This is a genomic window from Paenibacillus sp. Y916 (assembly GCF_056786435.1).
Genome location: NZ_JBXCJA010000013.1, coordinates 1 through 57,671, shown reverse-complemented (window position 1 = coordinate 57,671; position 57,671 = coordinate 1). Strand labels below are relative to the sequence as shown.

65 protein-coding genes, 1 tRNA gene and 7 pseudogenes (1 of these 73 running past the window's edge) are annotated in these 57,671 nt (G+C 38.6%); 64 read left to right on the top strand and 9 right to left on the bottom strand.

What is annotated here, in order from left to right; all coding sequences use genetic code 11:
• The 7 genes from rsgA to AC1TO9_RS20710 form a co-directional block, all read left to right on the top strand.
• Positions 1-351, top strand: partial view of a ribosome small subunit-dependent GTPase A gene (rsgA, locus tag AC1TO9_RS20740; RefSeq protein WP_482060378.1) — the 3' portion only. It extends 717 nt beyond the left edge of the window; the window shows 351 of its 1,068 coding nt (coding positions 718-1,068); its start codon lies beyond the left edge, outside the window; it ends in the stop codon at positions 349-351.
• Positions 348-1,370 carry an aminoglycoside phosphotransferase family protein gene (locus tag AC1TO9_RS20735; RefSeq protein ID WP_482060377.1) on the top strand — a complete coding sequence of 341 codons (1,023 nt, stop codon included), beginning with the start codon at positions 348-350 and terminating at the stop codon, positions 1,368-1,370. Before rsgA ends, AC1TO9_RS20735 begins: the two co-directional genes overlap by 4 nt.
• 213 nt (positions 1,371-1,583) lie before the next feature.
• Positions 1,584-1,820 (top strand): hypothetical protein, encoded by a 237-nt coding sequence (locus AC1TO9_RS20730; protein WP_482057369.1) that lies wholly within the window; start codon positions 1,584-1,586, stop codon positions 1,818-1,820.
• Positions 1,821-2,358: 538 nt separating this feature from the next.
• Entirely contained in the window at positions 2,359-3,174 is an 816-nt protein-coding gene (locus AC1TO9_RS20725; RefSeq protein ID WP_482060376.1) for a GNAT family N-acetyltransferase, read from the top strand.
• Between the two features lie 487 nt (positions 3,175-3,661).
• Positions 3,662-3,949, top strand: coding sequence for a hypothetical protein (locus AC1TO9_RS20720; protein WP_482057365.1), 288 nt, complete (start codon positions 3,662-3,664; stop codon positions 3,947-3,949).
• Positions 3,950-4,048: 99 nt separating this feature from the next.
• Positions 4,049-4,639: a chloramphenicol phosphotransferase CPT family protein gene (locus AC1TO9_RS20715; protein ID WP_482060375.1), complete on the top strand. Its 591-nt coding sequence runs from the start codon at positions 4,049-4,051 to the stop codon at positions 4,637-4,639.
• 251 nt (positions 4,640-4,890) lie between these two features.
• On the top strand, positions 4,891-5,694 hold the full coding sequence (locus AC1TO9_RS20710; protein ID WP_482060374.1) for a hypothetical protein: 804 nt from the start codon (positions 4,891-4,893) through the stop codon (positions 5,692-5,694).
• 224 nt (positions 5,695-5,918) lie between these two features.
• Here AC1TO9_RS20710 and AC1TO9_RS20705 read toward each other — a convergent pair whose 3' ends face one another.
• Positions 5,919-6,332, bottom strand: a complete 414-nt coding sequence (locus tag AC1TO9_RS20705; RefSeq protein ID WP_482057362.1) for an Lrp/AsnC family transcriptional regulator — start codon at positions 6,330-6,332, stop codon at positions 5,919-5,921.
• 140 nt (positions 6,333-6,472) lie between these two features.
• Between AC1TO9_RS20705 and AC1TO9_RS20700 the strand changes: the two genes are divergently transcribed.
• The 36 genes and pseudogenes from AC1TO9_RS20700 (at position 6,473) to AC1TO9_RS20525 (ending at position 35,074) form a co-directional block, all read left to right on the top strand.
• Entirely contained in the window at positions 6,473-7,237 is a 765-nt protein-coding gene (locus AC1TO9_RS20700) for an MBL fold metallo-hydrolase (protein WP_482060373.1), read from the top strand.
• Positions 7,238-7,369: 132 nt separating this feature from the next.
• The gene (locus AC1TO9_RS20695) at positions 7,370-8,557 is read left to right on the top strand and encodes an MFS transporter (protein WP_482060372.1); all 1,188 of its coding nucleotides are present in this window, start codon (positions 7,370-7,372) and stop codon (positions 8,555-8,557) included.
• 272 nt (positions 8,558-8,829) lie between these two features.
• A pseudogene (locus tag AC1TO9_RS20690) lies at positions 8,830-9,090 on the top strand (class I SAM-dependent methyltransferase); the annotation flags it as partial.
• Between the two features lie 46 nt (positions 9,091-9,136).
• Positions 9,137-9,652, top strand: coding sequence for a GNAT family N-acetyltransferase (locus tag AC1TO9_RS20685; RefSeq protein WP_082596080.1), 516 nt, complete (start codon positions 9,137-9,139; stop codon positions 9,650-9,652).
• A gap of 395 nt (positions 9,653-10,047) precedes the next feature.
• Positions 10,048-10,218: a GrpB family protein gene (locus AC1TO9_RS20680; protein ID WP_482060371.1), complete on the top strand. Its 171-nt coding sequence runs from the start codon at positions 10,048-10,050 to the stop codon at positions 10,216-10,218.
• Between the two features lie 135 nt (positions 10,219-10,353).
• Complete coding sequence (locus AC1TO9_RS20675) at positions 10,354-10,572, top strand: hypothetical protein (protein ID WP_482060370.1); 219 nt, start codon at positions 10,354-10,356, stop codon at positions 10,570-10,572.
• A gap of 268 nt (positions 10,573-10,840) precedes the next feature.
• Positions 10,841-11,341, top strand: a pseudogene (locus AC1TO9_RS20670) (DUF2975 domain-containing protein).
• Positions 11,342-11,351: 10 nt separating this feature from the next.
• Complete coding sequence (locus AC1TO9_RS20665; protein ID WP_482060369.1) at positions 11,352-11,594, top strand: helix-turn-helix domain-containing protein; 243 nt, start codon at positions 11,352-11,354, stop codon at positions 11,592-11,594.
• Positions 11,595-11,607: 13 nt separating this feature from the next.
• Positions 11,608-11,784, top strand: a pseudogene (locus AC1TO9_RS20660) (SF0329 family protein); the annotation flags it as partial.
• A gap of 51 nt (positions 11,785-11,835) precedes the next feature.
• Positions 11,836-12,312, top strand: coding sequence for a DUF2975 domain-containing protein (locus AC1TO9_RS20655; RefSeq protein WP_482060368.1), 477 nt, complete (start codon positions 11,836-11,838; stop codon positions 12,310-12,312).
• Between the two features lie 10 nt (positions 12,313-12,322).
• Positions 12,323-12,537, top strand: a pseudogene (locus AC1TO9_RS20650) (helix-turn-helix domain-containing protein).
• 226 nt (positions 12,538-12,763) lie between these two features.
• Entirely contained in the window at positions 12,764-14,809 is a 2,046-nt protein-coding gene (locus tag AC1TO9_RS20645) for a collagen-like protein (RefSeq protein ID WP_482060367.1), read from the top strand.
• 321 nt (positions 14,810-15,130) lie between these two features.
• On the top strand, positions 15,131-15,667 hold the full coding sequence (locus AC1TO9_RS20640; protein WP_482060366.1) for a helix-turn-helix domain-containing protein: 537 nt from the start codon (positions 15,131-15,133) through the stop codon (positions 15,665-15,667).
• A 186-nt stretch (positions 15,668-15,853) separates the two neighbouring features.
• Positions 15,854-16,129, top strand: a complete 276-nt coding sequence (locus tag AC1TO9_RS20635; protein ID WP_482060365.1) for a hypothetical protein — start codon at positions 15,854-15,856, stop codon at positions 16,127-16,129.
• A 98-nt stretch (positions 16,130-16,227) separates the two neighbouring features.
• Positions 16,228-16,686, top strand: a complete 459-nt coding sequence (locus AC1TO9_RS20630; protein ID WP_482060364.1) for an SRPBCC family protein — start codon at positions 16,228-16,230, stop codon at positions 16,684-16,686.
• Complete coding sequence (locus AC1TO9_RS20625) at positions 16,683-18,638, top strand: GTP-binding protein (protein WP_482060363.1); 1,956 nt, start codon at positions 16,683-16,685, stop codon at positions 18,636-18,638. The genes AC1TO9_RS20630 and AC1TO9_RS20625 overlap by 4 nt, the downstream gene beginning before the upstream one ends.
• Positions 18,639-18,789: 151 nt before the next feature.
• A complete protein-coding gene (locus tag AC1TO9_RS20620; protein WP_482057351.1) occupies positions 18,790-19,011 on the top strand; it encodes a hypothetical protein in 222 nt (73 codons plus the stop codon).
• Between the two features lie 340 nt (positions 19,012-19,351).
• The gene (locus tag AC1TO9_RS20615; protein WP_482060362.1) at positions 19,352-20,044 is read left to right on the top strand and encodes a response regulator transcription factor; all 693 of its coding nucleotides are present in this window, start codon (positions 19,352-19,354) and stop codon (positions 20,042-20,044) included.
• Positions 20,045-20,153: 109 nt separating this feature from the next.
• The gene (locus AC1TO9_RS20610) at positions 20,154-21,065 is read left to right on the top strand and encodes an ABC transporter ATP-binding protein (protein WP_482060361.1); all 912 of its coding nucleotides are present in this window, start codon (positions 20,154-20,156) and stop codon (positions 21,063-21,065) included.
• Positions 21,058-21,795: a hypothetical protein gene (locus tag AC1TO9_RS20605; protein ID WP_482060360.1), complete on the top strand. Its 738-nt coding sequence runs from the start codon at positions 21,058-21,060 to the stop codon at positions 21,793-21,795. The genes AC1TO9_RS20610 and AC1TO9_RS20605 overlap by 8 nt, the downstream gene beginning before the upstream one ends.
• A gap of 30 nt (positions 21,796-21,825) precedes the next feature.
• Positions 21,826-22,728, top strand: a complete 903-nt coding sequence (locus AC1TO9_RS20600) for a sensor histidine kinase (RefSeq protein WP_482060359.1) — start codon at positions 21,826-21,828, stop codon at positions 22,726-22,728.
• Positions 22,729-22,775: 47 nt separating this feature from the next.
• Complete coding sequence (locus AC1TO9_RS20595; RefSeq protein ID WP_482057346.1) at positions 22,776-23,054, top strand: hypothetical protein; 279 nt, start codon at positions 22,776-22,778, stop codon at positions 23,052-23,054.
• A 160-nt stretch (positions 23,055-23,214) separates the two neighbouring features.
• Positions 23,215-23,418, top strand: a complete 204-nt coding sequence (locus AC1TO9_RS20590; protein WP_482060358.1) for a hypothetical protein — start codon at positions 23,215-23,217, stop codon at positions 23,416-23,418.
• 223 nt (positions 23,419-23,641) lie between these two features.
• On the top strand, positions 23,642-23,758 hold the full coding sequence (locus AC1TO9_RS20585) for a stalk domain-containing protein (protein WP_482060442.1): 117 nt from the start codon (positions 23,642-23,644) through the stop codon (positions 23,756-23,758).
• Positions 23,759-23,789: 31 nt separating this feature from the next.
• On the top strand, positions 23,790-24,776 hold the full coding sequence (locus tag AC1TO9_RS20580; protein ID WP_482060357.1) for a phosphotransferase: 987 nt from the start codon (positions 23,790-23,792) through the stop codon (positions 24,774-24,776).
• Positions 24,777-25,370: 594 nt separating this feature from the next.
• Positions 25,371-25,559 carry a hypothetical protein gene (locus AC1TO9_RS20575; RefSeq protein ID WP_482060356.1) on the top strand — a complete coding sequence of 63 codons (189 nt, stop codon included), beginning with the start codon at positions 25,371-25,373 and terminating at the stop codon, positions 25,557-25,559.
• A 123-nt stretch (positions 25,560-25,682) separates the two neighbouring features.
• Positions 25,683-26,306 carry a DJ-1/PfpI family protein gene (locus AC1TO9_RS20570; protein ID WP_482060355.1) on the top strand — a complete coding sequence of 208 codons (624 nt, stop codon included), beginning with the start codon at positions 25,683-25,685 and terminating at the stop codon, positions 26,304-26,306.
• A 40-nt stretch (positions 26,307-26,346) separates the two neighbouring features.
• The gene (locus AC1TO9_RS20565) at positions 26,347-26,769 is read left to right on the top strand and encodes an HXXEE domain-containing protein (RefSeq protein WP_482060354.1); all 423 of its coding nucleotides are present in this window, start codon (positions 26,347-26,349) and stop codon (positions 26,767-26,769) included.
• Between the two features lie 250 nt (positions 26,770-27,019).
• The gene (locus tag AC1TO9_RS20560) at positions 27,020-27,283 is read left to right on the top strand and encodes a histidine kinase (protein WP_482060353.1); all 264 of its coding nucleotides are present in this window, start codon (positions 27,020-27,022) and stop codon (positions 27,281-27,283) included.
• A 337-nt stretch (positions 27,284-27,620) separates the two neighbouring features.
• Complete coding sequence (locus AC1TO9_RS20555; RefSeq protein WP_482060352.1) at positions 27,621-28,109, top strand: NUDIX hydrolase; 489 nt, start codon at positions 27,621-27,623, stop codon at positions 28,107-28,109.
• A gap of 23 nt (positions 28,110-28,132) precedes the next feature.
• Complete coding sequence (locus AC1TO9_RS20550; RefSeq protein WP_482060351.1) at positions 28,133-28,654, top strand: shikimate kinase; 522 nt, start codon at positions 28,133-28,135, stop codon at positions 28,652-28,654.
• An 832-nt stretch (positions 28,655-29,486) separates the two neighbouring features.
• The gene (locus AC1TO9_RS20545) at positions 29,487-31,151 is read left to right on the top strand and encodes a M20/M25/M40 family metallo-hydrolase (RefSeq protein WP_482060350.1); all 1,665 of its coding nucleotides are present in this window, start codon (positions 29,487-29,489) and stop codon (positions 31,149-31,151) included.
• Between the two features lie 318 nt (positions 31,152-31,469).
• A complete protein-coding gene (locus AC1TO9_RS20540) occupies positions 31,470-32,006 on the top strand; it encodes a GNAT family N-acetyltransferase (RefSeq protein WP_482057339.1) in 537 nt (178 codons plus the stop codon).
• A gap of 297 nt (positions 32,007-32,303) precedes the next feature.
• On the top strand, positions 32,304-33,098 hold the full coding sequence (locus tag AC1TO9_RS20535; protein ID WP_482060349.1) for a Cof-type HAD-IIB family hydrolase: 795 nt from the start codon (positions 32,304-32,306) through the stop codon (positions 33,096-33,098).
• A gap of 264 nt (positions 33,099-33,362) precedes the next feature.
• On the top strand, positions 33,363-34,166 hold the full coding sequence (locus tag AC1TO9_RS20530) for a hypothetical protein (protein WP_482060348.1): 804 nt from the start codon (positions 33,363-33,365) through the stop codon (positions 34,164-34,166).
• A gap of 167 nt (positions 34,167-34,333) precedes the next feature.
• The gene (locus AC1TO9_RS20525) at positions 34,334-35,074 is read left to right on the top strand and encodes a class I SAM-dependent methyltransferase (RefSeq protein ID WP_482057336.1); all 741 of its coding nucleotides are present in this window, start codon (positions 34,334-34,336) and stop codon (positions 35,072-35,074) included.
• A 119-nt stretch (positions 35,075-35,193) separates the two neighbouring features.
• Here AC1TO9_RS20525 and AC1TO9_RS20520 read toward each other — a convergent pair.
• Positions 35,194-35,646: pseudogene (locus AC1TO9_RS20520) on the bottom strand (CcdC family protein).
• 96 nt (positions 35,647-35,742) lie between these two features.
• On the opposite strand from AC1TO9_RS20520, the gene AC1TO9_RS20515 reads away from it, so the two are divergent.
• Positions 35,743-35,813 (top strand) — tRNA-Ala (locus AC1TO9_RS20515).
• Between the two features lie 93 nt (positions 35,814-35,906).
• On the opposite strand, the gene AC1TO9_RS20510 is transcribed toward AC1TO9_RS20515, so the two are convergent.
• The 3 genes from AC1TO9_RS20510 to AC1TO9_RS20500 form a co-directional block, all read right to left on the bottom strand.
• Entirely contained in the window at positions 35,907-36,473 is a 567-nt protein-coding gene (locus AC1TO9_RS20510; protein ID WP_482060347.1) for an HXXEE domain-containing protein, read from the bottom strand.
• Between the two features lie 5 nt (positions 36,474-36,478).
• Positions 36,479-37,270, bottom strand: coding sequence for an SDR family NAD(P)-dependent oxidoreductase (locus AC1TO9_RS20505; protein ID WP_482060346.1), 792 nt, complete (start codon positions 37,268-37,270; stop codon positions 36,479-36,481).
• Between the two features lie 112 nt (positions 37,271-37,382).
• Entirely contained in the window at positions 37,383-37,985 is a 603-nt protein-coding gene (locus AC1TO9_RS20500; protein WP_482057332.1) for a TetR/AcrR family transcriptional regulator, read from the bottom strand.
• 111 nt (positions 37,986-38,096) lie between these two features.
• Between AC1TO9_RS20500 and AC1TO9_RS20495 the strand changes: the two are divergent.
• The 9 genes and pseudogenes from AC1TO9_RS20495 to bluB all read left to right on the top strand — a co-directional run.
• Positions 38,097-38,331 (top strand): annotated as a pseudogene (locus AC1TO9_RS20495) (MFS transporter); the annotation flags it as partial.
• Positions 38,332-38,620: 289 nt separating this feature from the next.
• Positions 38,621-38,881, top strand: coding sequence for a hypothetical protein (locus AC1TO9_RS20490; protein ID WP_482057331.1), 261 nt, complete (start codon positions 38,621-38,623; stop codon positions 38,879-38,881).
• A 257-nt stretch (positions 38,882-39,138) separates the two neighbouring features.
• The gene (locus AC1TO9_RS20485) at positions 39,139-39,369 is read left to right on the top strand and encodes a hypothetical protein (protein WP_482060345.1); all 231 of its coding nucleotides are present in this window, start codon (positions 39,139-39,141) and stop codon (positions 39,367-39,369) included.
• Positions 39,370-39,487: 118 nt separating this feature from the next.
• Positions 39,488-39,916, top strand: a complete 429-nt coding sequence (locus tag AC1TO9_RS20480; protein ID WP_482060344.1) for a hypothetical protein — start codon at positions 39,488-39,490, stop codon at positions 39,914-39,916.
• Positions 39,917-40,082: 166 nt separating this feature from the next.
• Positions 40,083-40,604 (top strand): phosphotransferase, encoded by a 522-nt coding sequence (locus tag AC1TO9_RS20475; RefSeq protein WP_482057328.1) that lies wholly within the window; start codon positions 40,083-40,085, stop codon positions 40,602-40,604.
• Positions 40,605-40,792: 188 nt separating this feature from the next.
• On the top strand, positions 40,793-41,233 hold the full coding sequence (locus AC1TO9_RS20470) for a GNAT family N-acetyltransferase (RefSeq protein ID WP_482060343.1): 441 nt from the start codon (positions 40,793-40,795) through the stop codon (positions 41,231-41,233).
• A gap of 287 nt (positions 41,234-41,520) precedes the next feature.
• Positions 41,521-42,150, top strand: coding sequence for a class I SAM-dependent methyltransferase (locus tag AC1TO9_RS20465; RefSeq protein ID WP_482060441.1), 630 nt, complete (start codon positions 41,521-41,523; stop codon positions 42,148-42,150).
• Between the two features lie 255 nt (positions 42,151-42,405).
• A complete protein-coding gene (locus tag AC1TO9_RS20460; protein WP_482060342.1) occupies positions 42,406-42,594 on the top strand; it encodes a hypothetical protein in 189 nt (62 codons plus the stop codon).
• 99 nt (positions 42,595-42,693) lie between these two features.
• Positions 42,694-43,335, top strand: a complete 642-nt coding sequence (bluB, locus tag AC1TO9_RS20455; RefSeq protein ID WP_482057325.1) for a 5,6-dimethylbenzimidazole synthase — start codon at positions 42,694-42,696, stop codon at positions 43,333-43,335.
• Positions 43,336-43,513: 178 nt separating this feature from the next.
• Here bluB and AC1TO9_RS20450 read toward each other — a convergent pair whose 3' ends face one another.
• From AC1TO9_RS20450 to AC1TO9_RS20440, 3 genes and pseudogenes are all read right to left on the bottom strand, one after another.
• On the bottom strand, positions 43,514-43,735 hold the full coding sequence (locus AC1TO9_RS20450) for a hypothetical protein (protein WP_482060341.1): 222 nt from the start codon (positions 43,733-43,735) through the stop codon (positions 43,514-43,516).
• Positions 43,736-43,756: 21 nt separating this feature from the next.
• Positions 43,757-43,915: pseudogene (locus AC1TO9_RS20445) on the bottom strand (IS110 family transposase); the annotation flags it as partial.
• A 12-nt stretch (positions 43,916-43,927) separates the two neighbouring features.
• On the bottom strand, positions 43,928-44,467 hold the full coding sequence (locus AC1TO9_RS20440) for an IS110 family transposase (RefSeq protein ID WP_482057323.1): 540 nt from the start codon (positions 44,465-44,467) through the stop codon (positions 43,928-43,930).
• On the opposite strand from AC1TO9_RS20440, the gene AC1TO9_RS20435 reads away from it, so the two are divergent.
• The 7 genes from AC1TO9_RS20435 (at position 44,442) to AC1TO9_RS20405 (ending at position 51,263) form a co-directional block, all read left to right on the top strand.
• Positions 44,442-44,798, top strand: coding sequence for a hypothetical protein (locus AC1TO9_RS20435; protein WP_482060340.1), 357 nt, complete (start codon positions 44,442-44,444; stop codon positions 44,796-44,798). The genes AC1TO9_RS20440 and AC1TO9_RS20435 overlap by 26 nt on opposite strands.
• Before the next feature lie 732 nt (positions 44,799-45,530).
• The gene (locus tag AC1TO9_RS20430) at positions 45,531-46,424 is read left to right on the top strand and encodes a GNAT family N-acetyltransferase (RefSeq protein WP_482057320.1); all 894 of its coding nucleotides are present in this window, start codon (positions 45,531-45,533) and stop codon (positions 46,422-46,424) included.
• Positions 46,425-46,738: 314 nt separating this feature from the next.
• Positions 46,739-47,575 carry a nucleotidyltransferase domain-containing protein gene (locus AC1TO9_RS20425; RefSeq protein WP_482060339.1) on the top strand — a complete coding sequence of 279 codons (837 nt, stop codon included), beginning with the start codon at positions 46,739-46,741 and terminating at the stop codon, positions 47,573-47,575.
• Positions 47,576-47,866: 291 nt separating this feature from the next.
• Positions 47,867-48,226 (top strand): BlaI/MecI/CopY family transcriptional regulator, encoded by a 360-nt coding sequence (locus AC1TO9_RS20420; protein WP_482057430.1) that lies wholly within the window; start codon positions 47,867-47,869, stop codon positions 48,224-48,226.
• Positions 48,223-49,548: a M56 family metallopeptidase gene (locus tag AC1TO9_RS20415; RefSeq protein ID WP_482057318.1), complete on the top strand. Its 1,326-nt coding sequence runs from the start codon at positions 48,223-48,225 to the stop codon at positions 49,546-49,548. The genes AC1TO9_RS20420 and AC1TO9_RS20415 overlap by 4 nt, the downstream gene beginning before the upstream one ends.
• A gap of 386 nt (positions 49,549-49,934) precedes the next feature.
• On the top strand, positions 49,935-50,876 hold the full coding sequence (locus tag AC1TO9_RS20410; protein WP_482057317.1) for a ketopantoate reductase family protein: 942 nt from the start codon (positions 49,935-49,937) through the stop codon (positions 50,874-50,876).
• Between the two features lie 96 nt (positions 50,877-50,972).
• Positions 50,973-51,263, top strand: a complete 291-nt coding sequence (locus AC1TO9_RS20405; protein WP_482057316.1) for an ArsR/SmtB family transcription factor — start codon at positions 50,973-50,975, stop codon at positions 51,261-51,263.
• 510 nt (positions 51,264-51,773) lie between these two features.
• Here AC1TO9_RS20405 and AC1TO9_RS20400 read toward each other — a convergent pair.
• Positions 51,774-52,868 carry a substrate-binding domain-containing protein gene (locus AC1TO9_RS20400; RefSeq protein ID WP_482057315.1) on the bottom strand — a complete coding sequence of 365 codons (1,095 nt, stop codon included), beginning with the start codon at positions 52,866-52,868 and terminating at the stop codon, positions 51,774-51,776.
• 333 nt (positions 52,869-53,201) lie between these two features.
• Here AC1TO9_RS20400 and AC1TO9_RS20395 point away from each other — a divergent pair, with 333 nt between their 5' ends.
• The 4 genes from AC1TO9_RS20395 to AC1TO9_RS20380 all read left to right on the top strand — a co-directional run.
• Positions 53,202-54,803, top strand: a complete 1,602-nt coding sequence (locus AC1TO9_RS20395) for a xylulokinase (protein ID WP_482060338.1) — start codon at positions 53,202-53,204, stop codon at positions 54,801-54,803.
• A gap of 16 nt (positions 54,804-54,819) precedes the next feature.
• Positions 54,820-55,515 carry an L-ribulose-5-phosphate 4-epimerase gene (locus AC1TO9_RS20390; RefSeq protein WP_482057313.1) on the top strand — a complete coding sequence of 232 codons (696 nt, stop codon included), beginning with the start codon at positions 54,820-54,822 and terminating at the stop codon, positions 55,513-55,515.
• A 34-nt stretch (positions 55,516-55,549) separates the two neighbouring features.
• On the top strand, positions 55,550-56,974 hold the full coding sequence (araA, locus tag AC1TO9_RS20385; RefSeq protein ID WP_482060337.1) for an L-arabinose isomerase: 1,425 nt from the start codon (positions 55,550-55,552) through the stop codon (positions 56,972-56,974).
• A gap of 638 nt (positions 56,975-57,612) precedes the next feature.
• Positions 57,613-57,671 (top strand): helix-turn-helix domain-containing protein (locus AC1TO9_RS20380; RefSeq protein WP_482058814.1); only part of this gene is annotated, 59 nt, incomplete at its 3' end.

Below are 57,671 nucleotides of genomic sequence, written 5' to 3'. Positions count from 1 at the left end.
CGCCAGCTTTTCATGCTCGCATCCGGCGCGATGGTTATTGATACTCCGGGTATGCGTGAACTTGGGCTGTTTGATGCGGACGAAGGAATCAGGGCGGGATTTCACGACGTGGAGGAATTATTCACACAGTGTCGCTACAATGACTGCCGCCATCAGACCGAGCCGGGCTGCGCAGTTCTTGCCGCCCTTGCCGATGGATCATTGGCGTCAGAGCATTGGGAGCGTTACCTTGTACAGAAGCGAGAAAACAAGTTTGTGAATGATAAATCGGGGTATCTCATCGATAAACGGGCATTGCATAAGTCGATTGCCATGCGACATAAGGGTAAAAAAGGAGGAAACAAGATATGAATAACCATGATGAAAGATTTTTGAAGCCCGAAATACTGGCGCTTGTTTTGAGTAAAATGCTCGACAAGACGATAATCCGCGCAGATTATCAACTCAAAGAATTGCAAGGCGGGACAGTAGGAGATGTTCTGCTTGTAACAGGTATGGCTGAAACTTCCGATGGTGAAAATCTGCCGTATAAAATAGTTTGGAAAACACAGAAAAAATTTGAGCGTTATGGTGATCCGGAATCATGGCGAAGGGAATATGACCTCTATTCATCGGATTTTAAAGAGGTTTTCACCGATTCCTTCCGTTCTCCGGAGTGTTATCACGCCGAAATAAATGGCGATGAGATTCAACTATGGATGGAATATATTGATGGTGTCTCAGGCTTAAATCTGACCTCGGAAATGTATGAACGTATAGCCGAAGAATTAGGGAAATTTCAAGGCAAGTTGTACACTGAACGACCAAACGTATTGCAGAATCTGCCCAATTTAAGCAAGGTTGAGTTTATGAAAAACTACTATCTTCGGTATCGATCATGGAATGTTTTGTATGATTACATACGCTCCGATGACTGCGAAATTCCGAAGCATCTGTGTAAAATGCTCATAGACATAGATAACAATGCGGACGAAATATTCAGTCGCATTGAAAAGCTACCCATAGTGCTTTGCCACAGAGATTTTTGGGTGGCAAACATATTCTATTCAGACAGTGAAATCGTTGTTATCGATTGGGATACCACCGGATGGGGGTACATGGGCGAGGATATCGCGAGTTTATTAGCGGATGAAAATGAAGTGGACGTCTGTCATATGATTGAATACTACCAAAAATGCATTCCGGCGTATTACAGGGGTTTTTCGGAATATGCGGATGTGTCCCATTTTTCCGATCATTGTATCTATGAACTAATCCTTACTATGTTCGGATACAGGCTTGTGGAGTGGTATAAATTCGCTGAGTCGCCCGAAGATAAATCAATGCACCTTAATACCTTGCAAAAAATCCATGAGATGATAAATATGTAGATGAATATAACTATTGAGCCGTTAGATGTGAACAGAGATTATCTGATATACTTAAGGCTGATGAAGATACAATGTTGACGTTGACCATACGACACATGTGGAGTGCGTTATAAGGATATATTGGGGGATTGAATAATGAGAAAATCAAATCCACATATATTGTGTTGCAGGATTTTCTCTATAATTTCACTAGCATTAATAGGAGGAACACAAATGTCTAGAACGTATTCACGCACGTATATTGAGAATGTAAAGCTTGAAATGATGAATAGGCTGGGATTGAAGCAGGTGTTTTATAAGGAACAACTAGGTGACGGCTTAATTTTTGAAGCGGTGGGATTTGATAGAGGAACACAACATCGATTCTGTGTTAGACCGAAAACGGGAACGATTGATGAATTTATTTCAGGAAAATGGATGAAAGTACGTAATTTTATAATAAAAGGTTGAGTCTGAGAAAATGAAGTGTACTGGAATAATGGAGGTGTAATTCATAAGAATTATGCCTTTTTTCCATGTTGAAATAAGTTATTGTAGGGGAAATGAACTTTTTACCATGATCATTACTCTTATAGGGGAGAGAGGTGAAGGAATGAATGTAGCAAGATTGGTGAGAAGGATGCCTTCTATAAGCTTGCTCTTACATATATGGGGAATTAGGCCATGCGTTGACTGGTGATTCTTATCGTGATGTGGACCAACAAATGGATATCCAAGCCTTGTTATTTGATAGCACTGTGGAGCCTGAGTATCTTTTAATAGAAGGTATGCATTATATGAAAGCATATTAATGAAAGGATTGAGATAGCTGTTGATTAGTAGAGTTCGGTATGCAAGTATTCAAGGCAAGGTACATTGTAATCTTAAGGGGATGTTTGATTTGCAAAATAAAAGTAAAATCCGACTTGAATGTAGAATTAAGATATATCATATTACGAGCAGATCAAGATAAGTTAATATAACGTCTAAATATGAGGGGGGATTATCAATGATTGAGTTAAGAAATGATGAATATTATATCGTACTTCCACTAATGAGAACTGTTCATTACAAGGCGGTATATGCTTATGCTGTAATTGAGAATATTCAGTCTGGAAGGATATTTGTTAACCACAAAATAGAACCTACATGCTGTTTGATTGCAAGCCGTAGTGGAAAGTATATTGTCGTTGGAGATACTAATGACAATATTTTCAATAAGGATATTACAATATTTTTAAGTGATAAAAATAACCATTCCACTTATTATGATCTATTTACCTCTTCTGATGAGTGGATTGAGTTGCTTGAGCTTCTTTTAGGTGGTCTGACCGTTACTTTATCTCATTCTTCTTTTATATTTAATGAATCAAAGTTTAAGGGTTCTAATAGCCTTGTAGGTAATGTTCCAAACGAGTTCATAGTTCAACCTTTGGGAAGCAGTTTATTTGAAATAAATCAACATCCACATTGGGGATCGAAAGAGGAGTTCCTGTTGAATGGGTTTGGTTATTGTGTGCTTGTAGACAATCAAATTGTTAGTTTATGTATTTCTGGTTTTGTTGGAAATAGCAGAGCTGAGATTGCCATATTTACTAACGATGGATATAGAAATATTGGATTAGCAAAATTAACGTGCAACGCATTTATTAATCATTGTCTAGAACATAATATAGTACCAAATTGGGGATGTGATACAGGTAATAAAGCATCCATACAGTTAGCTACAAAACTTGGATTTGAAAAAATTAAGGAGAATAAAATGTTGTGGTGGCATGAAGATAAAAGTGTAATTACCAATTATTTGAATGATTTTGGTTATTAAAATCAGTAATGCTAACGAGAACGATAGCACCATGACAACAGGCTGGCGAGATCATCGGCAGCCTGTTCAGCTCCCATGAAAATTAAATTAGCTCAAACCCTGAAAAAGAGCATAATAAAGTAGACCCAGAATAACACTTTTAAAAAAAGGCTGAGCCTCTTGAGTAATCATATAGAGATTGTTAGATATTTTAAGCATAAAGAACATCATATACAACAAACAAAAAGGCAAGGCTGGTGCAATAACCAGAGTAGGATTAATCTCCCATGAGTGCTACCCATATAGGGTGCGACATTCTGTGATGCACCGTGGTGGTCGGAGTCAGACTAACGGGCAGGATTGTTCAGTCAACTCGCGGATAGCTTTAGATGCTGTAATTCTGATAATCAATAATTAAACGAGGCTTCGAAATTTTGAAATTTACGTATAAATGGTTCTATGACTAAATGGATTTCAGAATCACCCATTATTCGATAAAGAACATTATGTGTTGTTAGATCAAAAAATCAAAAGCGATCCGAAAAACGAGGGTTTGCATAAGCTTCTCTTTAAGCTTTTGGGTGAAACAATTCTCAAAATGGGAAATGATGCAATTACAAATGGATTAGTAGATGAGTATATAAGCAGAAGCGCATCCATTCAGGGGTCATTTTATAGAGGTAAAAAGGATACTGATAAAATGGCAAGGTACCAATTAGAGTATGATCGAGCATTTTTACATTTTATTAAGGGCGAACTTGTCGCTGGCGTTAAGCTAACGGGCAGGATATTTTAATAGTTTCTCGAATATTTTATCAGTTGGATAATTTAATAAACTTTATGAATATAATGTTGTCTGAATGATACGCAAATCTTATATGTGAGGGTGATTCGTGTGAAGCAAGGACTTATTGTGTTCTTGAACGGAACTTCAAGTTCCGGAAAGACTAGTATTTCTATGGAACTGAAAAATCAGAAAGAGATTCCTTTTCATCATTTATCCGTAGATGCTTTTTTTGGTAATTACGATGATTTTATTGATAATAATTTTCCGGATATTGAACCTACAAGAGAAGTAGATGATGTTGGAAAAATACTTTTTGATCCCATAGGCTCAGTTTATTATGCAACAATTAAGTTGTTTTCAGAAATGGGTTTAAATGTAATCGTCGATACCGTAATCGACAATGACAAGCGGTTAAATGATTACCTTGATCTATTGTTCGATCATCCAACACTGTTTGTAGGCGTATTATGCTCGAAAGAAGAACTCACAAGAAGAGAGAAAATCAGAGGAGATCGACAGATTGGACTAGCGAATTCCCAATACGACCAAATATATTCCTTTAATGAATATGACCTTAAAGTAAATACTGAAGAGTTGAGTCCAACAGAATGTGCCGAAAAAATACTAGGCTTTATTAAATCCGGTCAAGATTACTCTGCATTTAAGAAATTAATGAAAAGAGAGATTAATGTTTCATAGGAGGGAATCCATCGGATAACTACATATTCAAGCATTGGAGCTATTGCCCCTCGGTCTACCCGACGGATTTTGGAATTAAGCTAACGGGCAGTTTAGCTTAACGGATACAAAAATTAGAAGGACTAAATCAACCGATTGCCATCTATTATAACGTGCATAACAGCGAAACTTCGTCGCTACTAAATACGTCTAACATAATTAAGAACGATTTACAAGAAAAAGGAAAATTTGTTCAATTGGAGGGAGGTAATATGAATCTTGGGCCGGTGAAATTCATTTCAATTCTTATTTGTTTCGCATTGGCGGTATGCGGATGTGCTGGCTTGAAAAGCAAAGGCACGGAGCATGTCGTGGCAAGTGATTTCATTATTCCCTTGAACGTTAGCGAAGTGTTGAAGCTTCCAGAGACTGAGGTTATTAAATATTTTCAAAACCGTCGTGAAGACTTTGATATTCTAGGCAGTTATCTGTTAGAGAATGAAAGAGTATTCCAGACTCGGCCGGTCATACTTCAACAAGAATATGCCATCGAGAAAATCCAAGACCCTGATATTCAACAATTCGCTCAAACGTTGTTCCAAGAAGGTATTGTGAAAAGGATATCATCCTTAAATGATGATCCAAGTAAAAGTATTGATTTTTTAATTGACGCCAAAGACAACTTGTATCAACAAGGCATTACCTACCTCAGCCTACCGGAGATGGCCAAAGGCGATCCTTCGAAATTCAGCTATGTGAAGGAATATAAGAATCTGGGCGACGGTTGGTACTATTATGTCTTCCATTATGACAAACTTAAAAATGAAGATGAATTTAGGAATCTAGCTTGGACCAAAATCTCAGAAAAGGAACGAAGCACTTTAACCACGCCGAAAGAGAAAGCCAAAGTGACCCTAGAGTCTGGAAAAAACGTTGGCAACTGGATAGAAGGCAGAAAGTTAGATGTTGTAATATCTGTTCAATTTAACACTGAAATGGACGGTCTACTGGGACCGATAACAATGTTTTTCGATCCAATGACCAAAGTTTTGATCGGGGGCAATCTGCGTTTCTAATAGGCTAGAGTAAAATACCCGATTGAACTAACGGAACACTTTAGTTCAATAAGAACAAGAAAGAAGCCGATCAATAGACTGGCTTCTTTTTCTTTAAGCTAATAGGCAAGTTGTTTTATAGTAGAAACTTTGTTCTAAAATCGTTTTTTAGATACTGATCAATTCCAGATGCTAAATATACAGATTCGCTTCTCAGAAAGACAGGTTTCTTTGCACGTTCTTGCTTACAAGGTTTTATCAATCACAATGGATAATTTGTAGTTAGCGTAATTGTTTAACTCTAATAAAAATTGGTTTAACGCTTCATTACTTGGAAACCTGCATTCTAGCAGATAGCAAGCATCACCGCTTATTTTATAATTATTAAGGATGTGATCCTTTTTTTCTTGAATAAATGAGAGATATGGTTGATGGTGTGTACTTTCGATATAGATATTGAGAAATGCATACGTAAAACATCCTAATTTTGTATGATTAACCTTAAGACTAAATCCCTCTATAACTCCAGTATCCTCTAGTTTCTCCACTCGGGTTGCTGCTGCAGGTCCAGTTAGGTGAACTCTTCCCCCTAATTCTTTCATTGTAATTCGGCTATTTTGACTCAGCTCTTCAATAATTCGTTTATCTGTTTGATCCAAATCCAACGCATCTCCTTTAAAAAATAAAGTGAAAAGGTCAATACACTTTATTTAATCTGTGTAATTGAACGTAGCATATAGTATAAGCTTAACCTTGTTAAGAAACAAAATACAAAAACAAAAGGAGAATTCTTTTAAATATGTACATTCAACAAATCCGAAATGCGACAATCATTGTCCATTATGCAGGTAAAAAATTCTTAGTCGATCCACTTCTCGCGGACAAAGGTTTGTATCCTCCATTTTTGGCTGGAATCAGAGAGGATATGAGAAATCCTATAATTGAATTGCCAATGTCCGTTCACGAGATCATCAAGGATGTCGATGCAGTGATACTGACTCATTCGCATCTAGATCACTATGATGATATAGCAAAAGAAGTGCTTCCCAAAGGTATTAAAGTTTATGTACAAAACGAACAGGATGCTAAACAAGTTGAAAACGACGGTTTTCAGCAAGTAGAAATACTTAGTGAAGATACGCTTTTTGAAGGTATTCAATTAATTAAAACACAAGGCGAGCATGGTAGAGGGGAAGATTTACTAAAAATTATGGGTCAGGTGTGTGGTGTTGTCTTCAAACATGCCGACGAGAAGACATTATATATAGCTGGAGATACAGTATGGTATGACGGTGTCCAAAAAGAAATCGATTCCCACAATCCTGAGATTATCGTTGTGAACGCTGGAGATAATATTTGGCATGATATGGGCTCACTTATTATGGGCAAAGAAGATGTTTATAAGGTGCATAAGGCGGCTCCCAATGCCAAAATTATCTCTGTCCATATGGAAGCAGTAAACCACTGGACATTATCTAGAAAAGAACTAAAACGCTTTGGAGAAGAAAAAGGGTTTTCCTCCAGGTTATTAGTTCCCGAAGACGGAGAAACGTACACTTTTTAATGGAAGAAATATGAGTCGATATGGAGATTGTGTGCAAGTAAATTGAGACCCTTTAAGGGTCTCAATTTATTTATGAGATTAAGAATCTATACTATAATTTCCCGAATCAATAAGACAGGCAGGAGAATAACTATGAACCAGATGAATACTAAGCTATGGACGAAAAACTTTATTATTCTTTCGTTAATCAATTTCTTTATGATATTAATTTTCTTTTTATTAAACGCGACGATTACGCTATATGCAATTAATGAATTTAACGCATCTCCCGGCCAAGCGGGTATCATTACAGGTATTTTTATTATCGGTTCTTTATTAGGGCGTTTATTTACAGGACGTCTTGTACAAACCAAGAAAATCTTGATGATCTGGTTATTTTTCTTTATTTTAACAACTTTACTTTACTTTGTTCATTTTAATATTGTTTTTCTCATATTAAGTAGGTTTCTAAACGGTATCACAGTGGGTATAGTAACTACTGTTGTAAGTACAGTTGTAGTACTTAGTATTCCTAATTCGCGAAAAGGTGAAGGGATTAGTTATTTTGCCATTAGTACTGCACTAGCCACCGGTATTGGTCCATTTATTGGTTTGAATATGAGTCAAAACGGAAATTTTAATATGATTTTTTCTCTCTCTCTGTTCATTGGAATTATAAATTTAATCATCGCATGTTTTGTGAAATTTTCTGCACCTAAGAATACTGATATGAAAAAAGAAAAGGGATTAAAAATCTCTGACTTTATTGAGCCTAAAGTGATACCGATAGGAATTATTATGTTTATAATGGCTTTTTCTTTTTCTAGCATAGTTTCATATTTGAATGTTTATGCTTTGGAACTAGGACTATTAGACGCAGCAAGTTTCTTCTTCATGATATATACTGTTTTTGTCTTGATCTCACGACCTTTTACAGGACGAATGATGGACAAAAAAGGAGCAAATATAATCATATATCCGGCTCTTATTAGTTATGGGGTAGGAATGCTCGTGTTAAGTTCAGTTTCTAGCAGTGCTACATTGTTATTGGCTGGCGCATTAGTTGCTCTGGGATTCGGTAATATTTCTTCTATATCTCAAGCTATAGCAATCCGTGTAGCTGAACCCCACCGAGTTGGCTTAGCAACTGCGACTTTCTTTATATTTTATGATCTAGGAAACGGATTGGGCCCCTCTATTCTCGGATTAATAATTCCAGCTACAGGATATAGTGGTTTGTATGTCATGCTCGGAATAATTGTATTAGCAACACTTTTTTTATATTACCTGTTGTATGGAAAGAAAGAACGTAATATAAAAAAAGTGGGTATAACCAAATAATATATAAAAAGCATCCTGTAAATATGAATATGCAGGATGTTTTTTTGTGCATCGAGGTTTAACTAACAGGCAGGATTGCTCAATTAAAATTAATAATTCTCTTGTTCAAATATTGCAGATTATGCCATAATTAAGCATCCTATAAGAAAGAGAGTGATTAAAATGAAAATATTTAATTTGTTTTTCCGTAGAACGAATTTAGAGGTGCGGAAGGGATAATTATTTTCTAAAGTCCCTTTCTAAGATACCAAATATGGAGGGGAAATAACTATATGTCTTTCAGTAAATATGGTGCATTATGTACAGAGGTATATGACCACACAAAGAAAATTGGTGATTCTTTTGGTGGGGATGTAGAGTATTATCGAGATCAGTTAAAACATACAAAGGGACGCATTCTTGAAGCAATGGTTGGTTCTGGAAAAATATTAATTCCATTACTGGAATCTGGTCTTGTAATAGACGGTGTTGACTATTATGAAGCAATAATTATTCCTGCCAGGTCATTTTTACTCATAGAACAACGAGAAGAAAGGAATTTTTGAAAGGTTATTGATATAATAGAAAGTTGGGAGATTTTTGATAGAAACAAAACGTCTTATAATTAGAGAAATGGTGCAGTCCGATTATGATGCATTGTGCGGAATATTGTGTGATGAGGAAGTAATGCGTGCTGCTTATGAAAGTGCATTCAACTTAGAAGAAGCACAAAATTGGCTTAACAGACATCTTAAAAGATATGAAGAGTATGGTTTTGGACTTTGGGCTGTTGTATTAAAAGAAACAAACGAAATGATTGGTCAATGTGGCTTGACAATGCAAGGCTGGAGAGAAAAAGAAATTTTGGAAATAGGATTTTTGTTTCAAAAAGCGTATTGGCACAAAGGTTACGCAACAGAAGCGGCAATTGCTTGCAAGGAATACGCTTTCTCAGTTCTTAATGCAAATAGGGTTTATTCTATTATTAGGGACACAAATATAGCCTCTCAAAAAGTTGCTGTTCGAAACGGTATGAATATTATTGATAAAGATACTAAGAATTTTAGGAATATAGATATGGAATTTTTTCTGTATTCTGTAGAGCGAACAAAATGAGCATAATACAAAGTAAAAAACAATTGATAATGTAATATGCCTTTAAATGCTATTATGAAAGTCAAATTGATAAATTCCAAGTTGTAGAGATAATTTTGATTCTCAATCGTTTTCAATTGCGAATATAAAAGGAGGGAAAATTACATCCCTCCTTTAAGCATATCCATATACCAATATTATTATCTAACAGAGCTTAATTGATATAAAGAGTATCAGCACTTAAACTATAAAGTTTTGGTATAAGATTCAGTATATATATTACTTATAATAAGATATCAGCAACTCCTCTTTTTTTATTGAAGTAACTGGCAGCATAGCTTATAAAAACAATACTTAAGTCCACTCCAATGTGATATTATTTTCTAATGTCTATTTATTTAGCGGGGGTAATTATTATGGGAATTGATGAAGCCATCACGGTTACAGAATATAATGATCTGTGGCCAAATTTCTATGAACATGAGGCAAGTAACCTTAAAAAAATATTTGGTAGCCTAGCCAGAGAAATACAACATTTCGGAAGCACATCAGTACCAGGTATGATTGCAAAACATCCTTTAAACTAACGAGGAACAATAGTTTAGTGCCAGGAGGGCTGCTGCACGGCAGCCTTTTCTCAACTAACGTGATATTTAGTTTAACGACAATAAGGTGAACTATTTCTGTGCTATTGGAACGATTATCATGTCCATCTGGATCGTATGTACGTTCGAGATCCAAAAATCAAAGTTATTTTAATTGATGGTACAGGTGGAAGTGGTAGATTATTGAAATCCTATGCACGAATGTTACAAAAAAAGGATATATGGATTGAAATACTTACGGAGTTGATCGAACAGGAAATCAAACAAGACGGTAAAACGATTGCTTTATTAGGAGCAGTATTGGAGATATGCTTGCTTATCATGCGGCTACAATGAGCAAACAAGTTGGAGGATTGATTGTAACAACCCTTGTGGATACAAGTAATCCGAAAATTCGTGATCACATTGCCCCGAAATAGGTTATTAGCCGTTTAGGTAAATTCACGATGGATGCTATCTCTATTGTATTACGCAAAACTAGCTAATATCTTGTCAATATATATATAAAATCTTGGCCATATTGAATAACTCTTTTGATATAATTCAATAATAATTTATTGTTAAACGATAAATTTTATGTTAAAGTCAATTTAAAATAAATGAGGTGCTTTTTAAGAAACGAAGTTCAACACTCTTTTTAAAGGTAGCTGTTATTTTTATCGGCATACCGGTTCTTGCTTTATGTCTATTTTTGTTGCCCCAGATAGCGAATGAAGCACATGAAGCAGCAGAAAGAGGCTTTGATCTAGCTTTTGTGGTGTAGGACATTTTAATGGTTATGTATGTTTCAGTGATCCCATTTTACTTCGCGTTGTATCAATCGTTTAACCTTTTAAGCTATATTGACAAGAACCAAGCTTTCTCGGAGTTATCTGTAAGTGCTCTAAAGAAAATCAAAAACTGTGCCATCACAATCAGTGGCTTGTATGTTGTGACCCTACCATTCGTCTATATCATGGCGGAGATAGATGACGCACCGGGTCTCATATTAGTCGGAATGGTCATGATTTTTGCTCCCATGGTGGTTACTGTCTTTGCGGTAGTTCTTCAACGGCTTTTACAAGAAGCCATCGAAATAAAATCAGAAAATGACTTGATAGTCTGAGGTGATAAACATGGCGATTGTAATCAATATTGATGTGATGCTAGCTAAAAGGAAAATGAGCGTTACAGAACTTTCGGAGCGGGTTGGAATAACGATGGCTAATATTTCTATATTGAAAAATGGAAAGGCAAAAGCAATTCGAATATCAACTTTAGAGGCGATTTGTAAAGCTTTAGAATGTCAGCCTGGAGATATTTTAGAATACAAAATTGACGTAGAGACTCAGGGATATCCTAAAGACTCGTTACACTAATTTCTTTACATAGGAGTTTTTATCCATTCCTATAGAGGAAAGCATAGAGAGCAATGATATCTTATTGAATATTCTAGCATTGGTGGACAGACGAATTGGAAAAAGGCGGATTTTGAACATGAGCGAGAAGATGAAGTTAAAGCATCCAATTGTGCAGTATTTCTATGAACTACGGATTAGTACGTTATGAAAAGGGATATATAAAACAATCATAATACACTGAATTAGTGAGGTGCTTTTGATGAAACGAGGAACAATAACATTTTTAAAAGTAGTTATTTGTATTATCGGGATAACGATACTTTCATTGTGTATATTTTGGTTACCTTGGCAAGCAAATGACGCGGCAGAGAAATTTCCAGAGTTTGCTTATTTGCAATATCCCATCTTATCCGGATTGTACATAACGGCGATCCCGTTTTTCTTTGCTTTGTATCAAGCATTAAATATTTTAAACTATATTAATAAAAACAGTGCTTTCTCAGAACTATCTGTAAAGTCGTTGACGTCTATTAAATACTGTGCAATTGTGATTAGTGTGTTATTTGTGATAGGCAGTGTATTTCTTATATCGCAAAATGCTTTGCATGCTGGAATAGCCATCATTGGATTTACAATTATTTTTGCTTCTATAGTAATTGCAGTCTTCGCTGCTGTTCTTCAACGGCTTTTGCAAGAAGCCATCGATATAAAAACAGAAAATGACTTAATAGTCTGAGGTGAATAACATGGCGATTATAATCAATATTGACGTGATGCTAGCTAAAAGGAAAATGAGCGTTACAGAACTTTCGGAGAGGGTTGGAATAACGATGGCTAATATTTCCATGTTAAAAAATGGCAAGGAAAAAGCTATTCGATTATCAACCTTAGAGGCGATTTGTAAGGCTTTAGAATGTCAGCCTAGAGATATTTAGAATATAAAAGTGACGAAGACACTTAAGGATTAAATGAACAACGAACATATTGAACTCCATGAAAATCAAAAAAGCTCGTAACATTAAAAAAGAGAAAAATGAAACTGGTTGCTCAGGCAATCAGTTTTTTCGTTATTGTCCAGGAGAGCACAAATATATATGTGGACAAATGCTGAAAACCCTTGTGCACATGCCGTTCCGACCTTTAATTTTGTTCATATTATGTACAAGGCAAAAGAGGAGGAATGATTCATGAGGAAGGTGAAAGTGAATAAATTAAAATTCTCAAAGAAACGAAGTATACTCCATAATAAAAAACGTTGTTCTCATTGTGATCACAGGAATTGTCAATGTGAAATAAAAGACCCAAAACCATGTTCTAAGTGTAAGAAAAAAAGTTGTAAGTGCTTTACAAAACAAAAAGTAATAGTCGTCAATGTCACATCATCACGAAAAGCACGAGGACCACGAGGACCACGAGGACCACGAGGACCACATGGGCCACAAGGACAACGAGGATCACAAGGATCACAAGGACAACAAGGACAACAAGGACCAATTGGGGCTACTGGAGTTACTGGAGTAGGAGTCCCAGGGGCTACTGGTACAACGGGCGCAACAGGCGCAACAGGCGCAACGGGCATAACGGGAGCAACAGGCATAACAGGCACAACGGGCATAACGGGCGCAACAGGCGCAACGGGAGCAACGGGAGCAACAGGCGTAACAGGCACAACGGGCATAACGGGCGCAACAGGGGTAACAGGAGCAACAGGAGCAACAGGTGCAACGGGAGCAACAGGAGCAACAGGAGCTACTGGCGGAACTGGCGACGCAGGAGCAACAGGCGCAACGGGAGCAACAGGAGCTACTGGCGGAACGGGCGACGCAGGAGCAACAGGAGCAACAGGTGCAACGGGCGACACAGGCGCAACGGGAGCTACAGGAGCAACAGGAGCAACAGGCGATACGGGCGACGCAGGCGCAACGGGAGCTACAGGAGCTACTGGCGGAACGGGCGACGCAGGAGCAACAGGTGCAACAGGCGATACGGGCGACACAGGAGCAACAGGAGCAACAGGAGCAACAGGTGCAACAGGCGATACGGGCGACGCAGGAGCAACAGGTGCAACAGGAGATACAGGAGATACAGGAGCAACAGGTGCAACAGGTGCGACAGGCGATACGGGCGACGCAGGAGCAACAGGAGCAACAGGTGCAACGGGCGACACAGGCGCAACGGGAGCAACAGGAGCAACAGGAGCAACAGGAGCAACAGGCGATACGGGCGACGCAGGCGCAACGGGAGCTACAGGAGCTACTGGCGGAACGGGCGACTCAGGAGCAACGGGAGCAACAGGAGCTACTGGCGCAACGGGCGACTCAGGAGCAACGGGAGCAACAGGTGCAACAGGCGATACGGGCGACGCAGGAGCAACAGGAGCAACAGGAGCAACAGGAGCTACTGGCGGAACGGGCGACACAGGAGCAACGGGAGCAACAGGAGCTACTGGCGGAACGGGCGACGCAGGAGCAACAGGTGCAACAGGAGCTACTGGCGGAACGGGCGACGCAGGAGCAACGGGAGCAATAGGAGCTACTGGCGGAACGGGCGACACAGGAGCAACGGGAGCAACAGGAGCAACAGGAGCTACTGGCGGAACGGGCGACGCAGGAGCAACGGGAGCAACGGGAGCAATAGGAGCTACTGGCGGAACGGGCGACGCAGGAGCAACAGGAGCAACAGGAGCTACTGGCGGAACGGGCGACGCAGGAGCAACAGGTGCAACAGGCGCAACGGGCGACGCAGGAGCAAGAGGAGCAACGGGAGGAACGGGCGACACAGGCACAACGGGAGCTACAGGAGCAACAGGCGCCACTGCTGGGCTAGCCGAATACGGGTACATTTACAACCTAACTCCTCAAACGGTAGCTGTAGAGGCTGATGTCATTTTTGATACAAATGGAATAATGACTCCAGGAATTACACATACCCCCGGAACCACTCAAATTCTAGTTATCACTCCGGGAGACTACGAGGTTACTTTCTCAGTGTCAGGTACAGAACCCAACCAATTCGCACTATATTTAAATGGTTTGCCGGTTGCCGGAACTATCTACGGTTCAGGTGCAGGCACTCAGCAAAACAATGGTCAGGCTATAATCGCAATAGTAGCCAACGATGTTCTTACCCTTCGAAATCATTCTTCCGCTGCAGCAGTTGGCCTTGCGTCTGTGATAGGTGGCACACAAGAAAACGTAAACGCTTCTATTGTTCTCAAAAAATTAGATTCGTAACACTTGAGGGGATGTCCCAAAAGTAGATTAATCTTCTGATGAGACAGCTAATTTTCTAAAAAGAGACTGATTCACTAAAAATAGCAGACCTAGAGGGTTGATATGCTCCCATCATAGTAGACAGTAGAAAAAAACAAAACCTCTACTACTACAATGATGGGAGTTTTTCTAATGTCTAAAAGAAGTCCTACTTCTCTAGAAGCAAAATTACACGCCGTTCAGCGGTGTCTTGGGCATAAGTCAAATCCAAACTGAAGCAAAACAGCTCGGGGTAAGCAAGGGAACGTCACGGATTGGATAAGAAAATATAAGGCAGATGGTTTGGAAGGACTAAAGGAATCAAAGACATGGAAAACATACTCAAAGGAAGTGAAGCTTGCTGCTATTAAAGAGGTATTGTCTGGTCATTACTCCTTATCAGCGGTAACAAAAAAGTACCATATTTCAAGTATAAGTGTCCTAAGGAAATGGATTTCCAAGTATACTAGTGAGATAGAATTAAAACCTACTCGTAAAGGAAAAGGACTATCTCATATGAATAAAGGACGTAAAACAGCTTTTGAAGAACGTATTGAAATTGCACAATATACCATCGCTAATGATTTGGATTATCAGAAAGCGATCGTAAAGTACGATGTATCCTATCAGCAAGTGTACACATGGGTTAGGAAATATCAAGCAGGCAGTGAGGATGCTCTCAAGGACAATCGCGGTCGCAAAAAGCCTGTAGAGGAACTAGATGAGCATGAACGTCTTAAGCTGCGGATCAAGGAATTGGAAGCTCGGAACGAATACCTGGAGATGGAGAATGGCTTCGAAAAAAAGTTGGCACAGATCAAGCAACGAAATACACGCTAACCCTCGTTCGACAAGTAAACTTGTATCATGCGATTTAAGAACTGAAGGATGAAATGTTATTTCAAATAGACGATATGAATAATGAATTAGAGGTTATTAAGTGAATTGAATGTAGATTCAAATGGGTCAGGAACTCGATATAGACGTATATACTAACTAACCAGAATAAATTCGTGAGGTAAAATTATGAAGAAAATCATTGGCGGTATTTTGCTTGTGACAGCCATTATCATCACCACCGTATTACTATATGATTTCTTCACAGTATCAAGGGCAGAATCAAGGAAAATCGCTGAAAGATATATCGCTAGTCAGTCGTTTCAACGGAGCGTAGGTGGGATAAGCATGGAAAGGGATTTTTGGGTCGTATACTTATCTCCAGTGGATGTAGTTAAGGAAATTTCATGGCTCTATATTGATAGACGCTCAGGTGAAATACAAAAAATCACAGAGACTGAGTAACATATGAAGCCAAATATGTCATCTAGGTATTGATTGGAAGGTATACATAGATAATGTAGAATAGATAAACAGGAATTAATAAGTTAGGGGTAATAATATTGAAGCAATGGTCGAAGGAAATTGAGATAAATACGCCAATAGAACATGTATGGTCGTATCTAAATGGTTCGTTAGAACAGATGCAGAAGATCATGCCACAAGTTGTGGAGAATAAACCAGTCAAGATTACTGAAGAATTTGTCGGTAGTGTATACCGTCAACATTACAAAGAAGGCAAACGCATTGAAGAGTACGATGTCCATACGCTAGAATATTCAAATACTCTGAACGATAAGAGATTAAAGGTAGGATTTACATTGGCGAACTTATTTGAGATTACTGGATTGTATGAATTGCATCGCGTAGATGTTAACAATACAAAATTAAGATATACCGTAACCAATAATCCATTGAAGTGGTTCTTGAAGCTGTTCCTAATATTTGCTAGTGATAAGGTTGTTGTTAAATTTAGAGAGAAAGTAAAAGTGGTCGCTGAATCAGAGTTTCGGAAACGATGAACAAAACTATTGGAATACTAGCGCATGTTGATGCCGGGAAGACAACCTTCTCGGAGCAACTATTATATGGTACAAAGAGTATTAAACAGCGTGGCCGAGTAGATCATAAGAGTTCATTTTTGGATAGCCATCAAATCGAGCAGCAACGGGGTATTACGGTGTTCTCTGATCAGGGGATGTTCACCTACGGTGATTCTAATTATTATCTGATCGATACACCAGGACATATTGATTTCTCACCCGAGATGGAACGGGCAATTCAGGCAATGGATATTGCGATCATCTTGATTAGTGCGGTGGAAGGAATCGAAAGCCAGACCGAGATCGTGTGGGAGCTTCTGCATAAATATCAGATCCCTTGCTTCTTTTTTATTAATAAAACGGACCGGGTAGGTGCTGATGTTCATCAAGTAGTGCAAGATATTCAGACGAATTTCACAAAATATATATGTAATATAACAGATTCTCTGTTTGAAAATGGCGGAATGAGCGAGGAACTAGTTGATTTTATCGCAGAACGCGATGAAGCTCTACTGGAACATTATATGGAGAATGGCTACAGTAAGGATCTATGGCTAAATACGATGAAACGCTTAATTCAAGAGCACGACATATTCCCTTATGCATCTGGTTCTGCTCTTCAAGGAATGGGTGTAGATGAATTTCTACAGAAGTTGGATCTGCTCACGGTAACCGATTATTCAAATGAGGGGGCCTTTGCTGGTCGTGTCTATCGTATTCGTCATGATGATCATGGAGCAAGAATTACTTATATCAAAGCATTAAGTGGGTCACTAAAAGTAAGAGATTCGCTAAATTATGGTGATGCAGAGAACATGGTAACTGAGAAAATCACACAAATCCGTGTGTATAATGGACGCGAGTATAAAGCGGTGGATCAGGTTGAAGCGGGAGAGCTATTTGCCGTTATTGGCTTATCTATGACCACTGTTGGTGACGGTCTAGGTACTTTGAAAGAAAGAACGATCTACGAAATGGTACCGACTTTAAAATCTAAGATCATTTTTGAACCTACAGTCCATGTGAAAGAAGCTTTACCCTATTTTAAAATGTTGAATGCTGAAGATCCTTCTCTGAATGTGATCTGGGAAGAAAGCTTACAGGAAATCCAACTTCATGTAATGGGGAAAATTCAGCTTGAAGTATTACAGCAAATCGTCAAGGAACGGTTTAACTTAAATGTTAAATTCGAGCAACCGGAAATTCTATATAAGGAAACGATTGCTTCAGAGGTGGTCGGTTATGGTCATTTTGAACCCTTAGGCCATTATGCTGAGGTGCATATCCAATTACGACCGGGTGAGAGAAACAGTGGAATTCGGTTCGAAAATACGTGCCATGCTGATGATTTGTCTGTCGGTAACCAGAATTTGATTCGGCATCACCTCTTTGAACGGGAACATCATGGTTTGCTAACAGGATCACCGTTAACGGACGTTGTTGTGACTCTGTTGACGGGAAGGGCTCATAATAAGCACACATCGGGTGGTGATTTCAGGGAAGCAACATATAGAGCCTTGAGACAGGGTCTGGAACAAGCAGACAATAGCCTTCTAGAGCCGTATTATTATTTTAAAATAAAAGTTGAATTGGACCAAATGGGTCGTGTCCTGTCAGATATTCAGCAAGCGCATGGAAGTTTCGATCCTCCACAAAGTGATGGCAATAAAACGATACTTACGGGTACGGTACCTGTGGCTACATTTGTGGATTACAATAGTAAGTTGTCCTCATTCACTCAAGGGAAAGGCTCGCTGAGCTTAACTTTTGCCGGATATGATGTCTGTCATAACGAAGAAGAGGTTATTAGTAGGATCGGATACAATAAGGATGGAGATGCAGAATATATTTCATCGTCTATTTTTTGTGCTAAGGGTCAAGGCTATACGGTGAGTTGGGAAGAGGCGAAAGGGATGATGCATGGGATATAAATATTTCAATGATATCTACGAAACTATTTTACCCTCAATCCGTTGACACGAATGTTATCACGAGCATAATCGTAACCAGCTTGACGAGTTATCTTTAATAGGGTGTCAACAAAATACAACTCAAACAGAAAACATTAGTACAAAAGCAGATATGGAAGGTTTTGTAGAGCCAGAACCATCAGATTGGGTGAAATATTCGAAGCCTGCAAGAGAGTATATGTACTATAGAACACAAGCCGTAGTTAACAAGGATATAAATATTCTGTGGGATAAGTATCCAAAGCTAAAAGATAATATTGACCGTAAGCAAGGAATTAATATTGAGAAAGATGAGGTTGAGTCCTTAAATCAAAATAAAAACTATCAACGATAACGAAATGGTAATTCTTGTTCATGGTAGTATTATATATTTGAGGGATGATTTCGATGAGTCAGGAGGGGATTATTTAATAAAACTCTTCTTAGAACATAAGGAAAATCATTGGACAGTCGTAAAAACTGACGAATACACTTTACCAGAATATAAAGAATGGGTTAAAGAAAAGAAATAGATATAAAAGGTAGGTACACTGCTCCTCTAGCTCCCTATGTTGATAAATGTACCCATGATTATTATTGGGTGCTTGCTGATGTATAGTTCGATAATTTACATAGTGTGAATATATGAGGTTTTATGACGAATATTTAATGATAATAGTTGGAGGTAGACAATAGTGGATTACTCAAATATAAAAGTATTAGTGGTGGAAGATGATGCAGATATCAATACTCTGTTGTGCCGTATTCTCGCGGATGTAGGGATTATCACCGTTCCTGCGTTCTCTGGAAGTGAAGCTTCACTCAGACTGTCACTGGAAGAGTACCAGTTGGTGCTGATAGATTTGATGCTGCCTGGAATACCGGGGGAGACGTTGATTGCAGAGATTCGGAAACAATTCACGATACCGATCATTGTCATTTCTGCGAAAAGTACGCTTGAAGATAAAGTTATGCTGCTGCGGTTAGGTGCAGATGACTATATTACCAAACCATTTGAACCAGAGGAGGTCTTGGCCCGGGTTGAGGCGCAACTCAGACGTCTTCACTATGTACATACAACGAACAATAGCGAAGGGATCATGCAAGTTCGTGAATTGATCATGAATAGGGATAGGCATGAAGTTACCTTAGCAGGCCAACTGTTGACCTTAACCAATTATGAATTTGATATTCTGGCGTTACTCCTGTCGAGGGCTGATAAGATTTTTTCGAAAAGCGAGATTTATTCGAACATCTGGCAGGGTACTTATCTGGGTGATGACAATACAATTAATGTTCACATCAGCAATCTACGTGCCAAGATAGCCACTCTTACCGAAGAGGAATACATCCGGACCATATGGGGGATCGGCTTTAAAATTGGTTAGTTTCAGTTACTTTAGGTTTTCTTTAGGTTTTGCTTAAGGCTAATTAAAACGGACCACGATACAATGAATTTATCACAAGAGCAAGGGGGATTTAACGATAATGAATTGTATGTTAGAAATTGAGTCGCTAAGCAAAACATATGGGGATTTTTATGCGCTTCAAGATGTTCATTTGAACATTGCTACAGGTGACATTTGTGCCGTGATTGGCAAGAATGGAGCGGGCAAAACTACCTTATTCAAATGTATTACCGAACAGGTTTTTCAGACTAAGGGTACGATCTCTTTTTACGGAAAAAGTGATAGGGTCGAGGTGAGACAAGAACGCCGGAAGATGGGTGCAATCATTGAAGAACCTGCTTTCTTCCAAGACTTCACGGCACGACAGAACTTGGAGTATTATCGTCAACAACGGGGTATAGCGGGTAAATCCTCGATCGATCAGGCACTGCGCGAAGTGAATCTTATGGATACGGGCAAGAAGAAATTCGAGTCATTTTCCATGGGGATGAAGCAGCGGCTGGGGTTGGCGTTGGCCTTGATGACACATCCCACGTTTCTCATCCTGGATGAACCAACGAACGGCTTAGACCCGGAAGGAAAGGCTGAAATCCGCCAACTCCTTCAACGTTTAAATCGCGAAAAAAATGTGACGATGCTCATTTCTAGCCATGTGTTGTCTGAGCTGCAGAGTATTGCGACTCGGTATATCTTTATTGATCAGGGACGAATAATCCAAGAATTGACGGCAGAGGAACTGATTAATAAGACTCGGAAAACCATCGAACTGGTTGTGAGGGACAGTAGGCAAGTCGCACCGATCTTGGAAAAAAACTTTCCGGATATTCCATATCAAATTCTGCCCAATCATCACATTCAGCTGTTCGGTGGTATAGATATGACAGATCAGATTAATCGTGTACTCCATAACCACAATGTTGCCGTGATCTCGCTCAATATCAAGGGGGAGGACTTGGAAGAGTACTATCTAAGTCTACTTGGAGGTGAACGAAATGCTTAATGTCTTGAGAGGTGAGCAGTATCGTTGGATACGTACCAGAAGTTATTATTTATCGGGATTGATATACATTCTGCTCATGGTTGCAGCCACCATCATATTAGGGATATTCGATCAAATTGACCCAATTTTCCCATATGCAAATGAAAGATTCCTTTACAGTAACGTCCTTGGCATGATGGGGTTTGTATTCGTCTTACTCTTCATATTTCCTGTCATTCTATTGGGAGAAGACCGTAATGTGCTTAAGAATACACTAGCTTACGGCTACAGCAGGCAAACCATTTATACCGCAAAACTGCTCGTAACGTTAGCTGGATTTATGGTGTTCTCTCTGGTGTTAGTTGGTATTTCCATTCTGCTAGGATCCAGCCTATTAGATAGGAATGACGAGAATGCATTAATAGATTATTTAGCGACATTAATTAACCTGTTACCCATCATGATTACTGGTGTAACCACATATTTCTGTCTGGCATCCATAATGAGAAAGAGCTCGCATCTTGTTATTGCGTTCCTGCTCATCTACTTACTTCCGTATTATGTGCTGGGAAACCTGCAAGGTAGATTCACATGGGTACCGTGGATATATAACCATCAACCTATGTATTATCTATTCAATGCTTATGGTGAGGTGTCTTATGCCGCTTGGGAGCCATGGGCGGTTGGGGGAATCTACACGCTGTTCTTCTATGTGCTTGGATTACACCTGTTCAAAAAACAAGAGTTCTAATCACTATTAAGCTAAGGAGGAATAAGAAACATGCAACAAACTCTCATTATTTCTACTGCGTTGCTCGCTGCTGTGTTTCTTATTCCCTATCTACTGCAGCGTCAGAGCATTGCAAAAGTACGAAAGCAACTTATGGATATCGACAATCACCCCACTCATAACATCAACGTAAAGATGCCCCTTCCAGGACATGAAATGGAACAACTAGTAGTTGCGATCAACCAGCAGATCGAACAGCGCCAAAAGGAACGGGTAAGCCACTTATCCAGAGAACGTATAATCAAGCAAGAAATCGCCAACATATCTCATGATTTACGGACACCTCTCACTTCCATGCAGGGTTACGCAAATTTGCTTAAAGACCCGTCGGTTCCGGAAGCGGAGCGCCATGAAATTATGGATATTATCCTGCATAAAATGGCTGTGATGAACAACATGGTGGAGTCGTTTTATGAATTGTCCAGTATCGAATCTGGAGACTACCCCTTGGAGTTACAATCCATCTATCTCTACAGCTTACTTAGTGAAGTGATTCTTGCATTCCACAACGATTTGGAGCGTAAGAACATTACAGTTGAGTTGAACTTAGATGAATCAGTGCGAACCTTTTTGTTGGATGAAAAAGCAATGATTCGAATATTTTCTAATGTATTGCAGAACATTCTCCGATATGCTACAAGCCAGCTTACGATCTCTCTATTCGAACAAGATCACAAAGTGATGATCATCTTTGCAAATGATACTGATGTAATCCATGAACAGGATCTTCCCAAGCTATTCGAGCGAACGTATACCCGTGATCCCTCCAGAGCAAACGGCCAGCTTGGACTCGGCTTATCCATCGTGAAGCAATTGGTAGAGAAACAAAAGGGAAGCATTGAAGCCGTTCTTGTGAATGGGGAGTTTCAGTTGGTGTTCGCTTTTGGGGAATAGGTATCAAATGGAAAAGGTCCACTTATCAAGTTTTTTCATTAACAGGGATGAGACTTGGTGCTCATGCTGAGTTCATATGTATGCCTGAAAATGCCTCGGTAGTCATAAAACCAACGAATGCGAACTATGAGGAAGCCGCTACGATTCTTTTTGGGGGAACCTCAGCCTTATATTTTGCCATGGATGGTATTGTCACAACTCGGAGGCCATGCAGTTTCGACCGAAATCGCGGCGGCGCTTGCGCTGCATGTATGACTAACGGGCTGTTTAGTGGATTAAAATACGGGTCTGTAAAATGGTTTATAAATGTTAAGTTTGATAAATAAGAGGGGGGATGTTATTGCATCCAATAACAGTAATAGAAATCACAGCGTCGGTTGTATTTGTCATTTTTATTTTTGTTATAGCATTACTTTTACCGAATAAGGTTAGGAAAATTAGTTTAATTATCAAGTATCAAAAAAAACAGAACAACTTAATCAATATTTGGAGGAAAAGTACCCTAATCAAGAGTGGAAAATTAGTCGACAAGTAGGTAGACAATATAACCCTTATCACTTAGAAGTTAGTTTTAAAAATGAAAAAGGTTGGACTTATACCTATTCAGTAGTAAATGAAGAAAATATTTACCAAAGTGTTTGGGTACCACCAGGAGGCAAGTTTCCAGATGAAGGGAAACATTATGAATAACATTGTCTTGTTCAGCTCACGGAGAACGAAAGTTTAGTGCCAGAAGTGCTGCTGCACGGTAGCCTTTTCTCAACTAACAGACAGGGAAACATGCGTCTAATTTATCATAATACACGATTGGAGGAGAACGAATGAAACGTATTTTCAAAATAGGACTTGCTGGGGTTCTGCTTACATCCGTATTTAGCGCAGGGGCTTTGCAGCAACAGTAGCTCCTAAAGTCATTGTTCATGGCAATATCGTTCAAAGCAGTGCAGCACCGAAAATCATTGATGAATCAGTCTATGTACCACTTCGTTCAATATCGGAGGGCCTTGGTAAACGACATCACAGCAGCTAGGGTGTATACGGAATAACTAGGAGTTGACCAAATGGAGACAATATTAACAGAGGAAATGATCTTGGATGACATAATGAAAACATTTCATCGTTTATTCGGTTTGAATGTAATTGAAACTACTTCAATAAAACGAGGATGGTTAAACTTAAAATGGAAAGTTACGACTGATGCAGGGGAATTTTTACTTAAACAGATCAACAAAGAAAGATATAAATTATATAACCGAGAGGAGCTATTGTTTGCATTCTCTCAACAGATTAGATTGTATGAGCAAGGACTAGCGTGCCCCAAAGTGTTATCACAGAATGAAAGTGTTTTGCTTGAATCTGATAATGGAGAACTCTTCATGGTGATGGAATATTGCCTGGGAAAACTAATTCCTCCAGGTAAAACCAATGTCCATCAAATATACGATTTAGGTCGAGCAACAGGAAAAATGCATCGATTGTTAAATGACGGGACACTTGGCATTAAAGAGAGTCCGCAATTTATTCCTCCTAGCCGAGAGGAGCGTTTAGCACATTGGAACTCAGTCTGGGAAAAGACTAAGGAAGTTGGTAAAACTGAGTTGCTTGTTGATATAGAATCTCAATTTAAAGCTACTGAAGAAATGAATATGGAAATACTCGATTTACTTCAAACAGGATGGGCACATCGTGACCTCTGGGTAGATAATCTTTTATTTAATGATAACGGATTAACTGCAATCCTAGATTTTGATCGACTAAAGTATGACTATCCGCAACTTGATGTTGCTCGTGCTGTGATGTCATGTGCCTTAGATGAAAATTTAGATGTCTCCCTAGCTTCGGCGTTTATGGAAGGGTACCGTGAGGAACGCAACGTGGTAGAGGGTTATTTAACAGTTTCATTACAGTTGTTGTGGTATATGGAAAGCACATGGTGGATTAATACTAACATGGATCAACATAGTGTACCGCCAGCTCGCTTCGCAAAGGAAATGATTTGGCTTGCTGAAAGTCAAAAAAATATGTCCGCTTTGTTAGGAAATATTTAGATAACACAATACAATGAAGAGGAAAAGAATATACATTAATACATAACAGTTCGGGTTCCAAGGATTATGAAAATTGCAGCAAAGCTAAACTTATGGTCTATGATATTAATGTTGTCCTGCTGGGTAGCAATTTTTATACCTCTGCCATCAATTCCATTTAATCGACATTACGCCATCTTAAGTGCGTCGATTATTGTGTTCTTTTTAAGTGTGATGGGTCTAGGAGGGATAAAAAATTGGAGATCAGCCTCTCGATCAACATTTGCAATTCTCGGTTCTATTGCCCTAGTCATATTCAAAATTTGGTTGGTAATCGTGGGAAGCCTACTATCTTAATCAGACAAATGTTAGTGCTTTGTTGTTAAGCTCCCATGAAAATTAAATTAGCTCAAACCCTGAAAAAGAGCATAATAAAGTAGACCCAGAATAACACTTTTTAAAAAAAGGCTGAGCCTCTTGAGTAATCATATAGAGATTGTTAGATCTTTTAAGCACAAAAAACATCATAGACAACAAACAAAAAGGCAAGGCTGGTGCAACAACCAAAAAGGATTAATCTCCCATGAGTGCTACCCATATAGGGTGCGACATTCTGTGATGAACCGTGGTGGTCGGAGTCAGACTAACGGTTGGGCTCTATGGCACCATAGCTTATCGACCTTCTTCGCCAGCCGTACAAACAGTATAGACAGTGGTATCCATTTTCATCCTCTGTGGTGCAGCGCTGCTCTTGCGCTGCATGTATGGCTAACGGGTATAGGGACGCACAGGGCTCCACATTAAAAAGATTAAATATTTCTTATTGAACTAAAGCAGCAGTTTAGTTCAATAAGAGGAATTATACAACTGGTGTCGAATTATGCAGATAATGGCGTGAAATTAAGATACTTTTTTAAGGAGATAAAAATGAAAAAGAGAAAAGTAGGCATTTTACTTTATGATTATGTTGATATTTTAGATTTTTCTGGTCCAGCAGAGGTTTTGTCATTAACTTCGAACAGTAAAGCTGAGCAGGCATTAACCCTCTACAAAAAAGATTTGTTACCTACGAGACCATTTGAAGTATTTACTATTACAGAAAATGGTATGCCGATCAAAACACATTCAGGAATAAAAGTAGATCCTGATTATGGAATTGATATTCATCCTGAATTAGATATCCTAATAATTCCCGGTGGCCCTTTAAGAGCTGTACAATCTATAGCTAAGAATAAAAAAATTCAAGAATGGATAACAAAACATAAAAATATAGAATATATATGTTCAGTTTGTACAGGTGCATTTATTTTAGCCGGAAGCGGACTGTTAAATGGAAAAAGGGCTACGACTCATCATTTAGCATTAAAAATACTACAAAAAAAATATCCTAACATTCGAGTAGTATCGGAAAGCAAAGTTATTCAAGATACTAATCTCATAACTTCTGCAGGCGTTTCTTCAGGCATAAATATGGCACTATATCTTGTAGAAAACATTATTGGAAAAACAGCAGCGATTCGAATTGCTACAACTATTGAGTTTGAATTATAAATCCTTTTATAACTATCTTTTTGAGTAAGGAGAAAATACAATGTTTCAGCTTGAGTTAAATAATGCAATTTGGTTATTCGTTGTAATCTTCATGCTACATGATTTTGAAGAAATAATAGCTGTTGAGAAATGGGCGAAGAAAAAGGAAAGTAAATTGAAGGATACTAACAAAAGGATAGACAGGATGATTTGGAACTTTTGGAATGTAAATTCATATTCTTTTGCAAAGAGAGATGTTTTTATTTTTCTTACAGTATCAATTATAACTTTCGTTAAGATCCAAAATTCCGAAAGCCCTTTGGTTTTTGTTATGTATCTTTCATTCTTAATATTTGTGTTAATACATAATTTAGCACATGTCTTACAATCAATTTTACTAAAATCATATACACCCGGTCTATACACAGCTATCTTCTTAGTAACTCCATATACAATTTATTTGATAAACCAATTAACATTCTAAAAATAATTGTACCTAACCAAAGTCGATTTTCATTAAAAAAATAGGGATAATCTTCAACTAATGGGTGCTTCAGTTAAACATGACCATCATTTCGATGGTCTATTTTTATATACAAAACATCAAGAAGATTTCGACGATCAATGTGAAATGTTACACTTAAACTAACGGAGCAGTTTAGTTTAACAAGAAGTAAAACTTTTTATGATAAATATAGTCAATTGTAGAAAAGAGCAGAAGAGGTGAAGTAATTGTGTTAAGAAGATATTTGAGTATTATTTCATTGTTATTGTTTTCTTTGTTCGTTATTTTTGCTTTTATTACACCAATTGTAGTGGACGGAACCTCGGAAATTGGGGACATTGTGGTCATTTCATTAATAATAGCCTCATTTTTAACTGCATTTTTTAGCCAAAAGGGGAAGTTAAGAATTTTTGCTTTAATTGTTTCCTTGATTCCAGTGCTTTTTCTATTAGGATTAATTTTACTTCCGATATTTTATTTATTAGAGCAATAATCGGGTACGTTCTTTGTAAGAAGATTGTGAAGTTATTGTACTTCAACTAACGGGTGCTTTAGTGTAACAACAGTATTGCTTTTCTTGTTAAACTCCCATGAAAATAAATCTGCAGTTACTGTAACCTTCCTCTCCCAGCCATAGTAGCAGTATTAACAGATATATCCATTTTCATCCTCTGTGGTGCAGCGCTGCTCTTGCGCTGCATGTATGGCTAATGGGCAGTTTAGTTCAATCGTTTCGTGAGTATATTCAAGCATATGAATTCACGAAAGCAGGAAAGTACAGGAACTATGTGGAATATATATACAACTATACCGTATTAGGAGGTCTTGAAATGGCGTTTCCGACACATATTGTATCGGCAGGCGGAATTGTAGAAGATGGAAATGGAAATATCCTATTAGTAAAAGCCCATGACGATGGTTGGGTGTATCCTGGTGGGATAACTGAAGTTGGAGAAAACCTGATTGATGGCGTAATTCGTGAAATCAAAGAGGAAAGTGGAATAGACGCTACTGTTAGCCATTTAATTAGTGTTGTTTCGAATACAGCGATCCATAAGTGGTATGACGGTGTGACTGATGTTCCTACGAAGGTCATGTTTGATTTCGTGTGCAAAGCTGTGGGTGGAGAGTTAGCTACTTCTGATGAAACGAGCGATTGCAGGTGGGTTCCAAAGGAAAATGTTCTGGATTTGATTACTTTACCCGCAATCCGCATGCGTTATGAAGCCTATTTGAACTTTAACGGCTCTGTGAATTATATAGAGGTTGTCCCTGCGACAACGTCAGAATGTAACGTCAAACTTCATAGGCATGTTTAGTTGTATGAGGGCAATGGGAAAAAGTGAGGGAGAATATGAATATAGTTCTCGTAGGTATGTCAGGTTCTGGAAAAAGCACTTTAGGTGTATTACTCGCTAAAGCTATTGGAATGAATTACGTGGATACGGATATCGTCATTCAGCAACACAAAGGTAGGTTATTGCAAGAAATTATTGATAATGACGGCATCGAAAAATTTATGCAGATCGAAGAAGAAACTGTGTCGGAACTTCAACTAAAAAACTGCATTATATCGACAGGTGGAAGCGTTATATATTCTGAAAAGGCTATGACTGCCCTTAAACAATACGGTCAGGTCATTTATTTAGATGTTTCATTTGAAGATATTGAAAAGAGACTAATAAACGTAACAACCAGAGGAATTGTTATAAAGAAAGGCAATAGTCTTAAGGACGTTTACGAGGAAAGAGTACCTTTATACATAAAGTACAGCGATAAAACCCTTGATTGCTCTAATAAGGATATAGAACAATGTGTAGGTGAAATTATTGAACTAATACAAAAAGGGCATGAGAATGATTAAGCTAACGGGACACGATAGCACAGCAGTGGAACCGATCCATCGCTTGTTTTGCATTGCTGGAAATCCTCTCAGCTAACGGGCAGTTTAGTTCAGTAACGAAGGAGCAATAAATGATAATCTTGAAAGCTAGGCGGGATTCTAAATATGTTTAAACAAATTCTAGGTGTGGGAATTTTTTTTATTGCTATTTTGCTTATGTGCTATTATTTTGTAGAAATTAGTTTTATAAAAGCATTACAGATGGCATCCTTAATTACAATTCTACATGTTATTATCCTTTCTATAGATAAGCACTACAAGAGGTTAACTAATAAGTTATGAGCACTTGAAAAAAGTAACCTTACACACTTTATGGAACTTTATGTTGAATATGATCCGTCTGGAATTACAATATCTAAAAAGGGAAAACGATTTTTCAACAAAGTATCTGCAAAACTTAAAACAGCCTTGTTCAACTAACTGGCAGGTTTGTGAAATAAACTTCTAATTTGTAAGGGGAAATTTAATGGGTAGTAAAATTGGATTAATTTGTATACTCCTCGGCTTTTCTCATATGATTTTAAGAATATGGCTAGTTGAAACTGAAAGATTGGAAGTATCTAAAGGGTTCGAAACAATATATTGCTTCAATTATTGTACTAATCATTGGTGTAACTTTAGTTTATTTTCTTATCTAATGATTAGTAGAAGTTCACATTCGATGGTCGAGCAATCCCTCGTCCATTACAACTAACGGGCAGTATCGATAAGATATCCGAAACGTACAAGTGGTATAAGGTAGAGGCATCTGCACACTTAAGTAGAGGAATTTAGAGAGGTTGGGAGAAGAGCTATGAACCATCATCAATTTGAACAACTCATCCGAGAACAACATAAAGTGAAATACACAACAACAAAATGGGTAAATAGAATCGGTATACCAATCATCATAGTTGGTGCTATTCTAATAGGCCTACTGCAAATTAAAGCTCCAGAGCCTGCGGATTTGAATGCACCGCCAGATTCGTTCTCAGCGGCACGTGCGATGGAGAAGCTCCAAGTGATCGCAAAGGAACCTCATCCTATTGAAACACCTGAGCATGATAAAGTGCGTGATTATCTCAAATCAGAGCTTGAAGGACTTGGTTTAAGTCCTGAAGTTCAGAAGGCCTTTGTAACAAACGAATGGAGTGGGCATAAAGCTACCGGAAATATTGAAAATATTATTACGAGAATTCCAGGCACCGATAATAGTAAAGCGGTCATGATTGCAGGTCACTATGATTCTGTACCTACTAGCCCGGGAGCGGCAGATGATGGTGCGGCTATTGCTGCTATGTTGGAGACGGTGCGTGCTTTACAAGTGTCTGGGCCGCTAAAGAATGATGTCATTTTGCTCATGTCAGATGGAGAGGAAGCAGGATTGCTGGGAGCAAAAGCCTTTACGGATGAGCATCCATGGGCTAAAGACGTTGGACTCGTGCTTAATTTTGAAGCGCGCGGGAACAAAGGTGAGTCGTTTATGTTTGAGACGAGTGAGCAGAATGGCTGGATGATAAAAGAGTTTTTGAAGGCAGCCCCACAACCGCTTGCTTATTCACTGCTCTATAATGTGTATAAACTAATGCCTAATGATACAGACCTGACGATGTTCCGTGAGGGAGGATTAGCGGGACTAAACTTTGCCTTTGGATCGGGGCTAGACGCTTATCACCAGCCAATCGATACACCGGAAAATCTGGATCAAGCCAGCCTGCAGCATCATGGGGAATATATGCTTAGCTTGACTCGACACTTTGGAAGTTTGGATCTGACTCATGTGGAACAAGAAGACCGGGTGTATTTTAACGTTATCGGTTGGAATGTGGTTAGTTATCCAGAGTCTTGGGCGACATGGTTCATGACATTAGGTGCGCTGTTATTTGCCATAACCGTGTGGCACGGAATGCGCAGAGGTCGTATTCATCTGAAAGGGATGACAGGTGGATTCCTGATTACCTTGCTGAGTTTAGGAATTATATACGGTGTTATTACACTTTTATGGAACGTATTAAAGACAAACGTATCCGAAGATGAATATATTTCTTTACTGCTAAATTCTCAAATTAGTTTGTACTATCTTCTGGGATTATTGATCTTGACGATCGCTATATCTTTCCTCCTCATACGTTTAATTTCAAACTATATTCGTACAGAGAATCTTTGGATCGGCGCATTGTTCCTATGGCTTTTACTCTGCATTGTGACTACGTTTAATCTGACTGGCGGTAGCTATTTATTCACATGGCCTCTTATATTTAGCTTGATCGGCATAAACCTGTCCTTCCGGAATCGTGAGGGTGCATGGACATGGATATCGGCTGTATTTGCGACGGCAGGTTTTATTTTATTAACACCGATGATCCGGCTCGTGAATGATATGATGACGCTCGATTTAGCAGGAATACTAATGACAGCTTCAGGGTTAGTGTTCTCTCTAATATATCCAGTGTTTTGTAGAAGGAATACTGGCTGTTGATCTGCCTAACGCTTTAAGGGTTGGGCATAGAAGAGGAATCCGAGTGAAGACCGGGCAGAAGGTCAATTTTAGTATTTGGGATGGAGATAATGCAACTGATCACCTAAACTGATTTGAGTTCCAAAAGGAAATAGAAAGAATGATAGTGAGACAATAAGGCATTCTACTGGCGGTGCCATTGAGCTAACGTGCAGGATAATTCAAACTTCAATACAAAACAAATTAAATGAAATATACCCTTGTTTTAGTTCTCTCGCCGCCCTAATATGGTAATGAATGGTCGGTATTCTTAGAGGGTCAATTTCATAGGGGGATATTATGAATAATCTAACAATCGAATTGTGCGAACGTAAAAACAAATTTATCATCAATAACCTGTACCCGCTGTACTTACACGATTTAGCCGAAATTCGGAATGAACTGCCCAATAAATATGGTGTTTTCGAGGATGATGACAAATATCATACACTTGAACAACAAATACCTGTATTTGATATATGGTGGGAAAAAGAGGGGGTTCTGTTTCCTTATCTAATAAAAGTCGATGGATTACCAGCAGGATTTATCTTGGTTACAACGCCACCCTATTTGTTTGATAATTGTGACTTTATGATAAACGAAATATTTATTCTAAGACCTTATAGAGGTAAAGGAATAGGCGAAAACAGCGTAAGAGAAGTTTTCAATTTACATCGAGGAAAATGGATGCTTTTTACTACACCAACGGATAAGAATTTGAACACTATAAGTTTCTGGAGAAAAACATTATCTGGGTATACAAATAATCAATTTACTGAAGAAGATAAAGAACTGAATGATGTCGGATTCTCGAAAGTTTTTAAATTCAATAATTAAGTCGGATACATTGGGGAATAGAGGCTCGAAAAAGATACTGGACAGATAGAAATTATCTACTATTTGCGATATTAGCGAATGTAAGAAATCGATATAATTCTCAACTATCTCACTGCCAAAGGGACTGCTCCATTGAACTAACGGGACACGAGAGTTAAACAAATAAGGAGTAGACCTGCCGAGGTATCTGCTCCTCTTTTCTATTGAAGTAACGGGCAGATTAATTCAATAGTGAGTCTAGCATCTCTCCTGAAATTAGGTTAATATTGGAAGAATTACTTATGAGGAGAGATGCATATGTCGGACATACAGGCAATTGTATTAGACTTGGACGGAACATTGCTCGGCAGTGACAAATCCATATCACCTAGAAATTATAAGACTGTTAAAAGATGTTATGATTCTGGAATTCATATTATTGTTGCCACTGCGCGACCGCCTAGAGCGGCTAATCAATTTGTAAAGAATTTTCCTTTTGTAGACTACTTGGTTTATTACAATGGTGCTCTAATGACATGCAAGTCTAAGCAAACTCAGCGGCACATTAGTATCCCAATGGAGATTAGCCAACAGATTAACAATTTCATCGAGTTACAGGCACCTCAATCGTTAATTTCATACGAGGTCAATGACTCATGGTATACGTGTACACCAATTCCCGACTCGCAACTTGGTCATTTCGGTATCCGTTTAAATGATCCTAAACCCCTGGTAGTTGATAAGGATATTATTAGTTCACTCTCCCCGACCAAAATATTGGTTCATGGTTACAGTTCATGGAGGGATGTTATCGAGCAATTCGGCGACCATGTGAACGTAATCGCAACCGATGGAGGAGTATTGGTTCAAATCATGCACAAATCAGCCTCAAAGGAAGATGCCGTGCAATGGGTGCTTAATGATATTGGGGTGAAGGCAGAAAATGTAATGGTATTCGGAGATGACTTTAATGATTTAGGACTATTCCATAAGTGCGGATTTCCGATCGCTATGGAAAACGCGATAATTGAGCTGAAAAATTGTGCAAAACACATTACCGAATCAAATGATAATGATGGTGTTGCAGTTGCTCTTGAGAAATTTGTGCTGTGAACACAAGCTGATATTGATTCAACTAAAGGAACACGATAGCACAGCGGTGAAGCCGATCCATCGCTTGTTTTGCATTGCTGGAAATCCGCTCAGCTAACGGGCAGTTTAGCTTAACGGATACAAAAATTAGAAGGACTAAATCAACCGATTGCCATCTATTATAACGTGCATAACAGCGAAACTTCGTCGCTACTAAATACGTCTAACATAATTAAGAACGATTTACAAGAAAAAGGAAAATTCGTTCAATTGGAGGGAGGCAATATGAATCTTGGACCGGTGAAATTCATTTCAATTCTTATTTGTTTCGCATTGGCGGTATGCGGATGTGCTGGCTTGAAAAGCAAAGGCACGGAGCATGTCGTGGCAAGTGATTTCATTATTCCCTTGAACGTTAGCGAAGTGTTGAAGCTTCCAGAGACTGAGGTTATTAAATATTTTCAAAACCGTCGTGAAGACTTTGATATTCTAGGCAGTTATCTGTTAGAGAATGAAAGAGTATTCCAGACTCGGCCGGTCATACTTCAACTAGAATATGCCATCGAGAAAATCCAAGACCCTGATATTCAACAATTCGCTCAAATGTTGTTCCAAGAAGGTATTGTGAAAAGGATATCATCCTTAAATGATGATCCAAGTAAAAGTATTGATTTTTTAATTGACGCCGAAGACAACTTGTATCAACAAGGCATCGCCTACCTCAGCCTACCGGAGATGGCCAAAGGCGATCCTTCGAAATTCAGCTATGTGAAGGAATATAAGAATCTGGGCGACGGTTGGTACTATTATGTCTTCCATTATGACAAACTTAAAAATGAAGATGAATTTAGGAATCTAGCTTGGACCAAAATCTCAGAAAAGGAACGAAGCACTTTAACCACGCCGAAAGAGAAAGCCAAAGTGACCCTAGAGTCTGGAAAAAACGTTGGCAACTGGATAGAAGGCAGAAAGTTAGATGTTGTAATATCTGTTCAATTTAACACTGAAATGGACGGTCTACTGGGACCGATAACAATGTTTTTCGATCCAATGACCAAAGTTTTGATCGGGGGCAATCTGCGTTTCTAATAAGCTAGAGTAAAATACCCGATTGAACTAACGGGGAACGATAGTTGAATGATACACATTGATGAGCAGGTGTTACGGTAGCCTTCTCATTACATTAAGCTAAGGGCAGGAGATTTGATTTGTGTATGGAATAACTCACCAAATAAAAGATTATGAGGAGAAAGTATATGTCTGATTACTATGGAGAACTTTCTACAAAATTGTATGAAAGTAGTAAATCATATTCTGAAGGAAAAGAACTGGATTTCTACCTTTCTTTTGTTGAAGACGAGAATATGAAAGTGTTGGAACCAATGTGCGGAAACGGTAGAATGCTTATCCCTTTTATGCAAAAAGGAATTAGTATTGAAGGGTTTGATATTTCAGAAGAAATGCTTAAGGTATGTAAATCAAAAGGTGAGAAACTAAATCTTAAGCCAAATGTATGGTATGAAAAAATAGAAGAGTACGAAGGGAATCATACATATGATCTAATCATAATCCCGTTTGGTTCATTTTCTCTTTTGCCTGATGCGTTGGTTGACAAGAGTCTCTATAATTTGAAATCTGTCCTTAAAAGTAATGGGAAACTGCTTTTAACGATTATGTTAAAACACGGTGGAATCGAAGAGTTTCCTGAATGGGTAGAAACGGAAAGGAAACAGTTTGATAATGAATGGATTATCACATACAAAAAAGCTCAGTATAACGAGGAAGAGAGTATGCTGACTACCAAGTTTAAATATCAATCGGTTATAAATGGACAAATTGAAAAAACGGAAATAATGGATTTCCCTCTTCGTCTTTACGTTCTAGAAGAATTTGAAGATATAATCAAGTCTAATGGGTTCCAACATATAGTTGTTCATGGAGTGGAAGATGGCTATGGAGAAGGCACCTTTTTTTATGTAATTGAATGTTCTACATAACATTTTGAAATCATGTCCACTGAACTAACGGGAACAATAGCACAATAACAACAGGCTGCCTACATTTGGAAGTGCCTTGTCACAAGAGGGAAATGCTTTACCTATACTTTCTTCAATACCTAAACTTGAATTTGCGAATGTAACAGTTTTACCTTTCTAAATTTAATAAAAGAAGCAATTCTCCAAGGTACTACATAGCTAAAAGCAACTATAAAGAAAAGCATACCTAGACTTGTTGGATCCATGCCAGAAAAATACTGTCTTGCTACGAATCGAATCACCACAACTGCAATCAAAACGATAAAAAAGGATTTATTTTTTTACGCATAAATCTGTCCGTCCTGACGAATTTCATAGTTGGTAGTCAACATAAGAGGAACTGACAGTAATACCCCGATCAAAGATGCTACGCCAATTTCCCTAATTTTCAAGTGGAATGGAAGTTGTGAAAACATAGAAATCACCGGAAATAAATAGAGTATCGGGAGCAAAATTTTGATCCCCGACCCTTGAATCGGGCGAAACATCGCCCTAGTGCGCCTCCAAAATACTAACCCTAAAATCACAACCATGAATCCATAAATGGTTAATCCGTTCACTTTTCATTCTCCTTGTTCGCTTATTGTTAGACGATTAAGTCTTTTTTTTCGTTTGCACCCAATTTGCACGGGGTCATTGCTCAGCTGGCAGAGCGCTACACTGGCAGTATAGAGGTCAGGGGTTTGATCCCCCTTTCCTAAATGGTTTTGGAAGGTGCGGTTATGGATATTATCTCTACGATATGGCAGGGTTATAAGATAAGTTTACATTTATGAATGATCTCAATATTTGGTCAAATTACACGCTTAGACTCTTGTTGACGCGGTGCAACCATTCTTCCAAGTGTAAGACCGAACCATGCCAAGAAAAGGATGAGTGGTAGCGCGATAACAGTACCTATCAGAAACGTCACTACATCTATCACTGCTGCGTCGAATAATCTATAAAGGGTATACGTGGAATAAGGGATTTCAAGTAACGATGCTGTGATGACACCTGGAGAGTACATTTTTAATGCAATGGTCACCCCAACATGTTTAATACCATCCAGCAAAATCACGGCAACGATTCCAACAAACAGCATATTTAGTTTGCCGTTACTGTCGAAATCTTTTATAGCCAAGTATGTTATTAAACTAAGGAACGAACCGAGCAGCAATACCGCAAACGTAAATTGAAATGTGATGCGCTTTTCCCAATTAATCAGGCGGTTTTCCATAGCTAAAAAAGGATTGTCCTTATTTACCCTCAGACACTTCTCTATCGTCACAATTTCTTCTCCGTCATGAATGAAAAATATGATGGGCAGCAACCATATCAAGGTTTCTATGCCGATAAGTCCATTTATGTACCATAACATTATCATCACCTTTCTTTCGTTTGCATTGTGCGGATAACGTAGGCGAAGAAATGTAGCTTCAACCTCTTGGGCAGAAGCTTACTGACGCCTGCATATAAGAATCGATTATGCCATCCTGGGACAATGAGCGTTTTTTTTCCAAGGTTGCGTATGGCTGCTGTGACGACGGATGACGCACTCATGGCTCCAACGTCTCTAATGCCTGCAACCTCTTGAAATTCTGTCTTCGTTGCCCCAGGACATACGGTTAGCACATCGATTCCCTCATGTTTCAATTCGTATGACAGACCTTCTCCCAAAAAAGCGTTGTGAACTTTCGTAGCGGAATAATGCGTCCAGTAAGGCACAGAACTGAAAGCGACACTGGACGAAACGAACACAATACCTCCGCGCTTTCGAACAGCCATATGCTTGCCGAACGTATAGGCCAATAGAACAGGCGCTCGACAATTGACATGTAGCATATCCAATTCTTTCTGTATATCGTTATTCAAAAATGCTCCCGTGATGCTGAATCCTGCGCAGTTGACTAATAAGCCGATTTCAAGCATATCTGTTACAGCAAGGATCATAGTTAAAAAGTCTGGTCGAGTTAAGTCAACGGCAGCTACTTTTATCTCTACTCCGTGCTCCTTCACTAAAGTCTGTGCCAATTCATTCAGCTTGTCTTCACGGCGTGCAACCAATACCAGATTCATCCCGTGACTTGAAAGTTGCTTGGCAAATTCGGCGCCAATACCGGAGGATGCTCCAGTTATTAAGGCCCATGAGCCATATGATTCGATAAATGTACCCATATCATTTCACTCCTGAATAATAATTAATTGAGTACTCACTTAAATTAGAGGAAAAAAGAATGGCTGCCGTGGACTGTTTCATTATAGACAACTGCGTTCAGCTATATTTTAGCTATTGTTGTACGATCAGGCCATGCAACAGCAAACGCACAAGATGGCGAATGTATGGCTCTTCTTCGAGCATGAAAACGTTGTGTCCAAAGCGGGAACGGATAATGAAGTATACGAGAATAGATGACGTGAGCGACATCATGGCCACTTCATAAGAACCTTCATCCCATTGCTCACTTGATGTTCCATTTTTAAGTGTGATACTGCCAATTGTACCGATATTCTTGATCAGATGAAGCACCCCTTGGGATACTGTTTCATCCTGAATCATTTCTGGAGACCAAATAAGCATAATGTAATCTAAATTTTCCTTCAGAAAATGTAGGTATCTCATCCCGTAATGAACGAGCGCTTCCTCCAGCGGCAGTTGCGCAAGCTTTTCTTTCTCCTCCTGTATTCGCAACGCAAAAGAAAAATTGTTCACAAGATGGAGTAAAAGTTTCCGTTTATCGCCGAAATAGTAGAAAATAAGTCCTTCCGCAACGCCGCACTCATTCGCGATTTCTTTGGTCGTGGTAGCATGAAAGCCTTTTTGCGAGAAAAGCTTCAGTGCTGCCTTAAGAATAAGCTCCTTCTTGGATTCCTTGACCTCTTTTGTTGGCAAAATAATATGTCCTCCCTTTGAATACGAATAACATTTAATTTGAGTATATACTCAAATTCTGTCTTATGTTCAGTCCTTTGTCAAGAGGGGGTCAGAATGGGTGTGTTTTGCATCAGAGGTGTCAAACTAACCCTTATCACGTTTTTATTGTATTGTGGGGTTGAAGCAACGGTAGGGTTATGGGGAGCCAGTTATCCAGTGCCTACTCCGCTATTACTGATTGGATTCATTCTGGTAGGTCTCGGTCTTGCACCCATCTATATTGGCTGCTCCATGAAGGGCCACAACCCGGTTTGGCAAGGAGAATTCCACAATACTCATAGGATACCAGATGGCTGTAGCATATAATCGGATTGCCGTCGGGGGACAAACGTATCCTTTGCCGATGATTTTTTTTGGTAGTAAAACCGGTAATGGCGTTACCTCACTCATGCGGAGTGTCCAATATTGATGGTTCCGAAATAATGGATGAGATGTGACCGTGCTCAAAGGCATTTATTGTAATGATATGATCGTATACACTTAAGCACTGGTATTAAGCTAACGGGCAGTGTAGTGCAACTTTTAACTGTGGTCATTGTTATATATTTTAGTGATGGTGAGCTATATTAGTCAGTGCGAATGGAGGATTTTTAATGAAGAAGGTAATAATAGGTGGAATATTTATGTTTACTGGGTCCTTGATATCTTTAGCTATTTTACTAACCGCCGCTTTATATGTCCCAAGTATCACTAGTTGGAATGGATCAAAGCTTTGGTATGCAATTTTCGGTGCAAAACAATATGGAAATGAAGCAGTACAGAGTTTGTTTTTAGGTTTCCCATTCATAGTGGGTGTTTTATTGTTTGTTCTTGGCTTGATAGTGTTGGTAAGTGAATATTTTAATAAGGATTAATGACAAGTCATAGTACAACTCATTACGCTAACGGAACACTATAGTTCAATAATGAGAGGGCTGCCGAGAGGTAGCCCTTTGTTCAACTAACGGGCAGTTTAGCTTAATGGCTGATTCAGTTTTATCCTAAACACAATTATCCTTATTGTGGTAATATGAGTTTGAGATTGCTGGACTTATAGTGTTCAGGTTCTATTACGATATTAATAACAAAAAAGGTTGATTGAACTGGGGTATGGTAGAGGGAGCGTGATGTAGTGGAAAAGATAGCTGGAATTATTGTAATATTTATTGTTTTTATGATTCCTATGTATGGATTATTAATATGGACTTATTTTTGTCCTGAGGAAAGTTTATTATGGGGGAAACGATGGATGTATAAAGAGGAACCTGAACTATCTGAGGGGGCAATTCGTTATGCGAAAATAGCTTCATTGACAGCTATTGTGGTACTGACGATTATATTTGGAGCCGTAACATTTAGTTAGCATCATCCATTTGTACTTTTTCGATTCTCATGGTACCTCAATTTTATTCGAAAAAAATCGAGGGTTATTCCCTAAAGATTGTAAAAAGAGATTAAGCTAACATGGAGGATACAACCCTATGAAAAAGGCTTTGATAATTATTTGTTTAGCTATAGTAGTTGTTGGGACTGTGTATTACGGCATTCACCGTAAGAAAACTGGAGAAAGACAAATGGTACAACAGAATCTCATCACTGCTATTGAAAATAAGCGGAGTGGCAATGAACGGGTTACAATTGACTTCAAACAGCTAACCAGCTTTTCTTGGGATATGGTGTATATATTTACCCAATACACTGCCGAAGATATAATCAATAAACAGTTAGGTTTTAATTGGTCCAAAGCTGACTTAGTTAAATACTCTGACAGCTTTAATCTAATAGTGTTTGTTATAGGAAAAAAGGTTGTTCAATATGTGGAATTCCCACGAGCTAATGGCGAATTTATTGTTGATAATAAAAATGGATTTGCCCCCAATGAGAAAGTAGAATTGAATCCACTTAATTGAACTAACGGAATACGAGAGTTCAACATGCTGTGGGCTACCGCAAGTTAGTCCTTACTAAGCTAACGGGCAGGTTAGTGTAGTGAATATTCCCTAAATTTCCTCATTGTGATACTCTGTTGGGAGTATCTAGTTTAAAAAAGAATGGATGCAGGATCGGGGGATAATAATGCAAGAAAGAATTGATATAATCGTTAGAAATTACTTTGAGGATTCTGCATACAATATCGATCCGGTACCATTCGGTCTGACTAACCTAACGAAAATTTTAACAATGAATGACCAAAAATATGTCATTCGAATCTACAATCGTCATACTAAAAATGTAGAAAGCATTAAATTTGAAGATCAAATAACATTATATTTGAGTAAACAGAATCTTTCATTTGTCGTACCCGTATTTTTAAGTACGAATGAGGGTGAACAATACGTACACTTGTCCGATGGAACATTAGGTGCGATCGTTTCGTATGTTGAAGGGGCAGTTCCGGAGATATCCAGTGTTCAACAAGCCACAGAGTTTGGTTCTGTTGTAGGTGAAATCAGTTCAGCACTTAGTCAATGCACAGCAGAGTTTAAATGTGAAGGGGTTCCCTTCACAGAAATTTATAGTCTGCATCCATTAGCCGATTATGATGCTGTTGCACCTTTTTGTGACAGAAGATTATTTTGGAAGTTGTTATTGCTGTAAGGAGAAGCTATGAGCTCAGAAGGGGAAATCCAATTAAAAGGTATACTTACAGAAAATATTGATACATTAATGAGCTTCGGTGCAGAAATCTGGCGACCGAGACAAATTATGTGCCGACCGACAAATTAAGCTACTCACTTGATGATTGCTATTTCCTCGAAACGCCAAAAGAAAGCGATATACCAGAAATGGCTAGAGCCCTCTTGAGTTCATTTCTTAGTGGAATAGTTTATGAAGTCTTTGGGGAAGAAAGTATTGAAGAAATTAATGAAACAATAAGAAATTGTTTCGAATGGTACACAGCGACTAATACACTTAATCAAGTAGTGGTAGCAAAGGAAAAAAGCACAGGCAGAATTATTGGAGGCTGTATTGCAGGTGTATATCCGGAGATTGTTAACAATTTTTCAGGTATAAATGATGTGTTTGTACTACCGGAATACCGCGGAAAAGGACTTGCGCAAGCTATGATAAAATACTCTATAACAGCGGCATATTCGATTACGCCGGTTATAAAACTACATATTTTAATTGGAAATCCAGCAGAACACTTATACCAAAGGCTTGGGTTTGTTGCAGGACCAAGATTTACAGATATGAAGTATAAGAAAAGTGACTCGTACACGTAGCAACCTAATACGGGACCGGATAGCTCTTTTGCACTGATGGAAACGGTCGTTTACAATGACGCGAAGATTATAGTTAAATAACTTGATGAGAGATCGGATGATTAAGCAAACGGGACACTATAGTTCAATAAACATCAGGGAAAGACTTGCCGACAGTAATGGATCAGCAGGAAGTATTCTTGCCAATATCCATGATTATACGTTTTCTGATAAAAAGATTAGGTATTAGTCGCCCGAATGTGAAAGATAGCATCCCAATTAAAATAAGACATAAAGGAGATAGAAATATGACGGAATTCTGGGAATCAAGTTTTATAGAAAAACAAACGATGTGGGGATTTGAACCTACAGACTCAGCAATCGTGACAAAGGACTTTTTCCTTGAAAAGAATGTTAAGGACATACTGGTACCAGGTTTTGGATATGGCAGAAATGCAAAGGTCTTTATTGACAATGGAATAAATGTAACAGGTATTGAGATTTCAAAAACAGCGATTGATTTGGCGAGGCAAAATGGGCTTAATAATAGTGTTTTTCATGGTTCAGTAACTGACATGCCTTTTGATAACAAACTTTATGACGGTATATTTTGCTATGCACTTATTCACTTATTGAATAATCGTGAGAGAGATAAGTTTATCAAAGATTGCTATAATCAATTAAAGCCAAATGGATATATGATTTTTACAACTGTTTCAAAAAAAGCCCCAATGTTTGGAAAGGGCAAACAATTGGATAAAGACTATTTCGAGATAATGGAAGGCGTAAAAATGTTTTTTTATGATTCTGACTCTATAAAACAAGAATTTGAAAAATATGGACTGGTAGAGTTTTCAGAAATTGACGAGTCAAGTAAGAACATGAAAAATAAACCTCCAATAAAATTTATAATTGTAAAATGTAAGAAAAAACTATAAAGATAATCATATGTCTTCAACACTGTTCTCCCATGAAAATTAAATTAGCTCAAACCCTGAAAAAGAGCATAATAAAGTAGACCCAGAATAACACTTTTTAAAAAAAGGCTGAGCCTCTTGAGTAATCATATAGAGATTGTTAGATCTTTTAAGCACAAAAAACATCATAGACAACAAACAAAAAGGCAAGGCTGGTGCAACAACCAAAAAGGATTAATCTCGCATGAGTGCTACCCATATAGGGTGCGACATTCTGTGATGCACCGTGGTGGTCGGAGTCAGACTAACGGTTGGGCTCTATGGCACCATAGCTTATCGACCTTCTTCGCCAGCCGTACAAACAGTATAGACAGTGGTATCCATTTTCATCCTCTGTGGTGCAGCGCTGCTCTTGCGCTGCATGTATGGCTAACGGGTATAGGGACGCACAGGGCTCCACATTAAAAAGATTAAATATTTCTTATTGAACTAAAGGGGCAGGTTAGTAAAAAATGATATAAGATTAAAATAGATATTTAAGTAAAGTAGAGGGTGATAAATTTTATGTTTACTAATGAAGAAAGAGATTCTATTTATAAAGTTATTTATAACAGGAGAGATATTCGAAGCTTTTTGTCAACTCCTATCCCAGAAAACATGATACATAAAATATTAAATGCAGCTCATCATGCCCCTTCAGTAGGATTTATGCAACCTTGGAACTTTATTTTAATTTCCTCTGATGAAGTTAAAGAAAAATTAGCTTGGGCAGCAGATAAGGAAAGACAAGCATTAGCTATTCATTATGATGGGGAAAAGGAAACGAAGTTCCTTGGTTTAAAAGTTGAAGGATTAAAAGAAGCTCCTATAACTATTTGTGTAACATGTGACCCTTCAAGAGGAGGTTCACATGTATTAGGACGAAATTCAATTCCTGAGACAGACATTTTATCAACAGCATGTGCTATTCAAAATATGTGGTTAGCAGCTTGTGCTGAAGGACTTGCGATGGGGTGGGTAAGTTTTTATAAGAAGAATGATATCCGAGACATTTTAGAAATACCACCACATATTGATCCTATTGCTCTTATCTCTATTGGTTATACTAATGATTATCCAGATAAACCTATTTTAGAATTAGCTAATTGGGAAAAAAGGCGTTCTTTAGAACATCTTATTTTTAAAGATAAATGGGGAAGAAATTAATTAAAGGCTTATTAAAGTAACGGGTGCTTTAGTGTAACAACAGTATTGCTTTTCTTGTTAAACTCCCATGAAAATAAATCTGCAGTTACTGTAAAAAGGCAAAAGTAAATAAGACGCAGCTCATTCATTTTTTAAAGGTTGCAGCACCCGAATTAATGAATATCAGTATATTAAAGAATTAAGAGACTTCTGCAATAGTTACAGAATAACCCAGGTTTTCTAGTCGTCGAACTGCGTATTTCACAATAGATTGTTGCTTCTGTTTGTCAAAATAATCTTCGCCTAGGTCTACATACATTTCTTCACGTGTTAACAGATAGTAGGATATTCTCAACATAGCATGCGCGACAGAGATCGCTGCCCGTTTCCTTCCTTTTCGCGCTGCCGTTCGTCTATACATGGCACCTAGATAGTTCTTTGACGCTGCAACTGAATGGGCTGCTTCAACTAAGGCGGACTTTAGATATTTATTTCCATTTTTAGCTTTAGTAGATTTTCTCTTTCCTGCACTTTCGTTATGCCCAGGTACAAGGCCAGCCCATGAGCATAAATGCGCAGCACTGGGAAACTGCTTCTTAATATTGGTTCCAATTTACGCTAAGATTTGTTCTGCCATTCGAGTGGCTATCCCAGGAATTGAATCTAAACGTTCGACATCGTCATGAAAAGGGACTACTCTCGTAGCGACTTCCTGATCTAAAATCACGATCTGCTCACTTAAAAAATCAATGTGAGTTAAAATGGTCTTAATCATCAGCCGTTGGTGAGGGTTTACATAACCTTGAAGAGCAAGCGCGAGCTCATCCTTTTTTCGTTTCATGGTGCGTCTAGCGAAGTTCGCTAGTTTCTCAGGATCATCTTCACCACCAGCAATGGCACGGAGCATGTCGCGAGAGGAGACGCCCATAATATCAGAGACAACAGAGCTGAGTTTAATATTGGCTCCTTCTAACACTTTTTGAATTCGATTATGTTGTCTAGCCCTTTCTTCAATGATACTACGACGATATCGAACAAGTTCTCGAAGCTCCCGTTGATTTCGATCTGGAATGAAACTTGCTTTAAGTAGCCCATGACGTAGAAGCTTTGCAATCCATTCTGAATCTTTGACATCTGTTTTACGTCCAGGCAAAGCAATAATACAGTATCAAATAGATAATAATTGGGATAACGAACCTCTTGTTACTCAAAAATTAGATGATGCTATTGATGCAGTTATCTTACACACTGGAATGGTAAGAGATGATGATAAGGAAGATATTCTTTGGAAGCTACATGATTACTTGAAAGAGTTCAAGGCTGGTGACGAAACCTTAGCGGTTAGCCTAACCGCTAAGCAACGAACCGATTACATTAATTTAGGCGAGAAACTCCGTTCAAGCGGGTGGAACTATAATGTAGGATATGATACTAGATGGGATATTTTTAAATCAAAGATAAAGGGGCTCATAGCGGAATCATAAAACTCGAAAGATTAATTGCATATGGATGAGTATTCAACTGATGCGGATGAATGCACCTGAGAAAGGGGGAGGAATCAATCGAACACGAAAAAGAGATACAAGAACTTAAAAATCGTTTGGAAATTGTCGAGAGTCAACTTCATCACAAAACACATTTCTCTAGGTTCTTAAAGTTTGTAATTATCTTTATAATTGTTCTAGTGCTCTTCTTTTTTACAATTGGAGTAGTTCAATTCATGAGCAATTCTTCAGTCTAAACACTTCTTTGGTTCCATAGAAAGTGGAAACCATCTACACACGAATTTTTACAACAATGTAGTCCTTGGAAGTAGCTTTGAAGTAAGAATATACGCGCTGAACCATATTACAAATAGTAGTAAAGCGGAAGTGCGAGTTGAAGAGTGAAGCGAAGATGCTAAACCTGCCAATGAGTGTAAACATGCAATAACATGTGAAGTGTAATGTTGGTACTGAAATAATTAGGATTCAAATATTAAATTTAAAGATAGCGCCTGTTTGAAGTGACGGGTGCTTTCTTATTTTCTGTGAAGGGATTTGTTGGTAAGTGTCGAATTAAGGAAAATAAATCAAAAGCTCAACTGACTAAATGCAAAGAAATTATAAGTAAGGTTGATGTTGTTCGATCAGCACCTACTGTAAATAATATTAGTAAGATAATGGTAGGTCCTTTGTTAAATAGGGTGAAAAATATTTTTGGAATGAGGATTGTAAATGAAAAATCATTATTTTGAAAAAGCAAATAAGAACTTGTTTGCCGTATATCAAACCATATATTCACAAGCAGATATCGAGATGTGGTACGACTGGAATGCTCGGCTAAATGATACAAAATGGTCTGAAGATTGTTATTTTTTGTATTGTGATGGAGAAAAAGTGGGTGGTGCGATTATTGCTCCTAATGTAATCATGTTTCCTTTTCTAATTGCACCTTTTTGTGATAGAAGATTATTTTGGAAGTTGTTATTGCTGCAAGGAGAAGCAATGAGCTCAGAAGGGGAAATCCAATTAAAAGGTATACTTACAGAAAATATTGATATATTAATGAGCTTCGGTGCAGAAACTTGGCGACCGAGACAAATTATGTGCCGACCGACCGATAAATTAAGTTACTCACTTGATGATTGCTATTTCCTCGAAACGCCAAAAGAAAGCGATATACCAGAAATGGCCAGAGCCCTCAGGAATTCATTTCTTGGTGGAATAGTTTATGAAGTCTTTGGGGAAGAAAGTATTGAAGAAATTAATGAAACAATTAGAAATTGTTTCGAATGGTACACAGCAACTAATACACTTAATCAAGTAGTGGTAGCAAAGGAAAAAAGCACAGGCAGAATTATAGGCGGCTGTATTGCAGGTGTACATCCGGAGATAGTTAACAATTTTTCAGGTATAAATGATGTGTTTGTACTACCGGAATACCGCGGAAAAGGACTTGCGCAAGCTATGATAAAATACTCTATGACAGCGGCATATTCAATTACGCCGGTTATAAAACTACATATGTTAATTGGAAATCCAGCAGAACACTTATACCAAAGGCTTGGGTTTGTTGCAGGACCAAGATTTACAGATATGAAGTATATGAAAAGTGACTCGTACACATAGCAACCTAATACGGGACCGGATAGCTCTTTTGCACTGATGGAAACGGTCGTTTACAATGACGCGAAGATTATAGTTAAATAACTTGATGAGAGATCGGATGATTAAGCAAACGGGACACTATAGTTCAATAAACATCAGGGAAAGACTTGGCGACAGTAATGGTTCAGCAGGCCTTTTCCGCTAACGGGCAGTTATGTTCAACAGATCTTTATTAAAAAACTAGAAAAAGAAAGATGATTTTTTCCCTTTTCACAAAAGTATACAACACCTACAATAAGGCTTAAGAATGGAAATTTGAATCGGAGGAGCGGACCATGTTACCTGCTTTAGTTGAAAAAACGATGTTTCAGTTGTGTAGTTCTTTAAGCGTCCGTACTTCGAACATTGAATCAGTTTATCTTTATGGCTCGATTGCGTTAAAGGACTATATTGAGGGTTCAAGTGATATCGACTTTCTAGTAATTGTTCGAAAACCACTTACTCAGTCTGATATCCAAGCAATTTTGACGGCACATGAAGAGTTAGAGATTGAGTTTCCGAACACTGATATTATGGGTGCTTACATACTCCTCGATGACCTAGGGAATAAGCAAATTGAATCTAGTTCCTTACTGACTTACTACAATAAACAAATACATACTAATGGTTGGGGAGCAGATATTAATCCGATTACTTGGTGGATATTAAAAAAACACGGTATTAAGATTTATGGCTCCGAGTTAAAGTTTAATTACGATTTAGAAATTGATGCTCTGCTCGAATATGTAATTAACAATCTAAATAGCTATTGGGTTAATTGGATAGATCGATTAGAGAAACAATTATCGATTGACAATTTATCGGAACAAGAAATTAATATCGAGCAACTTGATGAAGCAGTCGAGTGGTGTACTCTTGGAATGTTGCGACAATTGTATACGTTAAAAGAGCATGATATAACGAGCAAAGTTGGATCTGGAATATACGGAATTAATAAATTGCCGAAAAAGTGGCACGGACTGATTCATGAAGCAATAGCGATAAAGCAACTCAAACCCAAACGTTATTATAAATTACAAATAGAAAGATTGACTGACCTAGTAGCATTGCTTAAATATATTCATTTAGAAGCTAATCGTGTATCGAACCATACTAATGATTCGCTAAACTAACGGGACACGTTAGTGCAATAAAGCTACGGCAGTCTTGGACTATATTTTCCTCGTCCAGACTGCCGTTTATATTTTAAAATTTGTCAGCCTAAACTATATTTCTTTGAACATCAGCACATCTGAATCGGACTATTAAAGTTGCTTTCCAATGGGTTTCCTGCAAAAGTAGTCACATGAATATATGCCCTAAGATGTGGATGATTATATTGTATTAATGTATTGATAATAAAGGTCTATTCGGATAAACTCCTTACGAGGTCTACTGCGATAAACTTCGGGAGGTTAGTGATGATAGAGCAGTACAAATTATTCGATGCAGAGTATAAATTTGTGAATTTAATATGGGAGCATGAACCTTTCAATTCAACTGAGTTAGTAAAGCTTAGCCTTGAAAAGCTTGGTTGGAAAAAATCCACTACATACACAGTTCTAAGAAAGCTCTGTGAGCGCGGGATCCTACACAATGAAGATGCTACGGTTTCAGCGCTTGTCAAAAAAAAAGAAGTTCAAAAAAACGAGAGTCAAACTCTAATGAAAAAAGCCTTTGATGGCTCTCTGCCTCAGTTTTTGACGGCATTTTTAGGTGGGAAGAAGATTACTGAACAAGAAGCGGAAGAGTTGAAACGTATTATAGAGGAGTCGACCAAATGACAAGCTTATTTACGGCTATCCTTAATATGAGCATTACAGCAAGTTATGTCGTTATGGTAGTCATTGTGTTAAGGGTTTTCTTCAGAAAAACCCCTAAGATTTTCTTATATATATTATGGTTGCCTGTACTGATAAGACTTGTTCTCCCTTTTAGTTTCACCTCGAACTTCAGCTTTTTAAGTTTCTTGAAGTATAATGCCCAGTCAGGTACAAGAGCTATGGAGTATGTTCCTAACCAAATCGGTCTTATGCACAATCCTGCTGTTGATCTCGGAATCCAAAGTATCAATCACGTTGTGAACACAACGCTTCCACCTGCTACACCAACAGGGAGCGTAAATCCTATGCAAATCGTTATGGAGATTGCCAGTATAATATGGGTTGTTGGCATCACCATAATACTTATCTACAGCGTCAGATCTTACGTGAAAGTCCTAAATCATGTAAGAACGGCAACTCTTGTAAAAGATAATGTTTTTGAAACGGATAGCATTGCAACACCATTTGTGTGCGGATTTATTAAACCTAGAATATTCATTCCTGCAGGCATAAGTCAAAATGAACTTTCATATATACTGGCTCATGAACAGACTCATATCCAAAGGCTGGATTATCTTATAAAACCTTTAGCATTTTTGGTGCTTGTTATGCATTGGTTCAACCCTTTGATATGGTTATCATTTGCATTAATGAGCAAGGATATGGAAATGTCCTGCGACGAAAGGGTCCTAAAAAAGTTGGGTAACGATATCAAAGGCAACTACTCCAAATCTTTGCTTTCGCTTGCAGTGGGTAAGAATAATCTGGTAAAGGGCAGTCCTCTTGCCTTTGGCGAAAGTAATATTAAGGCTAGAATCAAAAACGTGTTACATTATAAAAAACCGACTCAACTTGTGCTTGTATCCACTTTTATTGTCACGCTGATCTTTAGTACAGGATTTATCTCCAACCCTGTAGAGAAAGAAGGGGATCAGGTGAATCATCTTTTCGATTATGAGAAGTCGACTAGACAACTTGCTACGGTTTGGGCAGAAGGACTTCAAACACGAGATGGACAACAGCGCTATGAAATGATGTCAGAGGAAATGAAAGAGAAATTTAAACAAGAGCAAATCGTTAGAAGCGGAGAGAAATGGAATTTCAATATCGGCGTCTCCAGTCCCTGGGTCGTAGATTTCGAAGTTGAAATTAACGGCACGACTGCGAATATTACTTATGTAACAAAGACAAGTGAGCCTGCTTACTACAAGACGATGGAGACCATTACTTTTGGCAAAGAAAACGGAACGCTTGTGGTTGTTGACTATATTAGGGAGGATTAGTTTTCTTAATCTCGATTTTGCGAACCGTTCAGCCAATACATTGACCTGTCACCGTTGTGGTTATATCCATTGGTTTAATAAAGATATAAAGAGAGTGCATAGATGATCTATGAAATCTTTTATTAGGCGGCGGGGGGATAAAAGGTTTGATGGATATTCGTTTGAATCAATGATATAGAAGCTCCACTGGCGTAATGCTGGATAGGAGTTTTTTTTGTATTTTGAAATTCTCAATAACACATTGACAATAAGGACCATATAATATAAAATACAATTCGATAGTTATCGAATTGTAATAACGATGGTGGATTAGGGGAGGATAGTTGGTTAGTTGAAGATCGAGGAAACAGTTACACTCAAAAAAAGTGAAAACAGGAGGATATCGAATGAGAGTATTGGTTTATGGGGCAGGGGTCTTGGGAAGTTATCTTGCCCATGTGTTGGTCAGGGGTGGGAATGACGTGACTATGTTGGCGAGAGGACGGCGGGTAGATGAATTGCAGAATGACGGACTTGTGATTCGTCATTATTTTCAGATCCGTACTACGGTTGATAAGGTGAGTGTGATTCGTGAGCTACGACCGGAGGATGAGTATGACATCATTTTTGTAGTGATGAAATATCCGGATTTCCAGGCGGTACTGCCTGCTCTTGCGGCGAATCACAGCAGACATGTGGTGATCATGGGGAATAATGCGAGCCCCGCTGAGATGCTGAGTTACTTGCAGACAGGCAGTCCTGTGGAGAAAAAGGTAGCATTCGCTTTTCAGATCAGCGGGGGTTGGAGGGAGGATGGCCGGATGATCTGCGTACGTGGTCCGAAGGGGCAAATGTCAATCGGTGGTCTGGGCGAAGAGCTGTCCTGGCGACCTATGATCGATCAGGCTTTTGTGAACACCAAATATAAAGTGACTTATTATAAGGATATGGATGAGTGGCTGAAAAGTCATCTGGTGATGATCTTGCCTATGAATTTCCTCGCTCCTGCCAGTAACGGCAATCTGCGTCAAGCCGCAGGGAACAAGAAACTGCTGAATCAGGTCATTGATGCGATAGATGAAGGACATCGGGTATTAGAATCACTGGGGTATACGGTTACGCCTGCAAGTCAATCCCAATTGGCTCGGGACAAGCGGAGGATGCTCTACATAGGGCTAAAGGTTATCCTGGCAACCCCTTTTGGCAGAATTCTACTCAGTGATAAAGCGGTGTCCGCTGACGAGATGTCGGCGCTACATCATGCGTTTAATGAGTTGAAGCAGCGGGCGAATATTCCGACACCGAACTGGGATAAGCTTGCAAGTTATGCCCCGTATTTGCAGAACTGATTGCTGTGGCTTATTCCAATTGACATGAACTCCTCAGTAAGCTAGAATTATTTGATTATTATCGAATAATGACATTGTTTGAGGGGGTGCTCAATAGTGGATACCAAAAAAATGGCGAAAATCTTCAAAGCCCTTTCGAATGAGAATCGGTTAGAACTATATTTGAAAATCGCGGAGTCCCATGAGGCCAGCTTTGAAGCGGGTGGTGGACTGTGTGTGGCTGAGATCGTCTCCTGCCTAAATATAGGTGCGCCGACCGTGTCGCATCATATCAAAGAGTTGGTAAATGCAGAACTAGTGACCACGGAGAAAAAAGGGAAGTTCTTAATATGTAAGGTAAATAAACAAATGGTTGCTGATATTATGGAAATGTTGGCTTTGCAGTAGCGTGAATAATGATTGTTATAGGCAGGTTTGACGATATATAATTCGATAATTTACAAAGTGTAGAAGTGTAGGTTTGATAAGGTAACTTCAATTAGGGGAGTTACTTTTTTTAATTCCATGTGAAATTAAATCAGTATGCTCCTTTATTTTGATTGATTACCCAATAAATCTGTTACTATTTAGCTTATCTCCTTTTCAGTGTTTAAATGATTCTGGCCCTTTGATTTGGGAGAAGTGGTGGCACGGGTTGAATCCAATTTGCGGTGGCATGCATCGATTGATGACACAGGATTTTGTAAGTCTATTATGAAAACGCCAGCGATGTAATACCTGAGAAGCTATTGAAAGAAATCCAGAAATACGCACCCGGTAACCTTCTCTATATTCCTACTGGAGAGGAAAAAAAGGCTTGGGGCGAAATAAAATAGACTCTAGGTAACATTTTTCTAAAAAAAGGTAGAGTCACTGATTGAGCATTATGGAGTTTAGTGATGAATATACCAAGTTATTTTATTTCGAAGGCTCTCTCTTTATTACAGTCTCACCTTCAATTAACACGGGTTGATAATAAGTGCTGTTTGGTAGGTCTTTCTTTCCCTGTAATTTCTTGATTACCCAATCAGCTGCATCACGCCCCATTTGTTCTTGTGGGTGTGTCAATGTGGTAAGTTTGATATTGGCATTCTTGGAAATATAGGAATTGTCCTGGCCAATAATTGATAATTCTTCAGGAACAGAAATATCAAGTTGTCTGCATACATTCACCAATTCCAACCCTACCTCATCGTTGTAGCAAACAATCGCACTCAACATATCTCTATTTTCAATTAGGTACTTCTCCAAGTTCGTAGATAGGTCTAGCTTCGTCTCTGTGTCGAATGAAAGCACTTGCTCTGGTTGAAATCGTAATTTGGCTTCTCCAAGAGCTTTTATATAACCCTTCATACGGTACTTTCCTTGTAAATCATCCATTTTTGAAATGATTCCAATTTTTGTATGCCCTTTAGAAATCAATTCTTTTGTTGCAAGATAGCTAGACTGTACGTCATCTAGACAAAAGAAAGGCACATCTATTTCCTCATAATAAGCATTGATCATAATGAATGGAACATCTTGTTCTTTGAATGATAGGTAGTAAGCGATATTAGGATTGTATTGATTGCTTTTCGTAGGCTCAATAATTAAACCATCCACTCCATATGACAACATCATTTCCAAAGCTTTTTTTTCTTGTGCCACATCATTATTTGTACTAGCTAACAGTAATGAATAATTATCCTCATTCAATCTACCTTCAATCCCACGGATAATTGAGGGGAAAATGTAATCAGAAATGTAGGTTGTGATTACACCAATAGTTTTATTATTCGAATTCCCACCAGATTTTGATCGATATTGGTTACTAACATAAGTGCCAGATCCTTTTTCACTTCTTAAAAATCCCTCGTTCGATAGTGCTAAAATGGCCTTTCGAACAGTCTGTCGGCTAACTTTATACATATCCTCCAAAGCGGATTCTGTAGGGATTTGTTCTCCTACACTATAACCTCCTGAAAGAATATTACTTTTTAAATCATCAATGATGACCTGATACTTTGGTTTCAATTAAATCACTTCTTCCATAAGTGTTGGTCAATAAATTTGCTTACCAAGAATAGTTGTATGTACATATTTTAACACGCTAATGATTGAATTTATATATGATACCTTATTTACGTATAAAGTACAAAAATATATGCTTATTTGGGTTCAAGTCATCTAGTGTTTTATGTAAACAGTATAAAGGATATAGTAAAAGTATTTGAATTGTAAGTATACCTTATATATGTCATTGACAAATGTACGTACAGAAAATATACTGAAGTTGTCAATAGTAGAAAGCGCCTTCTTTTGGTTATAGATATTAAAACTGCTATCTGAGAGGGGATTAACGTAACAATGAATCGATTAAATACTGTAAAGGCGATTACTATGGGAGAAACTTCTCTTGGTATCGAATTCGGATCGACACGTATCAAAGCGGTGTTGATTGATAATAGCTTTGAAACAATCGCATCCGGAAGTTATGAGTGGGAGAACCAGTTGAAAGACGGTTTCTGGACGTACAGCTTAGAGGACATTATTACTGGTCTTCAAGACGCTTATCGCGCGCTGAAGCAAGAAGTTGAACAAAATTACGGAATCACCCTTCAAACCATCGGTTCGATTGGATTTTCTGCAATGATGCATGGTTATATGGCTTTTGACGACACAGATAAACTGCTCGTTCCGTTTCGGACTTGGCGTAATGCAACAACGAGTGCGGCAGCTAAAGAATTAACTAATAAATTTCAATTCAATATACCTGAACGATGGAGTATTGCTCATCTTTACCAAGCGATATTAGACGAAGAAGAACATGTGCCACAGATACGTTTTGTTACGACATTATCAGGATATATTCATTGGTTATTGACCGGAAACAAAGCACTTGGTGTCGGAGATGCTTCAGGTATGTTCCCAATTGATGAATCCACGCGAAATTATAATGAATCCATGATACAGCAGTTTGATGAACTTGTTGCAGGTAAATGTTATCCGTGGAAAACCAATGACCTTCTTCCTAAGGTCTATGTTGCAGGTGAGCAAGCAGGTGTATTAACTGAAGCGGGAGCCAAAATCCTGGATACATCACATCAATTACAACATGGTATTCCGCTTAGTCCACCGGAAGGGGATGCCGGAACCGGTATGGTTGCTACGAATAGCGTGAGAAAACGCACCGGGAATGTCTCTGTAGGAACTTCTGTTTTTGCCATGATTGTACTTGAGAAAGATCTTTCAAAAGTATATCCGGAAATAGATATGGTCACTACACCGGACGGAAGTCCAGTTGGAATGGTTCATGCGAATAACTGTTCAAGTGACATCAACGCTTGGCTCGGATTATTCCGCGAGTTCTATGAAGCTATGGGGCAAAAGGTAGATTCCGATAAATTGTATAGTGTGCTATTAAATAAAGCATTGGAAGCCGACCCAGATGGTGGAGGTTTGCTCAGCTATGGTTATTTATCAGGTGAAAATATCACAGGATTAGATCAAGGCCGGCCGCTATTTGTCCGCTCACCTGAGAGTAAATTCAATTTGGCAAATTTCATGCGCACTCATCTTTTTACTTCTTTTGGAGCTCTGAAGATCGGAATGGATATTCTCACAAAGAAAGAAAATGTCGCTATTGATAGCATTTTAGCTCATGGTGGATTATTTAAGACTCCGGTAGTTGGCCAGAAGATCCTTGCAGCAGCAATGAATGTTCCAGTCTCCGTAATGTCAACAGCTGGAGAAGGCGGCGCATGGGGAATGGCTATTCTAGCCTCGTATATGATAAATAAAGAACAGGAAGAAGCCTTAGATGACTTCCTCGACCAAAAAGTGTTCAAAGATGTTGAAGGGCAAGAGATTCATCCTGATGAGGTAGACGTTAAGGGGTTCGAAACCTTTATCGAACGTTACAAAAAAGGTCTGGTGATTGAGCAGTCCGCTGTCGACAATTTAGTCTGAAACTGGAGGGAGCAAGATGTTAGAACAACTTAAAGAAGAAGTGTTTCAAGCCAATCTTGATTTGCCGAAACAAGGACTTATTAAATATACATGGGGAAATGTAAGTGCTATTGATCGTGAGAGTGGATTGTTCGTAATCAAACCTAGCGGTGTAAGTTATGAGAAGATGAAAGCTAGCGATATGGTAGTTGTTGATCTAGATGGGAATGTGGTAGAAGGAGATATGAGACCTTCATCCGATACACCTACTCACGCAGTACTTTATAAGCATTACTCTGAAATCGGAGGGATTGTACACACGCATTCCACTTGGGCGACCATCTGGGCTCAAGCAGGGCTTGATGTTCCCGTAATGGGGACGACACATGCCGATACATTCTATGGTTCCATACCGTGTGCGCGTTTCTTGACACAAGAGGAAATAGATCGTGGTTACGAGGCGGAAACGGGTCATGTAATCATTGAAACTTTTGAGCAGCGAGGGATAGATATTATGGCGGTTCCCGGCGTCCTACTTAAGGGTCATGGACCATTTACTTGGGGAAAAGATGCCAATTCTGCGGTAATGAACAGCGTTGTATTGGATGAAGTATCGAAAATGAATTTATATGCTAGAGAGTTAAACCATTTTGCGGAGGAATTGCCACAACGTATTCTAGATAAACATTACTTACGCAAACATGGAAAAGACGCTTACTACGGTCAAAAGTAATCAAACAATATAAAAAATAGAAAAGAGGATATATATGTCAACAATCGTAAAAAAAGAATTTTGGTTTGTCGTTGGTTCACAGCATCTTTATGGGGAAGAGGCAATATCTGAAGTTAAAGCCAACGCACAAACAATGGCGGATGCTTTAAATAAAAGTGGAATTTTACCTTACCCACTTGTATTACAAGATTTGGCTGTTACTGCAGATAAAATCACGAACATCATGAAAGAAGTCAACTATCGTGACGAAGTTGCTGGTGTCATCACTTGGATGCATACGTTCTCACCTGCAAAAATGTGGATCCGCGGAACAAAGTTGTTGCAAAAGCCTTTGCTTCATCTAGCAACGCAATTTAATGAGAGCATTCCTTGGGCAACAATCGATATGGACTTCATGAATCTTAACCAAGCAGCTCACGGTGACCGTGAATATGGTTTTATTAATGCACGTTTGAAGAAACAAAACAAAGTTGTTGTAGGCTACTGGGGACGCGCTGAAGTACAAAAGCAAATTGCAGAATGGATGGATGTTGCGGTTGCATATAACGAAAGTTTCAACATCAAAGTTGCTCGCTTTGGTGACAACATGCGTAACGTTGGAGTAACCGAAGGAGATAAGGTTGAAGCACAAATTCAATTTGGATGGACTGTTGACTACTTTGGTATTGGAGACCTTGTTCAATTCGTGAATGAAGTTAAGGAAGAAGAAATCGACGCTTTGATGGTTGAATATTCAGAACTTTATGAATTTGATTACGGTACTAACAGTAAGGAAGCATGGGAAGCTAGTGTAAGAGTACAAGCGAGCTATGAAATCGCCATTAAACGTTTCCTTGATCAAGGTGATTACAATGCCTTCACAACGAACTTCGAAGATTTACATGGCATGAAGCAACTTCCTGGACTTGCAGTTCAGCGTCTGATGGCACAAGGATATGGCTTTGCTGGTGAAGGAGATTGGAAGACTGCAGCACTTGATCGCTTACTTAAAGTAATGAGTCATAACCAATCCACTGGATTTATGGAAGATTACACTTATGAATTAACTGTGGGTCAGGAATCAATACTTCAATCACATATGCTTGAAGTAGATCCTACTTTGGCAAGTACCAAACCCAAACTTATCGTTTCTCCGTTAGGTATTGGTGGTAAAGACGATCCAGCCCGTTTAGTATTTGATGGCAAAGCAGGAGACGGTGTAGTTGTTTCCATGGCTGACTTTGGAACTCATTACAAACTTTTGATCAACGAAGTTACTGCATTTGAGCCGACTGTTCCAGCTCCTAACCTTCCAGTAGCTCGTGTGCTTTGGAACGTTAAGCCAAACTTCCAAGATGGGGTTAAAGCTTGGATCGAGAATGGTGGCGGTCACCATACAGTTGTTTCATTAACTTTAACAACAGACCAAATTATTACCTACGCAAAACTTGTTAACTTGGAATATGTAGTTATTAAGTAATGACTCTCCCCTCCAAGGGAGGATTGCTTCGTGCTATATCTCTGTCGGTCAACAGAAACAAAGGACAAGAAACCCCCAGTGGAGGAGCACTCCATGGGGGTTTTCATTTATTCGGTATACTCAAAAGAAAGTGTTTGAAGCGGTGGGATATCCATTCATTAGAACGCTCTTTGTTTTTACTGGATAAAATGGAGACTTCTCTATCAAATAATCAATTTATTTATGACACCACTCAAAAGCAAACAAGTGAGATAGTACAAGATGTCATCGACGGCACTAGATTTAAAGTGTTTACTGATACAAGTCGCTGACTAACGGGGAACGATAGTAAAATGGCGGTTGCTTCGGTAGCCGTTATTATTTATTTCGATCGGGCAGGATAGTTGAATAAGGTACTTGAAGAAATTAGAATAGAATGCCAACATTTTTGGGGAACATATAAACGTAAAGAGTCGAATTCTTTGATTACAAGAATTCGACTCTTTTATCATTTTCCGAAAGAAGACTTCCACCTCAATGAATGTGAAGGGCGAAGTTCAATGAGTAGGTGGGAGATGAATTCCGGTTGGCGATAGCCAAATACTTCCTTCGTATGATATAATAGAACAAACGTTCTCGATATGATGGAGGTATGACTCATGTTAGTACATAAAGCATACAAATTTCGTATCTATCCAAACAGAAAACAAGCAGAACT

Bases quoted from the DNA above. Each gene is read 5' to 3' on its own strand.
- AC1TO9_RS20625 (WP_482060363.1), top strand. From the start codon at position 16,683: ATGAACAAAACTATTGGAATACTAGCGCATGTTGATGCCGGGAAGACA.
- AC1TO9_RS20730 (WP_482057369.1), top strand. From the start codon at position 1,584: ATGTCTAGAACGTATTCACGCACGTATATTGAGAATGTAAAGCTTGAA.
- AC1TO9_RS20700 (WP_482060373.1), top strand. From the start codon at position 6,473: ATGTACATTCAACAAATCCGAAATGCGACAATCATTGTCCATTATGCA.
- AC1TO9_RS20490 (WP_482057331.1), top strand. From the start codon at position 38,621: ATGAAGAAGGTAATAATAGGTGGAATATTTATGTTTACTGGGTCCTTG.
- AC1TO9_RS20635 (WP_482060365.1), top strand. From the start codon at position 15,854: ATGAAGAAAATCATTGGCGGTATTTTGCTTGTGACAGCCATTATCATC.
- AC1TO9_RS20710 (WP_482060374.1), top strand. From the start codon at position 4,891: ATGAATCTTGGGCCGGTGAAATTCATTTCAATTCTTATTTGTTTCGCA.
- AC1TO9_RS20395 (WP_482060338.1), top strand. From the start codon at position 53,202: ATGAATCGATTAAATACTGTAAAGGCGATTACTATGGGAGAAACTTCT.
- AC1TO9_RS20415 (WP_482057318.1), top strand. From the start codon at position 48,223: ATGACAAGCTTATTTACGGCTATCCTTAATATGAGCATTACAGCAAGT.
- AC1TO9_RS20510 (WP_482060347.1), bottom strand. From the start codon at position 36,473: ATGTTATGGTACATAAATGGACTTATCGGCATAGAAACCTTGATATGG.
- AC1TO9_RS20410 (WP_482057317.1), top strand. From the start codon at position 49,935: ATGAGAGTATTGGTTTATGGGGCAGGGGTCTTGGGAAGTTATCTTGCC.
- AC1TO9_RS20565 (WP_482060354.1), top strand. From the start codon at position 26,347: ATGTTTCAGCTTGAGTTAAATAATGCAATTTGGTTATTCGTTGTAATC.
- AC1TO9_RS20580 (WP_482060357.1), top strand. From the start codon at position 23,790: ATGGAGACAATATTAACAGAGGAAATGATCTTGGATGACATAATGAAA.
- AC1TO9_RS20605 (WP_482060360.1), top strand. From the start codon at position 21,058: ATGCTTAATGTCTTGAGAGGTGAGCAGTATCGTTGGATACGTACCAGA.
- AC1TO9_RS20475 (WP_482057328.1), top strand. From the start codon at position 40,083: ATGCAAGAAAGAATTGATATAATCGTTAGAAATTACTTTGAGGATTCT.
- AC1TO9_RS20545 (WP_482060350.1), top strand. From the start codon at position 29,487: ATGAACCATCATCAATTTGAACAACTCATCCGAGAACAACATAAAGTG.
- AC1TO9_RS20470 (WP_482060343.1), top strand. From the start codon at position 40,793: ATGGCTAGAGCCCTCTTGAGTTCATTTCTTAGTGGAATAGTTTATGAA.
- AC1TO9_RS20570 (WP_482060355.1), top strand. From the start codon at position 25,683: ATGAAAAAGAGAAAAGTAGGCATTTTACTTTATGATTATGTTGATATT.
- AC1TO9_RS20735 (WP_482060377.1), top strand. From the start codon at position 348: ATGAATAACCATGATGAAAGATTTTTGAAGCCCGAAATACTGGCGCTT.
- AC1TO9_RS20675 (WP_482060370.1), top strand. From the start codon at position 10,354: ATGTACGTTCGAGATCCAAAAATCAAAGTTATTTTAATTGATGGTACA.
- AC1TO9_RS20390 (WP_482057313.1), top strand. From the start codon at position 54,820: ATGTTAGAACAACTTAAAGAAGAAGTGTTTCAAGCCAATCTTGATTTG.
- AC1TO9_RS20655 (WP_482060368.1), top strand. From the start codon at position 11,836: ATGAAACGAGGAACAATAACATTTTTAAAAGTAGTTATTTGTATTATC.
- AC1TO9_RS20725 (WP_482060376.1), top strand. From the start codon at position 2,359: ATGATTGAGTTAAGAAATGATGAATATTATATCGTACTTCCACTAATG.
- AC1TO9_RS20480 (WP_482060344.1), top strand. From the start codon at position 39,488: ATGAAAAAGGCTTTGATAATTATTTGTTTAGCTATAGTAGTTGTTGGG.
- AC1TO9_RS20425 (WP_482060339.1), top strand. From the start codon at position 46,739: ATGTTACCTGCTTTAGTTGAAAAAACGATGTTTCAGTTGTGTAGTTCT.
- AC1TO9_RS20610 (WP_482060361.1), top strand. From the start codon at position 20,154: ATGTTAGAAATTGAGTCGCTAAGCAAAACATATGGGGATTTTTATGCG.
- AC1TO9_RS20645 (WP_482060367.1), top strand. From the start codon at position 12,764: ATGAGGAAGGTGAAAGTGAATAAATTAAAATTCTCAAAGAAACGAAGT.
- AC1TO9_RS20595 (WP_482057346.1), top strand. From the start codon at position 22,776: ATGAGACTTGGTGCTCATGCTGAGTTCATATGTATGCCTGAAAATGCC.
- AC1TO9_RS20505 (WP_482060346.1), bottom strand. From the start codon at position 37,270: ATGGGTACATTTATCGAATCATATGGCTCATGGGCCTTAATAACTGGA.
- AC1TO9_RS20430 (WP_482057320.1), top strand. From the start codon at position 45,531: ATGAAAAATCATTATTTTGAAAAAGCAAATAAGAACTTGTTTGCCGTA.
- AC1TO9_RS20555 (WP_482060352.1), top strand. From the start codon at position 27,621: ATGGCGTTTCCGACACATATTGTATCGGCAGGCGGAATTGTAGAAGAT.
- bluB (WP_482057325.1), top strand. From the start codon at position 42,694: ATGTTTACTAATGAAGAAAGAGATTCTATTTATAAAGTTATTTATAAC.
- AC1TO9_RS20695 (WP_482060372.1), top strand. From the start codon at position 7,370: ATGAACCAGATGAATACTAAGCTATGGACGAAAAACTTTATTATTCTT.
- AC1TO9_RS20665 (WP_482060369.1), top strand. From the start codon at position 11,352: ATGGCGATTGTAATCAATATTGATGTGATGCTAGCTAAAAGGAAAATG.
- AC1TO9_RS20600 (WP_482060359.1), top strand. From the start codon at position 21,826: ATGCAACAAACTCTCATTATTTCTACTGCGTTGCTCGCTGCTGTGTTT.
- AC1TO9_RS20535 (WP_482060349.1), top strand. From the start codon at position 32,304: ATGTCGGACATACAGGCAATTGTATTAGACTTGGACGGAACATTGCTC.
- AC1TO9_RS20530 (WP_482060348.1), top strand. From the start codon at position 33,363: ATGAATCTTGGACCGGTGAAATTCATTTCAATTCTTATTTGTTTCGCA.
- AC1TO9_RS20620 (WP_482057351.1), top strand. From the start codon at position 18,790: ATGGAAGGTTTTGTAGAGCCAGAACCATCAGATTGGGTGAAATATTCG.
- AC1TO9_RS20465 (WP_482060441.1), top strand. From the start codon at position 41,521: ATGACGGAATTCTGGGAATCAAGTTTTATAGAAAAACAAACGATGTGG.
- AC1TO9_RS20525 (WP_482057336.1), top strand. From the start codon at position 34,334: ATGTCTGATTACTATGGAGAACTTTCTACAAAATTGTATGAAAGTAGT.
- AC1TO9_RS20540 (WP_482057339.1), top strand. From the start codon at position 31,470: ATGAATAATCTAACAATCGAATTGTGCGAACGTAAAAACAAATTTATC.
- araA (WP_482060337.1), top strand. From the start codon at position 55,550: ATGTCAACAATCGTAAAAAAAGAATTTTGGTTTGTCGTTGGTTCACAG.
- AC1TO9_RS20450 (WP_482060341.1), bottom strand. From the start codon at position 43,735: ATGTATAGACGAACGGCAGCGCGAAAAGGAAGGAAACGGGCAGCGATC.
- AC1TO9_RS20680 (WP_482060371.1), top strand. From the start codon at position 10,048: ATGGGAATTGATGAAGCCATCACGGTTACAGAATATAATGATCTGTGG.